The sequence below is a fragment of the Microbacterium sp. SCPM-O-B-15248 (M128) genome, from assembly GCF_058214835.1.
The window spans coordinates 277322-329128 of the sequence record NZ_JBYQLI010000004.1; the positions used below are offsets into that span (position 1 = coordinate 277322).

Sequence of the window (51807 nt, forward strand, 5' to 3'; positions counted from 1 at the left end):
CGATGAGCTCGCGGACCTCCTTCGCCGGATCCTCGGGAAGCGGGACGAAGTCGGCGGTCTTGACGTACTCGACCGCGTTGCGACCGGCGCGCTTGCCGAACACGTTGATGTCCAGCAGCGAGTTCGTGCCGAGGCGGTTCGACCCGTGCACGGACACGCAGGCGCATTCGCCGGCCGCGTACAGCCCCGGGACGACGGTGTCGTTGTCGGCGAGGACCTCGGCCTTGATGTTGGTGGGGATGCCGCCCATCGCGTAGTGCGCGGTCGGCATGACCGGCACCGGCTCGACGACCGGGTCGACGCCGAGGTACGTGCGGGCGAACTCGGTGATGTCGGGAAGCTTGGTCTCCAGCACCTCGGCGCCCAGGTGCGTGCAGTCCAGCAGCACGTAGTCGCGGTGGGGGCCGGCGCCGCGGCCCTCGGCGACCTCTTGCACCATGCAGCGCGCGACGATGTCGCGCGGCGCGAGGTCCTTGATCGTCGGGGCATAGCGCTCCATGAAGCGCTCACCGCTGGCGTTGCGCAGGATCGCGCCCTCGCCGCGGGCACCCTCGGTCAGCAGGATGCCGAGACCGGCCAGGCCGGTGGGGTGGAACTGGAAGAACTCCATGTCCTCGAGGGGGAGGCCCTTGCGCCAGACGATGCCCACGCCGTCACCGGTGAGGGTGTGGGCGTTCGAGGTCGTCTTGAAGATCTTGCCGAAGCCGCCCGTGGCGAAGATGACCGCCTTGGACTGGAAGACGTGGAGGTCGCCCGTGGCCAGCTCGTAGGCGACGACGCCGGCGATCTGTGTGAGCCCCGCGTCGTCCTTCACCGTGACGAGGTCGAGCACGTAGAACTCGTTGAAGAAGTTGATGCCGAGCTTGACGCAGTTCTGGAACAGCGTCTGCAGGATCATGTGTCCCGTGCGGTCGGCGGCGTAGCAGGCGCGACGCACCGGGGTCTTGCCGTGATCGGCCGTGTGCCCGCCGAAGCGGCGCTGGTCGATCTTGCCCTCGGGCGTGCGGTTGAACGGCAGGCCCATGTTCTCGAGGTCGATGACGGCGTCGATGGCCTCTTTGGCGAGGATCTCCGCGGCATCCTGGTCGACGAGGTAGTCGCCGCCCTTGATGGTGTCGAAGGTGTGCCACTCCCAGGAGTCCTCTTCGACGTTGGCGAGGGCCGCAGCCATCCCGCCCTGCGCCGCACCGGTGTGCGAGCGGGTCGGGTACAGCTTCGAGATGACCGCGGTCTTCGCGCCCGGGCCGGCCTCGATCGCCGCGCGCATGCCGGCGCCGCCGGCCCCGACGATGACGACGTCGAACTGGTGATAATGCACGCCGTCCTTGACGATCGTGTCCGCGCTGTTCTGAGTGCTCACGTGTGCAATGCCTCTGCTGTGTCAGTCGGAAGGAGGATGCCGCGGCTCACGCCTGGCAGATCTCCCACAGGGAGCTGCTCTCGGTGACGCCGAGGCAGGGGTCGAAAGTGAAGACCACGAGCGTGCCGAGGAGGATCAGGAATGCGGCCGAGAGGCCGATCGACCACACCAGGATGCTGCGGACCTTCGCGTTCGTGACGTAGTCGTTGACGATGGTGCGCATGCCGTTGGCGCCGTGGATGAGCGCGAGCCAGAGCATCAGCACGTCCCACCACTGCCAGAACGGCGAGGCGAGCTTGCCCGCGACGAACGCGAAGTCGATCTGGTGGATGCCGTCACCCGTCATCAGGTTGACGAAGAGGTGGCCGAAGATGAGGACGATCAGCAGCACGCCGGAGGCGCGCATGTAGATCCATCCCCACTTCTCGAGGTTCGAGCCCTTCTTGCGCACGGCGGGGGTGCGGGGGGCGGGAATAGTGCTGGCTTCCTGGGCGACGGACATCAGTGGCTCCCCGTGACGGCGCTGAAGACGTTGATGAGGTGGCGCGGCGTGAAGCCGAGCATCGTCACGACCCAGAGTCCCAGGACGCCCCACCACAACTGGCGCTGGTGACGCGTGGCCCAGGGCCAGAAGTCCACCAGGATGATGCGGAGGCCGTTGTAGGCGTGGTAGGCGATGGCGCCCACGAGAGCGACCTCGCCGAGACCCATGATCGGGTTCTTGTACGTGCCGATGACGGCGTCGTACGCCTCGGGGGAGACGCGGATGAGCGCCGTGTCGAGGATGTGCACGAGCAGGAAGAAGAAGATCGCCACACCGGTGATGCGGTGCAGGACCCACGACCACATTCCCTCTCGGCCGCGGTAGAGCGTCCCGCGGGGCACCCGCGAAGTCGTCTCCTTCACCGACGGCGTGGCACGTGTTGGTGCTGACACGGTCGTCCTCCCTGATCGAACACGGTGTGGGAGCCGAAACAGGGCTCCAAGCGTCACACGGGCGCCATTGAATACTACGTCCGGGCTATGAAAGCGGGGGATTAGGCCCGCCTAAGACTCTCTCGACGTCGAGATAGTTTCGGGCGGGTTTCCACCCTCGGTCGGGTGTGAGAACCGGTGGGGGCGGTGCGGGTCCGCCCGGTAGGGTCGGTGCCATGGCCGAACCTGCTATCGACGACTTCTACGCCGTGATCCCCGCCGGTGGGATCGGCAGCCGCCTGTGGCCCCTCTCCCGCGCGGACGCCCCCAAGTTCCTGCACGACCTGACCGGCTCCGGTCAGACGCTGCTGCGCGACACGTGGGACCGCCTGGCCCCCCTCTCGGGATCCGATCGGATCGCCGTGGTCACCGGTCGCGCCCACCGCGCGGCCGTGGAGCGGGAGCTGCCCGGGGTGCCCGACCACAACGTGTTCCTCGAGTCCGAGCCGCGGGACTCCTCCGCCGCCATCGGCCTGGCCGCCGCGATCCTCGTCCGCCGCGAGCCCGACGTCATCATCGGCTCGTTCGCCGCCGACCACGTCATCCGCCAGACCCGGCAGTTCGACTTCGCCGTGCGCCAGGCGGTCGCGGTGGCGCGAGCGGGCTACATCTGCACCATCGGCATCCAGCCCAGCGAGCCCTCGGTCGGCTTCGGCTACATCAAGCAGGCCGATGAGCTCATCGTCGACGGCGCCCCCGAGGCCTATATGGTGGAGCGCTTCGTCGAGAAGCCCGACCTCGAGACAGCCAAGGCGTACTTCACCGACCGCGCGTACCTCTGGAACGCGGGCATGTTCATCACCCGCGCCGACGTGCTGCTGGCCGAGCTGGCCGTGAACGAGCCGGAGCTGCACGCGGGTCTGCTCGAGCTGGCCGACGCGTGGGACGATCGCGATCGCCGCGGCCCCGCGGTCGACCGGATCTGGCCCGGCCTGAAGAAGATCGCCATCGACTACTCCGTCGCGGAGCCCGCCGCCGAGAAGGGTCGCCTGGCGGTCATCCCGGGGCACTTCGACTGGGACGACGTGGGCGACTTCGCGAGCCTGTCCAAGCTCAACTCCTCGGGCGGCCGAAACGAGCTGGCGATCCTCGGCGAGGACGCGCGCGTGCTCTCCGACGCCTCCAGCGGCATCGTGGTGTCGCAGACCAAGCGCGTCATCAGCCTGATCGGGGTGCGGGACATCGTCGTGGTCGACACTCCGGACGCGCTCCTGGTCACCACCAGCGAGAACGCGCAGCGGGTCAAGGGCGTCGTCGACGCGCTCAAGCTCACCGGTCGCGGCGACGTGCTCTGATACCGGATGCCGCTGCCCGCGGCATCCAGTCCCGCCGCGATCGACTCGTGTGGCGTGCGCATGACGCGAGATTGCGTCTTTGTAACCATTGGGGCGCACGGGCCTCCGCGGGGCGCAAGCGATTCGTCACAGTGGGTAACGTGACTCCATCGTCCCCCGAACCCGTTGGGGGCCCCCGTCTTGGAGGACCATTCGTGAAGACCACGAAGAAGGCCGTCGTCAGCGGCCTCGCGATGATCGGCGCGGCCGTGCTGCTCGCCGGCTGCGGTGCCGCGCCCGAGAGCAACGGCTCGTCGGCCGCTGCCGGTGCCAGCGACTACCTGCCCTGCATGGTGTCGGACGCCGGCGGCTTCGACGACAAGTCGTTCAACCAGCTCGGCAAGGAGGGCGTCGACGAGGCGGCCTCGCAGCTCGGCTCGAAGACCCCCATCGAGGTCGAGTCGCAGTCCGAGACCGACTACGCCTCCAACCTCCAGAGCCTGGTCGACCAGGGCTGCAACACGATCGTCACGGTCGGCTTCCTCCTCGCCCCCGCGGCGCTCGAGTCGGCCAAGGCGAACACCGATCTGCAGTACGTCTCGATCGACGACACGGTCGACAGCGACTTCGACGGCAAGACCGACGCTCCCAACATCAAGCCGATCATCTTCGACACCGCGCAGGCCGCGTACCTCGCCGGCTACCTCGCCGCGGGCGTCTCGAAGACCGGCGTCGTCGGCACCTTCGGTGGAATGAACATCCCGACCGTCACGATCTTCATGGACGGCTTCGCCCAGGGCGTCGAGAAGTACAACACCGACAACGGCACGTCCGTGCGCGTCGTCGGCTGGGACCGCACCGCCAAGGACGGCTCCTTCACCGGTGGGTTCGAGGCCAACGACACCGCGCGCCAGACCGCGCAGGCCATCATCGACCAGAACGTCGACGTGCTGCTGCCCGTCGGTGGCCCGGTCTACCAGTCGGCCGCCGTCGCCATCCAGGACGCGGGTCGCGAGATCGCGCTCGTCGGCGTCGATGCCGACGTGTTCCAGACCGACCCCTCCGTGGGCGACCTGCTGCTGACCTCGATCCTCAAGGGCATTGACGTGGGCACCAAGGACGCCATCGTGGCCGCCGGTAACGGCGAGTTCGACGCGGCGCCGTTCGTCGGCACGCTCGAGAACGAGGGCGTCGGCCTCGCGCCGTACCACGACTGGTCCGACCGCGTGCCCGCCGAGCTGACCACCAAGGTCGATGCGCTCAAGGCCGACATCATCAGCGGCAAGATCACGGTCGAGTCCTACCTGGCCGGCTGAGAGATCCACTCTCCCTGGGGAGGCCGGCTCCATGCCGGCCTCCCCTCCCTTATGGGGCTGCGCGATCGTCCGGCCCCGGACCGGACCCGCTCACGAGGGGGGTCCTCCCGCCGCACACCCCGCGTGCGGTGCCACAGAACCTAGGATCGGGAACATGAAGCTCGAACTCCGCGGGATCACGAAAACCTTCGGATCCCTGGTGGCGAACGATCACATCGACCTCACCGTCGAGGCCGGAGAGATCCACTGCCTGCTCGGCGAGAACGGTGCCGGCAAGTCCACCCTGATGAACGTCCTCTACGGCCTCTACCAGGCCGACGGGGGAGAGATCCTGCTGGACGACGCCGTCCAGCACTTCGCCGGACCCGGCGACGCGATGCGCGCCGGAATCGGCATGGTGCACCAGCACTTCATGCTCATCCCGGTCTTCACGGTCGCCGAGAACGTCATGCTCGGTCACGAGCCGACGAAGTTCGGCGGCCGTCTCGACCTGGCCGCCGCGCGAGCGAAGGTCACCGAGATCTCGGACCGGTTCGGGTTCGACGTCGACCCCGACGCGCTCGTGGACGACCTGCCCGTCGGCGTGCAGCAGCGCGTCGAGATCATCAAGGCGCTCTCCCGGGATGCCAAGGTGCTCGTGTTCGACGAGCCGACCGCCGTCCTCACTCCCCAGGAGACCGACGAGCTGATGGCCATCATGCGCCAGCTCCGTGATTCCGGGACCTCGATCGTCTTCATCACGCACAAGCTCCGCGAGGTGCGCGAGGTCGCGGACCGGATCACCGTCATCCGTCTCGGCAAAGTGGTCGGTGAGGCGGAGCCCACCGCCTCCAATGCCGAACTCGCGTCGCTCATGGTCGGCCGCGCGGTCGAGCTGACCGTGCACAAAGAGGCTCCGAAGCTCGGCGATGTCGCCCTGTCGGTCTCGAACCTCACCGTCGTCGACCCCGTCGGTCAGCTCGTCGTCAACGACGTCAGTTTCGAAGTGCGCCGGGGCGAGGTCCTCGCGATCGCCGGCGTGCAGGGCAACGGCCAGACCGAGCTCACCGAGGCCCTCGTCGGGCTGCAGGACCGGGCCGAAGGGTCGATCACGCTCGATGGCGTCGAGCTGAACGGCTCGTCGGTGCGCGCCGTGCTCGACGCCGGTGTCGGCTTCGTTCCCGAAGACCGCAAGGAAGACGGGCTGGTGGGGGAGTTCTCCATCGCCGAGAACCTCATGCTCGATCGCGCCGACGGTGCGCCGTTCGTGAAGGGCGGCACGCTCCAGCTGTCCACCCTGGCCGACTTCGCCCGCGAGAAGGTCACCGAGTTCGACGTCCGCACGCCGTCGATCGAGACACCGGTCGGTCGTCTCTCGGGCGGCAACCAGCAGAAGGTCGTGCTCGCGCGCGAGCTGAGCCGGGACCTTCGCCTGTTCGTCGCCGCCCAGCCCACGCGCGGCGTCGACGTGGGGTCGATCGAGTTCATCCACAAGCGCGTCATCGAGACCCGCGACGCGGGGGTGCCCGTGATCGTCGTGTCCACCGAGCTCGACGAGGTCACCGCCCTCGCGGACCGCATCATGGTCATGTACCGCGGTCGTGTGGTGGGCATCGTCCCGGGCGACACCTCGCGCGACGTCCTCGGCCTGATGATGGCTGGCGAAGCGCCCCAGAACGAAGGAGTCGCCGCGTGAGCGATCCGCACAGCCCACACGACCCGACGGCGGATCGCGCCGACCGCGCCGCCGAGGTGGCGGCCGCGACCGACGCCGACGTCGCCCTGGAGGGTTCCTCGGCCGTCGACCCTGCCGCAGGTGCCCGCGTCGTCGCTCCCGCGCCCGCCCCGGAGGAGAGCAGGTGGCGTCGCGCGCTGCGCGAGATCGCCACCGGCAACGCCATCATCTCGGTGCTCGCCGTCGTGCTCGCCCTGCTGGTCGGAGCGATCATGATCGCCGCGACCGATGAGCGCGTCCAGGTCACCGCCGGGTACTTCTTCGCTCGCCCAAGCGACATGCTCGCCGCGATCTGGCAGTCGGTCTCGGGTGCGTATGCGTCGTTCTTCCAGGGAGCGATCTACAACTTCCGTCGGCCCGATTTCGCCACGGGGATCCGTCCGCTCACCGAGACGCTCACTTTCGCGACCCCGCTGATCGCGGCAGGTCTCGGCGTGGCCCTGGCCTTCCGCGTCGGCATGTTCAACATCGGTGGTCGCGGCCAGATGCTGGTCGCCGCGGCCGCCGGCGGGTACGTCGCGTTCGCCTTCGACCTGCCGTGGGGCCTGCACGCCCTCGTCGCTCTCGTCGCCGGTGTCGTGGCGGGTGCGCTGTGGGCCGGCATCGCCGGTGTCCTCAAGGCCCGCACCGGGGCGCACGAGGTGATCGTGACGATCATGCTGAACTACGTCGCGTTCTACCTCGTCTACTACATGCTGCGCACCCCCGGTCTGCTGCAGGCCCCGGGCTCGAGCAACCCCACCACGCCCGCGATGAAGGAGACGGCGGTCTTCCCCGACCTCCTCGGCTCGGGCTACAACCTGCACTTCGGGTTCCTTCTCTCGCTCGCCGCCGTCGTGCTGGTGTGGTGGATCCTGGAGCGCTCCTCGCTCGGCTTCCGGTTCCGCGCCGTCGGGCTCAATCCGAACGCGGCCCGTGTCGCGGGCATCAACGTCAAGTCGATGTACGTCTACGCGATGCTCATCTCCGGCGCCCTCATCGGCCTCGCGGGCGTCGACCAGGTGCTGGGCACGGTCACCACCGGATTCTCCAGCGGCATCGACGCGGGCATCGGGTTCGACGCCATCACGGTGGCGTTGCTGGGCCGCTCCACTCCGGTCGGCGTGCTGGTGGCCGGCATCCTGTTCGGTGCGTTCAAGGCCGGTGGCTTCGCCATGCAGGCCGCAAACGGCGTCCCGATCGACATCGTCCTGGTCGTGCAGTCGCTCATCGTGCTGTTCATCGCGGCACCGCCGCTGGTGCGCGCGATCTTCCGCCTGCCGGCCCCCGGGGCGCGCCAGCCCACGGTGCGCGCGGCCAAGAAGAAGGAGGCGGCCCGATGAGCACCACCACCGCACACCCCGAGGCCGGATCCGCGCCCGCGCTGGACACCGCTGTCGTGGTCAGCTGGAAGGCCCCGATCGTCTACGGCGTCATCACGGTGCTCGCCGCCGTCCTGTTCGTCGTCGCCCGCCAGGACGGCGATGCCGTCTTCCGCATCTCGAGCCCCGGCGAGTTCATCCAGCTGCCCGAGGTCGTCCTCGGCGGCGTCGTCACCGGCATCGTCTGCACCGTGCTGCTGGCCCTCGTCACGCTCACGAGCGTCCTGATGGTCCGCGCTCACCGTCGCCCGCCGATCTGGCTGGCCGTCATCTTCGCCCTGGTCTTCATGGTCGGGTTCCTGACGTGGGCCGCCGCGGGCGCCACCACGTCGGTCATCCCGCTCACGGGCCTGCTCGCGGGCGGATTGAGCCTGTCGGTGCCGCTCATCTTCGGTGCCATGGCCGGTGTGCTGAGCGAACGTGTCGGCGTGGTCAACATCGCGATCGAGGGCCAGCTGCTGGCCGGTGCGTTCACCTCTGCGATCGTGGCCACGGCGACGGGCAACCCGTTCATCGGCCTCCTCGCTGCGGGTGTCTCGGGTGTCCTCGTCTCGTTCGTGCTCGCGGCGTTCGCGATCAAGTACTTCGTCGACCAGGTCATCGTCGGTGTCGTGTTGAACGTGCTGGTCGTGGGGTTGACGAGCTTCCTCTTCTCGCAGCTGTTGGCACCCAACGCCGCCACCCTCAACTCCCCGCCGCGCTTCCCGCGTCTGCCGATCCCCGTCCTCTCGGACATCCCGATCATCGGCCCGATGCTGTTCAACCAGACGATCATCGTGTACATCATGTACGTCACGGTCGCGGTCGTGTACGTCGGCTTGTTCCACACCCGGTGGGGCCTCCGCCTGCGCGCCGTCGGCGAGCACCCTCAGGCGGCGGACACCGTGGGCATCAACATCGCCCGCACCCGGTTCTGGAACGTCTCGCTGGGCGGTGCGATCGCGGGTCTGGGTGGCGCGTTCTTCACCCTCGGCTCGGTCGGTGCCTTCAACAAAGAGATGACGGCCGGCGCGGGGTACATCGCCCTCGCGGCGGTCATCTTCGGCCAGTGGGACCCGATCCGTGCGACGCTCGCCGCGCTGCTGTTCGGGTTCGCGTCCAACCTGCAGAACACCCTCGGCGTCATCGGGTCTCCCGTGCCGAGCGAGTTCATGCTGATGCTGCCGTACGTCGTGACGATCTTCGCCGTCGCGGGACTGGTCGGAAAGGTCCGCGGGCCCGCGGCCGCCGGCAAACCGTACGTCAAGGGCTGACCCGGCCCGCCTTCCCCCTTCACGAGAGGACCCCCTGCACCACGATGACCGACATCGACTGGGACGAACTGCGTTCCGCCGCCACCGAGGCGATGCATCGCGCCTACGCGCCCTACTCCCGCTTCAAGGTGGGGGCCGCGGCCCTCGTCGCCGACGGCCGCATCGTCTCGGGGTGCAACGTCGAGAACGCCTCGTACGGCGTCACCCTGTGCGCTGAGTGCGGCCTGGTGTCCGAACTGCACATGAGCGGAGGCGGCCAGTTGGTCGCGTTCGTCTGCGTGGACGGTGAGGGGCGCACGCTCATGCCGTGCGGGCGGTGCCGGCAGCTGCTGTTCGAGCACGCGATCCCGGGCATGCTGCTCGAGACCGTCAGCGGCATCCGGACGATCGACGAAGTCCTGCCCGACGCCTTCGGGCCGCGTGACCTCGAGGAGGCGGCTCGATGAGCGCCGAACAGTACGACGCCGTCGACATCATCCGTGCCCAGCGTGACGGGCGGGCGATCACCGAGGGCGAGATCCGCTGGCTCGTCGACGCCTACACACGCGGCTACGTCATGGACGCACAGATGTCGGCGTTCACGATGGCGGTGCTCCTGAACGGCCTCGGCCGCGACCAGATCCGGGTGCTGACGGATGCCATGATCGCCTCGGGCGAGCGCATGGACTTCTCGTCGCTCGACAAGCCCACGGTCGACAAGCACTCGACCGGTGGCGTGGGCGACAAGATCACGCTGCCGCTCGCGCCGCTCGTCGCCGCGTTCGGGGTGGCCGTGCCGCAGCTCTCGGGCCGCGGTCTGGGGCACACCGGCGGCACGCTCGACAAGCTCGAGTCCATCCCGGGGTGGCGCGCGGCGCTGTCCAACGACGAGATCCTCGCGCAGCTCGCCGACGTGGGCGCCGTGATCTGCGCGGCCGGCACGGGCCTGGCCCCCGCCGACAAGAAGCTCTACGCGCTGCGCGACGTCACCGGCACGGTCGAGGCGATCCCGCTGATCGCGTCGAGCATCATGTCGAAGAAGATCGCCGAGGGCACCGACTCCCTCGTGCTCGACGTGAAGTTCGGCTCCGGCGCCTTCATGCAGGACATCGACCGGGCCCGCGAGCTCGCCGAGACCATGGTCGCCCTCGGCACCGACTCGGGCGTGAACACCACGGCGCTCCTCACCGACATGAACACCCCGCTCGGCCGAGCGATCGGCAACGCCAACGAGGTGCGCGAGTCGGTCGAGGTCCTGGCCGGCGGTGGTCCCGCCGACGTCGTCGAGCTGACCGTCGCTCTCGCGCGCGAGATGCTGACGCTCGCCGGACGTCCGGACGCCGATGTCGAGGCGGCCTTGGCCGACGGCCGCGCGATGGACGTGTGGAAGCGCATGATCCGCGCCCAGGACGGCGATCCGGATGCCGCCCTCCCGGCGCCGCGCGAGACCCACACGGTCGTCGCCGAGCGGGCGGGGGTCGTCACGCGCGTCGAGGCGCTGCCGTTCGGCATCGGGGCCTGGCGCCTGGGGGCGGGACGCGCGCGCGCCGAGGATGCCGTCGTGCACGCCGCGGGCATCGACTTGCACGTCACGGTCGGGGATTCCGTCGCGGCCGGTCAGCCGCTGTTCACCCTGTCGGCCGATGATGAGACGCGCTTCGAGCGCGCCCTCGCCGCGGTCGACGGCGCGTGGGAGATCGGCGACGCCGCTCCCGCGCGCACCACGCTCGTGCGCGAGCGCATCACTGCGTGATGGCATCCGACCCGAGGAGCACCATGGCCACCGACGACGTCCGTATCCAGGGCAAGAAGCTGCACGACCTGCCGAAGGTGTCGCTGCACGACCACCTCGACGGGGGGATGCGGGCGCAGACGGTGCTCGAGCTGGCCGACGAGCTCGACCTCGACGTCCCGGCCGACGACGCCGAGGGGCTCGAGGACTGGTTCTCGGACCACGTCGACTCCGGTTCGCTCGAGGACTACCTCGAGAAGTTCTCGCTCACGGTCGGCGTCCTGCAGACCCGCGAGGGTCTCGTGCGCGCCGCCAAGGAGTTCGTCGAGGACCTCGCCGAGGACGGCGTCGTCTACGCGGAGATGCGGTGGGCTCCCGAGCAGCACCTGACGCGCGGCCTCAGCCTCGACGACGTCGTGGACGCGGTTCAGGAGGGCATCGAAGAGGGCGAGGATGCCGCTGACGCGCGCGGCAAGGACATCCGCGTGGGGCAGCTGCTCACCGCGATGCGGCAGGGATCGCGGTCGCGGGAGATCGCCGAGCTCGCGGTGTCGTGGCGCAGCCGCGGCGTGGTCGGCTTCGACCTCGCCGGCCCCGAGGACGGATTCCCGGCCTCGGATCACCGCGCGGCCTTCGACTATCTCGCCGAGCATTTCTTCCCCACGACGGTGCACGCCGGTGAAGGGGCGGGGCTGGCATCCATTCGTTCGGCGCTGCTCGACGGGCGGGCTCTGCGCCTCGGACACGGTGTGCGTATCGCCAACGACCTCGACGTCGTCTCGCGCGAGGGCGAAGAGGTTCTGGTCACTTTCGGCGACATGGCGCGCTGGGTGCGCGACCGCGAGATCACGCTCGAGCTTTCGCCGACGTCGAACCTGCAGAGCGGGGCGGTCACGGCCTGGGGCGACACGATGGACGCCCACCCGTTCGACCTGCTCTACCAGCTGGGCTTCTCGGTGACGGTGAACGTCGACAACCGCCTCATGAGCCGCACGACCCTGACGCGCGAGCTGGCGCTGCTGGCGCAGGCGTTCGACTACGACCTCGACGACCTCGAGGCCTTCCAGCTCAACGCCGCGGCCGGTGCGTTCCTGCCGGTCGAGGAGCGCGAGGAGCTCATCGAGATCATCGCCGAGGGCTTCCAGCGCTGACGCGCCGCAGTGCGGCGCGCCGGTGTCGGTGCCACCCCTTCGACGGGACGCGCCCCACGCGTGCGAATCTCCTGAGATCTGTGCTCTAGCCGTCCGCGCGGCCCCGTTCCGGTCCGTCACCGCCCCGTTCCTCAGAAGCTTCGCCCGTTCTCACGCCCGGGCCGCGGCCGACCTGCCGTCCAAACCGGTGGCCGCCCCGGGGCGGGTGGGTCGGTGAGGGCGCGCACGGGCGTGCGAAACTCCTGAGATTTCGGCCCTTTCGGCGGTATGGACCGGAGTGGCGGGTGCGGCTGTACGGAAGGTCAGGAGTTTCGCCCGGGGGCGCCGTGCGCCAGGACGCGCTGGAGTGCGGCGCGGACGCGGTCGGGACGGTACAGGATGTCCTCGGCGAGCAGGCGAAGCGTCACGTAGCCCCGCTCCAGAGCCGCCATGTCGCGTCGCCGGTCGTTCTTGTGCACGTGCCAGGTGCCGTGGAACTGCGCGCTGTCGCACTCGACGATGAGCCAACCGTCGACCAGCAGATCGACGCGCCCGACGCCGTCGATGCGTACCTGCACGTCGACCCGGCAACCGAGGTGTCGCAGGAGGAGCCGGACGAGTGTTTCGGTCCCCGCCTCTGCGCGCGGATCCAACAGCCCTCGCAGTACCTGGAAGCGACGCGGCACGCGCGCGAAGACCTCGCCGATCCCGGCCTCGTCGACGAGGCCGAGGTGCCAGGCGCTGTCGAGCGTCGCGACGGCCGATCGCGGAGGTTGGCACCGGATCGCCTGCGCAAGGGCTTCCACTATATGGACCACGGATCGGTCTCGCCGCGCAGCGCTCGGTCTCCAGTGGTACACCACGCCGTCGGGTGCCGGTGGGCGTCGGCTGGCCAGGGGATCCTGTTGCACGTGACCGTCCGTGTGGTGGTGAACGAACACGCCGTACAGCGCCAGAAGGCTGATGCAGTCGAGCCGACCGCCCAGGCCCGCCGCCGTGACGATGGAGTCGGGGGTGCCTGCCACGACGAACCTGCCCTGACGCACGCGCACGAGGGTGCCGTCGGCAACGGCGCGGGCGAGAGCACGACGCGACCACCCCGCCGCATGGAGGTCGCGGGTCGCCCACACCATCTCGTGGTTTTCGTCGGACCGAGGGTCTGCGGATGCCATGGGCACACCCTGGCCGCCTCGCGAGGCGTTGCGTGGTCACGGGCGCCCGAGCTGTGGATAACGGCGGGAGGGCAGGGGGAGTCGCCCCGGACCGCCTCGGGCGAAACTCCTGAATCCTGGCGCCGCGTGAGCAATCGGGGGCAGTGCCGACGCGGAACGGGCCGGTTTCTCAGGAGTTTCGCCCGCGCGGACACCGGCGCACGCCACCCGGCCGCGTCAGCGCGTCGGCAGGAACGCGCCCAGCTGCTCGGCGATGATGCGGTCGACCTCGGCGGAGTCGGCGGTCGGGGTGCCGTCGCCGGCCTGGGGGCCGTAGGCGCCGAACGACGCGTGCGAGGCCCCGGGGATCTCGACGAAGGTCGTGTCGGCGGGCAGCAGCGTCGCGGCGTCGGCGATCTTCTGCGGGGTCGAGAGGCCGTCCTCCGACCCCGACAGGCTCAGCACCGGGAGTCCGGATGCCGACAGGTCGGTGGCGCAGTACGAAGCGAAGAGCACCAGGGCGTCGGCGTCCCCGGCGAGCTGACACGCCCGCACGCCGCCGAGCGAGTGCCCGCCGACGGCCCACGCCCGGACGTCGGGAGCGAGATCGGTGAAGGTCGACAGCGGCCGCGGATCGAAGAAGGCCAGGTTCAGCCAGGGGCGGGTGATCACGACCGTCACTCCGTCGTCGACCACCGTGTCGGCGAACGTCGCGACGTAGCCGAGCGCGTCGACCTTGGCGCCCGGGATGAACACGAGGCCCCGCCCGGTGTCGCCGGCGGTGGGCGAGAGCACGATACCCGCCCCGTCCTCGGCGATCGTCAGCCCGGGGTTGGCGCGTGCCTCGGCCAGCGGATCGGCTTCGGCACCCATCACGCCCACCTGCGTGTAGATCAGGATGCCGACCACCAGCAGCAGCACGAGGGCGCCGAGGCCCCCGAGGATCCAGCGCAGGAGACGGAAACGCCGACGGGGCGCACGGGGCGCCCCGTCGGCGGACGGAGTGGTGTCGGTCACCTCAGGAGCGTAACGCCGCCTGTCGTGCCGCGACGATCTCGACGATGCGGGCGAACAGCGGGTGCTCGGGCGCGAGTCCGGTCACCTGCGCGGTGAAGGCCGTGGCATCCAGTTCGCCGAGGAGTCGCTGCAGATCCACGGCCTGTGCGTCCTCGGCATCCTCGAACTCCAGGGCGGCGGCCATCGCGGACACGAGCGCGTCCACGGGCAGCCCCCGTTCGATCGCCTCGGCCGCGGGGCCGACGAACCGCTCATGCCGCGAGAGCTTACGCAACGGCTGGCGGCCGACGCGCCACACGGTGTCCGGCAGTGCGGGGTTGCGGAAGCGTCGCAGGATCGTGGCGCGGTACTGGCCCTGCACCTCGGCGTCGAGCTCGTGCTTCTGCACGAGGAGAGCGCTGGTCTCCTCGAGCGCCGCCTCGACGTTCGCGGCGATCTCCGGGTCGGACAGCGCGTCCGAGATGCGCTCGATCCCGGCGCGGGCGCCGAAGTACGCCGTCGCCGCGTGACCGGTGTTGACGGTGAAGAGCTTGCGCTCGATGTACGGCGTGAGATCGTCGACGAAGTGCGCGCCGGGAATGTGCGGCGGTTCGTCACCGAACGGCCCGCGCTCGATCGCCCACTCGTAGAACGGCTCGACGGTCACGTCGACACCGCCGACGGCCTGCGCCGGAACGATGCGGTCGACCGCGGTGTTGGCGAACACCGCGCGGGCGTCCAGTGCGTCCCAGGACTCTGCGGCGATGTCGACCACGTGCTCGCGCAACTGATCGGTGGCGCCGATGGCGTTCTCGCACGCCATGATCTGCAGCGGCGGGAGCGAGGGGTCGCGGAGGGCGAGACCGGCGACGATGTGCGGGGCGACGAACTTCAGGATCGTGGGGCCGACGGCGGTGGTCACCACGTCGGCGGTCGCGATCTCGTCGACGAGGGCCTCGGCATCCGTCGAGCTGTCGATGGCGCGGAAGCCGGTCACCGTCTTGTCGGTACCGCCGTCGCCGACCTCGTGGACGGTGTACTCGGATGCCGCGTTGATCGCCGCGACGAGGGCCGCGGAGACGTCGGAGAAGACCAGCTCGTAGCCGCCCTCGTGCAGCAGCAGACCGACGAAGCCGCGACCGATGTTGCCCGCGCCGAAGTGGACGGCCTTCATGCGTTGACGGAACCCGCGAGGGCCTCGAACAGCTCCTCAGCGGAGGAGACGGCCTTCAGGCGCGCGACATCGTCCTCGTCGGAGAAGAGGATGGCGATCTGCGACAGGATCTCGAGGTGCTCGTCGCCCTTGCCGGCGATGCCGATGACGAAGCTCACCGGCTCCCCGCCCCAGTCGACGCCGCCGTCGTAGCGGACCACGGAGAGACCAGAGGTCAGGATCGCCTGCTTGGTCTCGTTGGTGCCGTGGGGGATCGCGAGCTCGTTGCCCATGTAGGTGGACACGGTCTCCTCGCGCTGCTGCATGGCGGCGAAGTACTCACCGGTGACCGAGCCGGAGGCCTCGAGCAGGTCGGCCGCCTCCTTCATCGCCTCCTCGCGGGTGGCGCTGCCGGGATGGATACGGACGGATTCGATGCGGAGGACGTCTGACATGGTTCTCGCCTTTCTCGTCGTGCTCTCCAGCCTCGCAGGAAGCGGGCCGGACGGGAAGACGGAGGGGCCGGTGCGCCTGCCCCGGCCCCTCCGTGGGAGTGGATTACTTCGCGTCGTGCTGAACGCGGACCATCTCCACGACCTCGTCGTACTTCGGCGAGTTCATGAAGTTGTCCACCGACACGTGGATCGCGTCAGGCGACTGGGCCTTGGCGCGGTCGGTCAGCTGGTTCTGCGTGATGATCAGGTCGGCGGTGCCGTCGAGGTTCGCGATCGCCGCGTTGGTGACGGTGATCCCCTCGATGCCGGCCTTCTTGATCTTGTTGCGCAGGACGCTCGCGCCCATCGCGGAGGAGCCCATGCCGGCGTCGCACGCGAACACGATCGCGTTGACCTGTTTGGTCGCCACGGAGCCGCCGAGGCCACCCAGCGCGCCCTCGACGTCGCGGTCGGCCGACGCGGTCACGTCGCTCGAGCCGCGGTTGCGCAGCGCACCGAGGGTCGAGGACTCCTTGCCCTTGTTGGCTTCGGTCTGGTCGATCGCCGCGGCGAACGCGTCGTCGCCCTCGGCGGCCAGGTCGCGCTTGCGCGAGGCGCGGAGGATGACACCGGCCACCAGGAAGGTCACCACGGCGGCCACGACGACCGACAGGTACACGACCAGGAGGTTGCCCGGTCCCGCGCCGATCGCGGAAGCGGTCACGGCGATGATGCTGCCGGGAGCGGCCGGGAAGACCAGTCCGCCGCCGAAGAGCATGTTGGTCGTGACGCCCGCGGCGCCACCGGCGATGAGCGCGAGGATCGTCATGGGCTTCGCGAGGGCGTACGGGAAGTAGATCTCGTGGATGCCACCGAAGAACTGGATGATGATCGCGCCGGGGGCCGAGGCCTTCGCCGCGCCGACACCGAAGAAGGTGAAGGCGAGGAGCAGACCCAGACCGGGGCCGGGGTTGGCCTCGATGAGGAAGAGGATCGACTTGCCCGACTCGGCGGCCTGCTCGATGCCGAGCGGCGTGAACACGCCGTGGTTGATGGCGTTGTTGAGGAACAGCACCTTGGCCGGCTCGACGATGATCGACAGGAGCGGGAGCAGGTTGTACTGCACGAGCCAGCCGACGATGCCGCCCAGGAACGCGCTGACACCGAGGAACACGGGACCGAAGGCGAAGAAGCCGACGATCGCGAGAACCATGCCGAGGATGCCGGCGGAGAAGTTGTTGACCAGCATCTCGAAGCCGGGGCGGATCTTGCCGTCCCAGATCTTGTCCATCTGCTTGGTGATCCAGGCCGCGAGCGGGCCCATGATCATCGCGCCGAGGAACATCGGGATGTTCGTGCCGACGATGACGCCCATCACGGCGATCGTCGCGACCACGCCACCGCGAGCACCGTAGACCATGCGGCCACCGGTGTTGGCGATGAGCAGGGGCAGCAGGTACGTGATCATGACGCTGACCAGACCCACGTAGCCCTGGTAGGTGCCGTCGGTGCCCTCGGTGAGCGCCGTCATGGCGCCCGGCCAGCCGATCGCGGCGGCATCGCCGCCACCGCCGATGATCTCGGCCACGGGCGACCAGTGCCAACCGGCGCCGAAGGGGCTGTTCGCGCCGAAGAACCCGGCGGGAATGAAGAGCATCGTGATGAAGCCCCACGCGATGAACGCCGCGATGTTGGGCATGATCATGCCGGAGAGGAACGTGCCGAATCGCTGGACCGCGACGCGAGCACCTCCCGGCTTCTTGGTTGTCGACGCCGTCGTCATTGCTGTGTCTCCTTGTATCGAGATGCGGCCGGGGCCGCGAGGTGGAGCGCGGCTCAGGCCGCGGGGGATGCGGAGGCTGCCTGAGCGGCCTCCCGGGCGGAGGCCGCGTCGTCGGCGGCCAGGGCGGCTTCGGCGATGCGAAGGGCATCGTCGAGCGTGTGGGTGAGCAGGGTCGCACGCACGTCGGCGAGGGCCGTGGGGGCCATCGACAGCGTGGTGGCGCCGAGTCCGACGAGCACCACCGCGAGCAGCGGGTCCGCCGCCGCCTCGCCGCAGATGCCGACGGGCTTGCCGTTCGCGCGGCCGGCGGCGCCGACCTCGCGGATCAGGCGCAAGACGGCCGGGTGCCACGGGTCCTGGAACGAGGCGACCGAGCCGAGCAGCCGGTCGGCGGCGAGCGTGTACTGCGTCAGGTCGTTGGTGCCGATCGAGGCGAAGTCGGCGATCTGGAGGATGCGGTCGGCGAGCAGCGCGGAGGAGGGGACCTCCACCATCACACCCGTGGTCTTCAGGCCGTAGTCCTTGGCCAGCGCGGTGAAGTAACGGGTCTCCTCGACCGTGGACACCATCGGCGCCATGACCCACAGGTCGGCGGGACCGGCCGCGGACTTGCGGGTCTCGGCATCCGCCTCGGCGAGGGCCGTGAGCTGCTCGCGCAGGATGTCCTCGCTCGCACGGAGGGCGCGGAGGCCCCGGAGACCCAGGGCCGGGTTCTCTTCGTGCGCATCGTTGAGGAACGGCAGGGGCTTGTCGGCGCCGGCGTCGAGCACGCGCACGACGACCTTCTTGCCGGGGAAGGCGCTGAGCAGCTCGATGTAGGCGGTGCGCTGCTCCTCGACGGTCGGAGCGGAGCTGGAGCTGAGGAACAGGAACTCGGTGCGGAACAGGCCCACGCCCTCCGCGCCCAGCGCGACGGCCTCGGCAGCGCCACCGGGCTTGCCGAGGTTGGCGAGCAGCGGGACCTTCGTGCCGTCGGCGAGGGCGCCGTCGGTGATGGGCGCCGAGGCGGCGGAGGCGCGCGCCGCGGCACGGTTCTTGGCCCGCGCGAGGTCGTCGTCGCTGGGGTCGACCGTGACGACGCCGGCGGCGGCATCCACGATCACCGTCTGACCGTCGACGAGGTCTTTCGCGCCGGAGGCGCCGACGACCGCGACGATCGACTTCTCGCGCGCCAGGATCGCCGTGTGCGAGGTGGGTCCGCCCTCGGTGGTCACGAGCGCGAGGACCTTGTCGAGGTCGAGCAGGGCGGTGTCGGCGGGAGCGAGGTCTTTGGCGACGAGCACGAACGGGTGACCGGGATCGGGGATGCCGGGAGCGGCGACGCCCCGCAGACGCGCGATGACGCGCTGGGCGACGTCGTCGAGGTCGGCGGCGCGCTCACCCAGGTATCCGCCGAGGGCGATGAGCTGCTCGCGGAACGAGGCGAAGGCGTCGTGGACGGCGAACTCACCGTTCTTGCCCGCGGCCAGACGTGAGTCGACCTCGGCTTCGAGGGTCGGGTCCTCGGCGATCATCGCCTGGGCCTCCAGCACGTCACGGGCCGCGCCACCCGCGTCCGCGCCGCGCTGCTCGAGTTCCCTCGCGACGGCGGCGACGGCCTCGCGCACGCGCGCCGTCTCTTCCTCGACCGACAGCTCGCTGGGGGCGTCCTTCGGGGCGGGCAGGGGCTCGGCCATGCGCGCGATGGGGCCCTGGGCCACGCCCAGTCCGATTCCGACTCCACGGAGTTCCGTCATGTTCCTGTGTTCCTTACTCGGCGTCGTGGTCGGTGGTCAGCAGTTCGGCCAGGCGCTCGAGCGTCGCCTCGGCGTTGTCGCCGTCGGCGGTGAGCGTGACGTAGTCGCCCTGTTCCAGGCCGAGGGCGATGATGCCCAGGATGCTGGCGGCGTTCACGGGCGCGCCGGCGTCCTTGATGAGGCTCACCGGGATGCCGGACTCCTTGGCCGCCTGCGCGAAGAGCTTCGCGGGGCGGGCGTGGAGGCCGTGCGACGAGCCGATGCGGACCGTCCGGGTGATCTGGGGCATGAGTGTTCCTTTCCGGCGGCGGGTCAGATGGTGTCCGCGGACTCCCGCGCCCCCATCGCCTCTTCCACGAGAGCGAGCGTGCGGGTTCCGGTCAGGTCGGTGAAGGCGTCCTCGGGCAGCAAGACGACTCGCACCCCCCGTGTCGCGGCATCCTGTCGGATCCGCTCCAGGTCGGGGGCCAAGTGCGGGCCGACGAGAACGATGTCGACCGCGTCGAGGTCGATCGGGAGCGACCTCACGGTCCCCGCCGCAGCGGAGTAGGGGAGGCCGCGATCGTGAGCTGCGTGACGAACACGCTGTGCGACGAACGTGCTGGACGCACCAGCGCCGCACACCACGAGGATCCTCATCGACCCGCCTCCTTCCTCTCGATTGTGAACATCGCGTTCACAGCAGACAACCAGGTTCGTTTCCCACCCCCCGGAACGTGGATGCCGCGCCCCCGCGCTCGAGGGTGATGCGCGTGGTTGGATGGGGGGAGCGCTGCCATCCGGGCCGGCGCGGAGGACGGATCGTGACGACGAAAGCTCGCCAAGACCGCCTGCTGGCCCTGCTGCTGCGGGACGCGGAGTGGTCCACGGCCGCGTCGCTGGCGGATGCGCTGGGCGTGACCCCGCGCAGCGTGCGCTCCTACGTCACCGCGGTCAACGCCCGCGTGGCCGGCGGGACGGCGATCGAGTCGGGTCCGCTGGGGTATCGGGCGGGATCGGACGCGGCGATCGCCCTGCGCGCGGGCTCGACGGCCGACAGCGGCACGCCGCGGGACCGGCTGCACACGCTCGTGCGGCGCCTGCTCGACTCCGCGGACGGCATCGACGTCTTCGAGACCGCCGACACCCTCCACGTCAGCGCCGCCACCCTCGAAGCCGACCTGGCGCGCGTGCGCGGACTGCTCGGCGGTACCGAGCTGACCCTCGAGCGCTCGGCATCCACCGCCCGCCTGCGCGGGACCGAGGTCGCCCAGCGGCGGCTGCTGTCCAAGCTCGCGCACGACGAAATGGATGCCGGGATGTTCGACCTCGACGCGCTGCGCCGCACGCTCGGCGAGCGGTCGGTCGGCGCGCGGGCGTTCGGGCCCTTCAAAGCCGAGCTCGTCGCCGGGCTCGGGTCGATGGGGTACTTCGTCAACGAGATCGGCATCGGCGACGTCGTCATGCACATCGCCATCGCCGCCGACCGGGTCACGCGCGACCGCGGCCTCGGGGCCGCCGCGGGAGAGTCGTCGGATGCCGTGGACGCCGTCGCCGGCCTGCTGGACCGCCTGACGCTCAAGCACATCGGCGTGCAGCTCGGCGCGGGAGACCTGCGCCACCTCGCCACTCTCGTCCTCACGCGGATCGTGGCCCCCGGCTCTCCCGCGGCCGATGACGTGCGCGCGCGCCTGGACCCGGCGGTCGCGGAGGCCGTGCGCGCGGTCGTCGAGGCCGCGGCATCCCAGTATCTGGTCGATATCGCGCACGCCGACTTCGTCATGCGCCTCGCGCTGCACGTGCAGAACCTGCTGCACCGCTCGCGCGAGCAGGCGTGGTCGCGCAACCCCCTCACGCGCTCGCTCAAGTCGACGTACCCGATGATCTTCGAGGTCGCGGTGTACATCGCGAAGGGGCTCCAGGACGCCCTCGGCATCCCGATCATGGACGACGAGATCGCCTATATCGCGATGCACGTCGGCGGGCGGCTCGAACGCAGCCGCCGCTCCGACCAGCTGCTGACGGCGACGATCGTGTGCCCGGGGTACTACGAGCTGCACGAGCTGCTGCGTTCGAGCGTCGACCGGTCGCTGGGGCAGGCGATCGAGGTCGTCGGCGTCGAGACCCGTATCGACCCGGCGTGGGATTCCATCGACACCGACCTCGTGCTCACCACGATCGACCCGCCGCGGCCGGGCGATCGGTTCGTGCGCATCCAGCCGTTCCTCACCGACGCCGACGTCGAGCGCGTGCAGGCCGCGGCGTCGCGCGTCCGGCGGGCCCGCCGCCTCGCGCGGCTGAGCGCCGAACTCGAGCGTTACTTCTCACCCGACGCTTTCGTGCGGGGCCTCGACGGCGCCGATGGCGAGGCCGGGGTCATCCGTCGCCTCGGCGGGCTGTTGGTCGACGAGGGCGTCATCGATGACGACTACGTCGCGCGGGCCGTGGAGCGCGAGGCGATCTCGTCGACCGCGTTCACCGACGCGCTCGCCGTGCCGCACGCGATGGGAATGACGGCGACCCAGACCCGTATCGCGATCGGCATCGCCGATCCCTCGATCGCCTGGGGCGAGGGACGCGTGCAGGTGGTGGCGCTCGTGGCGTTCTCGGAGACCGACCGCGAGGCGTTCCAGACGGTGTTCGAGCAGTTCGTCGAGGTCTTCAGCGAGCGCGACAGCGTGCAGCGCATCGTCCGTCGCGCGACGAGCTTCGCCGCGTTCCTGGACGAGCTCGTCGCGGTGATCGACGGCTGAGGTTCCCCACTGCCGGGCTACGCCGGGTTTGGGGCGCGTTCTTCCATTTGGGGCGTGGAATTTCCGCGCCCCAGATTGAATTCCGCGCCCCAAGACCCGACGCGCCGGCGGTCATCTCGAAGGAAGCGCCACATGGAAGGCGGCGAAGCGTCGTGCGAGGGTTGGGGCGTCGACGATGTGTGGCCATCCCCAGCGGATGATCGCCCGCCCGGTCGTACCGCGGATCCAGTCCTCACGCTGCTTCTCGGCGAGGAGCACCTGCGCGGGAGACCGGCCGGACTGCGCGGCGTGTTCGGTGTACTTCCCTCGCCCGTCGAACTCCCCCCAGACGCCGACGTCGTCGAGGCCGAAGTCGAGGTAGTACGAGGAGCCGGAGGGACTCGGAACGCGCACCTGCAATTGCGGTGGACGCAAGCCCATCTCGGCAATGCGGATGCGGCTGATGCTCTCGCCCGGCAGTTGGGCGCGTCCGTCCGCGAAGGCGAGGGCTCGCGCGGCCCGCGCACCGCCGTGTGCAGACCGTCGCGAGGTGGCGAGCGCGAGCGCGATCGCAGCCGCCGCCTTGTCCGCGTCATAGGTGCGCGCCGTCGTCGTTGCGAGAGCGCGGAGTGCGCCGTCGAGGGTGCACACCGCCGTCTCGAAGTCGCACGTACGCGCGATGTCCGACATCGTCCTGACCATGCTGGTCACACGAAGCCCGGCGAGGTCGACGACGTCGCCGGGCCCGACGGCACCCCGATGCCGCACGGTCTGCGCCATGGCGCCGCGGCGACGTTCGTCGAGGATGACGTGGACCCGCTGCGCGTCAGGCCGGTACAGCGGAAGGCCGTGCAATGCGGCCGCGGTCTGGTGAGAGAACAGCGGCGGCTCGACGCTCACGAGGGCGAGAGCTCGCGCGCGCAGCACGATCCACTCTTCGGGACGCAGGCGGGCGGTGGCCGTGGCCCCGACGTAGACACCGGCCCGGACGCGGATCAGGGAGCCGTCGCGCACGAGGACGTCGAGGCGGTGGCGGTCGACGTCGCGCTCGCCCAGTTCCGAGCGGCGCAACAGAGGTGTCGAGAGAACGGCATCCATCCGTTCACTTTGTCCGAGTCTGCGCCTCGCCCCCGAACCTCGTCCCCGGCGGTGTGGAGAACTTCTGGTTTGGGGCGCGATCTACCGTTTGGGGCGCGGTAATCCACGCCCCAAACGGAATCGCGCGCCCCAAACCCGAGGAGCCCAGTCAGCGCACCGCCGCGAGCAGCGCCTCCGCACCCGCGCGCAGCGCGTCGAGGCGGCGACGGGCCTTCTTGGCCGACGAGCCGCGTACGTCGAGGTACAGCTTGAGCTTCGGCTCGGTGCCACTGGGGCGCACAATGAGTCGCGAGCCGTCCTCGAGCCAGATGCGCAGCACGTCGCCGGGGGGCAGGCCGTCGACGCCCTCGAGCAGGTCATCGATCCTCGACACCGCGACCTCGCCCACCGCGGACGGCGGCTGGGCGCGAAGGGATGCCATGATCCCGGCGATCTCGCCCACGTCGGTCACGCGCACCGAGATCTGGTCGCTGACGAACGCGCCGAACGTGTCCCGGAACTCCTGCAGCAGGTCGGCGACGGTGCGCCCTTCGGCGCGGGCTGCGGTCGCCATGCCCAAGAGGGCCACGGCGGCGGAGATGCCGTCCTTGTCGCGCACGGTCTCGGGGTTGACGAGGTATCCGAGTGCCTCCTCAAAACCGTAGACGATACCCGGCGCCCGCGAGATCCACTTGAACCCGGTGAGGGTCGCGTGGAAGTCGAGACCGTAGTGCTCGGCGACGGCCTGCAGCCCGGGCGACGACACCAGGGAGCACGCGAGCGACCCCCCGCTGCCGGCCGCGGCGCGCGCCGCGCGCCAGCCCAGCAGCAGCCCGATCTCGTTGCCGGTGAGGCGGCGCCAGCCGCCGTCGGCCTCGGCATCCGGAATCGCGACGGCGAGGCGGTCGGCATCCGGATCGTTCGCGATGACGAGCTCGGCGTCGGCCGCCCGTGCCGTCTCGAAGGCGAGGTCCATTGCCCCCGGCTCCTCGGGGTTCGGGAACGCCACCGTGGGGAAGCGCCCGTCGGGGTGGATCTGCGCCTCGACGACCACCGGTTCCGGATACCCGGCCGCGGCGAGGACCCGCGCGACGGTCTCCCACCCCACACCGTGCATCGCGGTGTACACCCACCGCAGCCCCTCCGCCCCGGCGGCTGCGGGGGCCACGGCCGCGGTCGCGGCCACGTAGGCCTCCACGACCGACTCGGGCGCGTTCTCGAAGCCCACCGAGCGGGGGAGGACGGTGACGTCGCCCGCGTCGGCCACCCGCTGGATGTGCGCGGCGATCTCGGCGTCGGCGGGCGAGACGATCTGCGCGCCGTCGTCGGCACCGCCGAGATAGACCTTGTAGCCGTTGTCGTCCGGCGGGTTGTGGCTCGCGGTGACCATGACCCCGGCGTCGGCTCCGAGGTGACGAACCGCGAACGCGAGCACGGGCGTCGGGAGCATCCGCGGCAGCAGGATGGCGCGCAGCCCCGCGCCGGCGAAGATCTCGACCGAGTCGCGGGCGAACACATCGGAATTGCGTCGCCCGTCGTAGCCGACGACGACCGTGGGGGTTGCGTCCCCGCCACGCTCGCGCAGGTACGCCGCGAAGCCCGCCGCGGCCTGCGCGACCAGCACACGGTTCATGCGATTGGGGCCGGCCCCGAGGGTCCCGCGCAGGCCGGCGGTGCCGAAGGCCAAACGGGTCGAGAAACGGTCGGCGAGGTCGGCCTCGGCCTCTACCGACCCCTCGGAGACGCGCTCCAGCAGGGAGGACAGTTCCTCGCGGGTCACGGCATCCGGATCCTGGGCGAGCCAGGCGCGGGCCGCCTCGACGAACCCGCTCACAGCGCGCCGATCACGCGGGCGAGCAGCGCAGAGATCACCGGTTCGGCCTCGCGCCCGGCCTCGAGCACCTCGTCGTGGCTGAGGGGGGTCTTCTGGATGCCGGCGGCCAGGTTCGTGATGAGCGAGAAGCCGAGGATCTCCATGCCCGCCTGCCGGGCGGCGATCGCCTCGAGGGCGGTGGACATGCCGACGATGTGCCCGCCGATGGTCTTCGCCATCTGCACTTCCGCGGGAGTTTCGTAGTGGGGACCGCGGAACTGCGTGTAGACGCCCTCGTCGAGCGTCGGGTCGATCGACCGTGCCAGGTCGCGCAGTCGTTGCGAGTACAGGTCGGTCAGGTCGATGAACGTCGCGCCCTCGAGGGGCGAGTCGGCGGTGAGGTTGATGTGATCGCTGATCAGGACGGGCTGGCCGGGCTTCCACGTCTCGCGGATACCGCCCGCGCCGTTGGTGAGGATCATCGTCGTCGCACCGGTCGCCGCGGCGGTGCGGACGCTGTGGACGACACGTCGCACGCCGTGGCCCTCGTAGTAGTGCGTGCGCGCGCCGATCACGAGGACGTTCTTGCCGCCGGGGGTGCGGACGCTGCGGAGCGTGCCGACGTGCCCCTCGAGGGCGGGCTTCGAGAAGCCGACGACCTCGGTCGCGGGGAACGCCGCGGTCTCCTCGCCGATGAGTTCGGCGGCGCGGCCCCAGCCGCTGCCGAGGGTGACGGCGATGTCGTGACGCTCGACGCCCGAGAGGCGGGCGATGTCGGCGGCCGCGGCTGCGGCGATCTCGAACGGGTCGGCCGCCGGGTCGTCGAGCGGGTGAAGGGTGCTGTGTGCCATGGACCCACTCTAGAAAGCCGCGGCATCCGGGGCCAGGCGCACGGGCCGCGCGTCGCACTAGGGAAGAATGGATGCCATGGTGCAGAGCTTCGAGCGCAAGCAGTCCATCGCGATCGTCGGCGGTGGTCCCGGTGGCTACGAGGCCGCGCTCTCGGCCGCGCAGTTGGGGGCCGATGTCACCCTCGTCGAGCGGGCCGGGGTGGGCGGTTCGGCCGTCATCACCGACGTCGTGCCCTCGAAGACGCTCATCGCGACGGCCGACGCGGCCGTCGCGATCCGCAGTGCCAGCGAGCTGGGCGTGCAGCTGTTCGCCAAGGACGACCGGGGCAAGCCCCTCGCCCCCGAGGTCGCGATCAACCTCGCCGCCGTGAACCAGCGTCTGCTCTCGCTCGCACGGCAGCAGTCCGACGACATGCGCGCGTCGCTGCTGGAGGCGGGGGTCCGCATCATCTCCGGCCACGGGCGCCTCGACGGCCCCGGCGCCGTCGTCGTCTCGACCGAGGCCGGAGGCACGGACTTCGACCGCATCGAGGCGGAGACCCTCGTCGTGTCGGTGGGGGCGTCGCCCCGCGAGCTGCCGTCGGCGCAGCCCGACGGAGAGCGCATCCTCACCTGGACCCAGCTGTACGACATGAAGTCGGTGCCGTCGCACCTCATCGTCGTCGGGTCGGGCGTCACGGGCGCGGAGTTCGCCTCCGCCTACATGAACCTCGGAGCGAAGGTGACCCTCGTCTCCAGCCGCGACCAGGTGCTCCCGGGTGAGGACCAGGATGCCGCGGCCGTGCTCGAACGCGTCTTCCAGCGCGGCGGGATGACGCTGCTGTCCAAGGCGCGGGCGGATTCGGTGGTCAACACCGGCGACGGCGTGCTCGTCACCCTCGCCGACGGCCGGACGATCGAGGGCAGCCACTGCCTCATGGCGGTCGGGTCGATCCCGAACACGGCGGGCATCGGCCTGGAGCAGGCGGGCGTCCAGATGACCCCGTCGGGGCACATCCGCGTCAACCGCGTCGCGCGCACGTCGGTGCCGAACATCTACGCCGCGGGCGACTGCACGAACTTCTTCCCCTTGGCGTCCGTGGCATCCATGCAGGGACGTCAAGCCGTGTTCCACGCGCTCGGCGACGTCGTGATCCCGCTCGAGACGCGCCGCATCACGGCGAACATCTTCACGGCTCCCGAGATCGCCACCGTCGGGTTCAGCGAGCAGGACGTGATCGACGGCAAAATCGCGGGCGTGGTGAAGAAGCTGCCGCTGTCGGCCAACCCCCGCGCGAAGATGCAGGGCATCACCGACGGCTTCGTGAAGATCATCGCGCGGCAGGGGAGCGGCACCGTCATGGGCGGGGTCATCGTGGGCCCGCGGGCGTCGGAGTTGATCTACCCGATCGCGATCGCCGTGGAGCGCCGTCTCACCGTCGATCAGGTCGCCCGCGTGTTCGCGGTGTACCCGTCGCTGACCTCGAGCATCACCGACGCCGCCCGCGCGATGCACATCGTCGACCGCGACGATCCCGGCGAGGACTGACTCTCCCGGATGCCGGTGCTCCCGGCATCCGTCTTCTCCTTGCGATAAACGCTTCCTGCACTGGGAAACGCTCTCTACGTGCGTGTCTCGGTGCAGGAAGCGTTTATCACTCTGCCGGCGCGGCCCAGCCCGGCCCGGCCCGGCCCCGCCCGGCGCGGCCCCGCGACGAACGACGGCGCCGCACCCCCGAAGGGATGCGGCGCCGGACGAGGGCGGATGCCTCAGCTGATGAGCAGCAGCGGGTGGCCCGCCGCGACGGTCGTGCCGGGGCTCGCGTCGATCCCGGTGACGGTGCCGTCCTTGTGGGCTTGAAGGGGCTGCTCCATCTTCATCGCCTCGAGCACGACGACGAGGTCGCCCTTGACGACCTGCTGTCCCTCTTCGACGGCGACCTTGACGACGGTGGCCTGCATCGGCGACTTCACGGCGTCACCGGTGGCGCCCGCGGTCGGGGACGCCGCGTGCGAGCGGCGCGAGGGCGGGGCCGCGGCCGGGCGCCCGGGCTTGCCGGCCGGGGCGGCGATGCGGTCGGGGAGGCTGACCTCGAGGCGCTTGCCGCCGACCTCGACCACGACCGTGTGCCGGCCGGGAGCCTCGGTCGGAGCCTCGGGCTCGCCGTCCCAGGCGGGGATGTCGTTGACGAACTCGGTCTCGATCCACCGCGTGTACACACCGAACCGGCCGTCCTCGGCGGTGAAGGCGGGGTCGCGGACGACCTTGCGGTGGAAGGGCAGCACGGTGGGGAGCCCCGCGACCTCGAACTCGTCGAGGGCGCGGCGCGCGCGCTCGAGCGCCTCGGCGCGGTCGCGGCCCGTCACGATGATCTTGGCCAGGAGCGAGTCGAACGCGCCCGAGACGCTGTCGCCGGCGGTGACGCCGGAGTCCAGGCGCAGGCCGGGACCCCCGAAGGTCTTGAACACGTGGATGGGGCCGGGCTGGGGCAGGAATCCGCGACCGGGGTCCTCGCCGTTGATGCGGAACTCGATCGAGTGGCCCACCGGCGCGGGGTCGTCGTAGCCCAGCTCCTCGCCCTCGGCGATGCGGAACTGCTCGCGGACGAGGTCGATGCCGGTGACCTCTTCCGAGACCGGGTGCTCGACCTGGAGGCGCGTGTTGACCTCGAGGAACGAGATCGTGCCGTCGGCGCCGATGAGGAACTCGCACGTGCCGGCCCCGACGTAGCCGACCTCGCGGAGGATCGCCTTGGATGCCGAGTACAGCACGGCGTTCTGCTCGTCGGTGAGGAACGGCGCGGGCGCCTCTTCCACGAGCTTCTGGTGACGGCGCTGCAGCGAGCAGTCGCGCGTGGAGACGACGACCACGTTTCCGGCGGCATCCGCGAGGCACTGGGTCTCGACGTGACGCGGCTTGTCGAGGTACTTCTCGACGAAGCACTCGCCGCGGCCGAAGGCGGCGACGGCCTCGCGCGTGGCCGACTCGAACATCTCGGCGACCTCGTCGAGCTCACGGGCGACCTTCAGTCCGCGTCCGCCGCCGCCGTAGGCGGCCTTGATGGCGATGGGGAGTCCGACCTGCTCGGCGAAGGCGATGACCTCGTCGGCTCCGGCGACGGGGCCGGGGGTGCCGGGGGCGAGCGGTGCACCGACCTTCTCGGCGACGTGACGCGCGGTGACCTTGTCACCGAGGGCCTCGATGGCCGCGGGTGCGGGGCCGATCCAGATCAGGCCGGCGTCGATGACGGCGCGGGCGAAGTCGGCGTTCTCGGCGAGGAAGCCGTAGCCGGGGTGCACGGCGTCGGCGCCGGAGCGGCGGGCGATCGAGAGGATCTTCTCGATCGACAGGTAGGTGTCGGCGCTGGTGGCGCCATCGAGCGCGTAGGCCTCGTCGGCGAGGCGGGTGTGCAGGGCATCCCGGTCCTGGTCGGCGTAGACGGCGACGGAGGCCTTACCCGAATCGCGTGCGGCGCGGATGACACGGACGGCGATCTCGCCGCGGTTGGCGACGAGAACCTTGGCGATCTTCGGCATCCGCCCAGCCTATCGAGGCCGGCTGCCGCTCTTTTGACCCTCCTCGACAAGAAACGCCGAAAAACGTGTGGGGGAGTCTACGAACGGTTCCACAGTTCGGTCCACGAGCCGCCGAGCTCCCGCACCAATCGGCGCACCGTCGACAGCGACATCCCGACCACCGTCGACGGGTCGCCCTCAACGCGGTCGATGAACGCGCCGCCGAGGCTGTCGACCGTGAACGCGCCGGCCACGTGCAGCGGTTCGCCACTGGCGACGTACGCCGCGATCTCGTCTTCGTCGACGTCGGACGCGAAGCTGACGGTCGCCTCGGCGACGGCGAACGCCTCGCGGGGCTCCGCGCCGGGGACGAGGCGGAACACGCTGTGGCCCGAGTGCAGGATGCCGGTGCGCCCGCGCATCTCCCGCCACCGGGCGGTCGCCGCCTCGGGCGTATAGGGCTTTCCGAGGATCTCGTCGCCGAGCGCGAACATCGAATCGCCCCCGATGACGAACCCGTCGAAGTCGGGGTCGTCCGCGTGCAGCCGGTGCGCGACGTCGGCGGCCTTGCGTCGCGCGAGGAGGAGCACGTGCTCGGGGGCGGGGAGCCGGCGTCCCTCCGCCGCCTCGACCTCGGCGATCACCGCTTCCTCGTCGACCTGCGGCGCGCGGGCCTCTGGCTCGATGCCGGCCTGCCGCAGGAGCATCAGCCGGGCGGGGGAAGTGGATGCCAAGCACACGCGCATGCGTCCACGCTACCGATGCACAGCCCCACCGGACCCGCGTGTGACAGGCTCGGGGGATGCACAACGGCGACCTCATCGATCTCGACATCACCGGCGTCGCCCACGGCGGCATCTTCGTCGGGCGGCACGAGGGTCGCGTCGTCTTCGTGCCCGACACGCTGCCCGGGGAGCGCGTGCGCGTCCGGCTCACCGACACCCGCAAGAAGGCGTTCTGGCGCGCCGAGACGCTGGAGGTGCTCGAGGCGGCCCCCGAGCGTCGCCCGCACGTGTGGGCGTCCGCGTCGATCGACCGCGCGCCTGAGGAGCGTGCGGGAGGCGCCGAGTTCGGCCACATCGCGCTCGCGCACCAGCGCGCGCTCAAGGAACGTGTGATCCGGGAGTCCCTCGAGCGCGTAGGCCGCCTCGAGCTGCCGGTCGAGGTGCGCGCGGCCGGCGCCGACGAGACCCCCGACGGCACGGGCTGGCGCACGCGCGTGAGCCTGCACGTCGACGAGGCCGGTCGCGTCGGCCCCTTCGCGCCGCGCTCGCACCGGGTCGTGGAGACCCCCGACCTGCCGCTGGCCACGGCCGCCGTCGCGCGCGCCGCGGCGGAGCTGCGCGGAGGCGGCGTCGGCCGCATCGACCTCGTCCAGCCCGCCGACGGGCGCGTGCGCGTCCTGCCGCGTCCGGACGGCACGCGCGACGCCGCTCCGGCCGAGGTCGTCGAGGAACGCGTCGGCGATCGCGTCTTCCGGGTGGACGCGGGCGGCTTCTGGCAGGTGCACCGGTTGGCGGCCGCCGCGCTCACGGATGCCGTGACCGAACGGGTGCGCGCGAGCGTCGGCGACCTGGACCCGGATGCCACCCACCTCGACCTCTACGGAGGGGTGGGACTCTTCGCCGCGGCGCTGGCCGACATGGGCGGCGTCGCCACGCGCGTGATCAGCGTCGAGAGCGATGCGCGCGCGACCGAGCACGCGGGAGAGAACCTCGCCGAGTGGGTCGGCGCGCGCGCCGAGACCGCCCGGGTGGACCGCTATGTCGGCGGGCTGGTCGCCGACGCCTCGGAGCGGGAGCGCGAGCGTCTCTCGCGCGGCGTCGTGGTCCTGGACCCGCCGCGGGCGGGCGCCGGGCGGGACGTCGTCGAGGGCCTCGCCGCGCTGGGGCCGAGCGCGGTGGTCTACGTCGCGTGCGATCCGGTGGCTCTCGCCCGTGACCTGGCCATCTTCGCCGAGCACGGCTACCGGGCCGACGGGGGGATCCGGGGTCTGGATCTGTTCCCGAACTCCCACCACGTCGAGGCCGTGGTCGCGCTGCGGCGGTGACCCGCCGATCGGCGCATGTGGAGTCCCGCTATCCGAGGGGCTGCGCCGATACGATGAGGAGATGACGCGCGTCGCCCTCATCGATGACCACGAATCGGTCCGTCTCGGCCTCGAGGCCGCGCTCGCGCGCACCGAGTCGTTCGAAGTGGTCTCCTCGGGCGCGAACGTGGCCACCTATCTCGAGTGGCGTCGCTCCGCAGGCGAGGCCCCGGCGGACGTCGTCGTTCTCGATCTCACCCTGGGCGACGGCACCACGGTGTCCGAGAACGTCGACCGGGTCGTGCGCGACGGGTCCAGCGTCATCATCCACAGCGTCGCCGACCGCCCGGCCGCGGTGCGCGAGGCGCTCGCCGCCGGCGCGGCGGGGATCGTGAGCAAGTCCTCGCCCACGCACGAGGTGCTCGCGGCGATCGGCACGGTGGCGCGGGGCGAGCTGCTCGACAACGTCGAGTGGGCCAGCGCCGTCGAGGGCGATCGCGAGTTCGCGGATGCGCAGTTGTCCGCGCGCGAGCGGGAAGTGCTCCGCCTGTACGCCGCGGGCCTGCCCCTCAAGGCCGTCGCCGAGCGCCTGGGAGTGGCGTACTCCACCGCGAAAGAGAACATCACGCGCGTCCGCGTGAAGTACGTCGAGGTCGGTCGCCCCGCCCCGACGAAGGTCGATCTGCTGCGGCGGGCGATGGAAGACGGCATCCTCCATGACGCTCCCGAGACGCCAGGCGATGCCTGACGTCGATCGCTCCGTCCTCGACGAGGCGTGGGGGAGGATCCCGCACACGCGAGAGACCAGCGACGACCCCGGGTCGTTCACGCAGAAGCGCATCGAGCGGGTCATCACGCTGCTGGTCGGGCCGGCCTGTCTGGTCCTCGGGGTGCAGGCGTTCGTCGCCGCCTTCGGTCCGAGCGACGAAGCCGACGGGTGGCACCTCCCCCTCGTGGTCGGCGTCTTCGTCCCCCTCCTGGCCATGGTGGTCGCGTGCGGCGTCGGGCGATTCGCACGGTTGTTCTCGGGATTGTTCGCCGTGGTGTTCGTGATCGCGCTCGCGCTGTGGCCCATCGCCACGGCCGGGGGTCAGCCGCCCTCGCCGACCCAGAACCCGTGGATCTTCTACCTCATCAACGTGGCCACCGTGGCCACCGTGGTGGCTTTCCCGCTGGCCCTGCAGGTGGCGTGGACGGTCGCGGCCCCCTTGCTCTTCGGCGTGGTCCGGCTGCTCCAGGCCGGCGGGCGCCCCGAATCCTTCTGCCCGTGGCTCTGGACGTCTCGTTCGCCCTGATCCTGGGGAGCGTCCTCGTGACGTTGACGTGGATGTACCGCTCGATCGCGGCGAACGTCGACGAGACCCGGGCGCGCGCCGTGGCGAGCTATGCCTCGGCCGCGGCGACCGCGGCGACCGAACACGAACGCGTCGCGGTGGCGGCGCTCATGCACGACAGCGTCCTCGGTGCCCTCTTGGCGGCGGAGCGTGCGTCGACCCCGCGCGAGCGCACACTGGCGGTCAGCATGGCCCGAGAGGCACTCACCCGCCTCGCCAACGCCGAGAAGGACGCCCTCGAGGGCAGCGACGAGCCGATGGATGCCACGGCCCTCGCCCAGGACATCGAGACGTCGGCGCGCGACTTCGGGGTGGAACTCGTCGTGCAGCGGCGCGTGCAGGAGGGCACCCCACGCGTTCCGGGTCGCGTCGCCCGTGCGCTCGTCCTGGCGGCGATGCAGGCCGTGGCCAACGCCGTCCAGCATGCCGAAGCGCGCGCGCTGTCGGTCGATGTCGTCGGCCACGCCGAGCCCGGGGGCGTGACCATCCGCGTGCGAGACGCCGGTCGCGGCTTCGACGTGAACGCGATCCCGGCCGATCGGCTCGGCATCCGCGGATCGATCATCGCCCGCGTCACCGCGGTCGGCGGCCGGTCCGCGGTGGATTCCACGCCCGCGGGGACGACGGTGACGCTCGAGTGGGAGAGCGGGGATCGCTGGTGACCGTTCGCTCGATCCTCGCGGGCATCGCCCTGGCCTTCACGGCGTACCTCGCTGCCCGCAGCCTGCTCTGGACGCTTCCCGATACGGTCGATCGGGGCTGGCTGCTGGTCGCCGCTCTGGTCATCTACCTGCCGATCACTTGGGTGTGGATCCTGCTGCCGACGCGGCAGCGCGCCGCCGCCGACGGCGGCCTCCCCGGCCCGCGCATCGTCCCGCCGCGGTGGGCCGCCGCCCTCGCGCTGCTCGCCGCGGTCGTCGTGCCCAATGCGGCCTTCGCCGCGGTCAGCGACGCGGGCCGCGCCCAGCCCTTCGTCACGTGGGTGATCGGCGGCATCGGCGCGTTGATGACGGTGGTCATGGTCCGCCGCCGCCCGGCGGTGGCCTGGGTGGGCACGGGCCTCATGGCCCTCTCGGCGGCGGTCTGGCTCGGTCCCCTCGCACCGTTGAGTCTCGGACTCGTCGGGTCGCTCGTGTGGGTCGCCGCGGCGCAGCTGATCTCCTACGCTCTGGACCGGGTCGCCCACGACGCCGAGCAGCTCTCGGAGCTTCAGCAGGCGGCCTCGGCGTGGCAGGCGTCGCAGAGCGGTCGCCAGCGCGAGCGGCGCCTGCACGTCCAACGGGCCTTGCACGTGGCCGGCCCCGTGCTCGGCCGCACGATCGAGACCGGGGGCAACCTGCGTCCGAGCGAGAAGAACTCGGCCCGGCTGGCGGAGCAGAGCCTGCGCGACGAACTGCGCAGCCCCCGCCTCCTCGATGACGGCGTGCGCGCGCAGATCGATGCCGCCCGTCGTCGCGGCACGATCGTCATGCTCTTCGACGAGGGAGGGCTGGAAGGGCTGCCGGCTCCCGCGCTCGCCGAGATCCGCAGCGAACTCGCCGGGATCGTCGGCGAGGCCTCCTCCGAGCGGCTCATCATCCGCACCTCGCCCCATCACGAGGTGGCGGTCACGGTGGTCGGCCGCACGGCATCCGAGGGGGCCGGTGCCGACGAGGACGCCGTCGACCTGTGGCGCGAGATCCGTCGGCCCAGCTGACGGGCACCGCTCACCGCCGGCCCGGAAGACTGCGCTCTTTCGCGGAGAAAAAGTGAGGGGTGAGGGGCGGCGAATCGCCTGCCCCTCACCCATGCGAACGGCTACCCGAAAATCGTCCGCGTGGCCGGAACCGGCTCGATGGAGCGGCCCGACCGAACGCGTGATGCGTTCCAGCTCCTCCAGTATCCGTGAGCGTTTCCGCTCCGTCTGTAGGTATTTCGGGGGACAGTCAGCCCGTGAAGCCGTGCCAGCCCGCGTCGCGGTTCAGCGGGGAGCGCAGGCCCCGCGCCGAGAGCTCCCAGCGCGAGCGGGGGGCGTCCTCGGGGGCCGTGGCATCCGCGGTTTCGCGCGCGAAGGCCTCGCTCACGACGACGACGGCCGCGGCCAGCTCTTCGGGCGTCGGTGCGCCGCGGACGACCCGGGCGACGGTCGCCGGCGAATCGTCGGATGCCGTGGCGCTCACAGCGGGATGTTCCCGTGCTTCTTGGCGGGCAGGCTCGCGCGCTTGTTGCGCAGTGCCCGCAGGGCTTTCGCGATCGAGACGCGCGTCTGCGCCGGCTCGATGATGCCGTCGAGCTCGCCCCGCTCGGCCGCCAGGAACGGCGACGCGACGTTGTAGGTGTACTCGTTGGCCAGGCGTGTGCGGACGGCGGCGACGTCCTCGCCGGCCTCCTCGGCGCGCTTGATCTCGCCGCGATAGAGGATGTTGACCGCGCCCTGACCGCCCATGACGGCGATCTCGGCGGTGGGCCACGCGAGGTTGATGTCGGCACCGAGCTGCTTGGAGCCCATGACGATGTACGCGCCGCCGTAGGCCTTGCGGAGGATCACGGTGACCAGCGGCACGGTGGCCTCGGCGTAGGCGTAGAGCAGCTTCGCACCGCGGCGGATGACGCCGGTCCACTCCTGGTCGGTGCCCGGGAGGTAGCCGGGCACGTCGACGAGGGTCACGATGGGCACCGAGAACGCGTCGCAGAAACGGACGAAACGGCTCGCCTTCTCGCCCGCGTCGATGTTGAGCGTGCCGGCCATCTGCGAGGGCTGGTTGGCGATGATGCCGACGGTGCGGCCCTCGATACGCCCGAACCCGATGACGATGTTCGGGGCGAACAGCGGCTGCACCTCGAGGAAGTCGGCACCGTCGACGATGCCCTCGATGACGGTGTGGATGTCGTACGGCTGATTGGGGGAGTCGGGGATGACGGTGTTCAGTGCGCGATCGGCATCCGTGGTCTCGAACTCGAACGGCGTCTCGTAGACGGGCAGCTCGGAGAGGTTGTTGTCGGGGAGGAACCCGATGAGCGTGCGGGCGTAGTCGATGGCGTCGTCTTCGTCGTCGGCGAGGTAGTGCGCGACGCCGGAGCGGGTGTTGTGCGTGTGGGCGCCGCCGAGCTCCTCCATCCCGACGTCTTCGCCGGTGACGGTCTTGATCACGTCGGGGCCGGTGACGAACATCTGGCTGGTCTTGTCGACCATGATCACGAAGTCGGTCAGGGCGGGGGAGTAGACCGCGCCGCCGGCGGCCGGGCCCATGATGATCGACAGCTGCGGGATTACGCCCGACGCCGCCGTGTTCAGGCGGAAGATCTCGCCGTACTTGCCCAGGGCGACCACGCCCTCCTGGATGCGTGCGCCGCCCGAATCCAGGATGCCGATGATCGGGATGCCGCTGCGCAGGGCCAGTTGCATGACCTTGATGATCTTGTCGCCGGCGACCTCGCCGAGCGACCCGCCGAAAGTGGAGAAGTCTTGCGCGTAGACCGCGACCGTGCGGCCGTGGATCGTGCCCGTGCCGGTGACGACCGAGTCGCCGTAGGGACGGGACTTGTCCATGCCGAAGGCGGCGGTGCGGTGCCGGACGTACTCGTCGAGCTCGACGAACGAGCCGGGGTCGACCAGCATCTCGATGCGCTCGCGGGCGGTGAGCTTGCCCTTGGCGTGCTGCTTGGTGCGCGCGGCGGCTTCGGCGTCGACGACCGCCTCCTGGAACCTCGTGCGCAGGTCGGCGATCTTGCCGGCGGTCGTGTAGAGATCGGGCTGGTCGGTCACGCTTTCCACCCTAGCGACCGCGTCGGTGCCTATGTTGGAGGGTGCGCACAAGCCCCCGTCCGAGACGCTGTGGCATCCATCCATCGCCGGGAGGGTCACTACCCGGGAGAAGGCAAGTGGATGCCGTCGCCCCCGGGTGTTGCCTAGGGTGTGGACATGCCGATCCCCGCTGCCGGATTCCCACTCACCGCCGTGCTGAGCCCGCGCGTCCAGATCGTGGAGACGACCGACTCCACCAACGCCGACGTCGTGGCCGCCGTGGCCGCCGACCCCGCCGGCTGGCCCCACCTGTCGCTCCTGGTCACCGACGACCAGCGGGCCGGGCGCGGCCGGCTCGATCGCACGTGGACCGCGCCGGCGGGTACCGCGCTCGCCGTCTCCGTCGTCGTCGACGCCGGGCGCGTGCCGATGGAGATGCGCGGCTGGATCCCCTTGGCGGCCGGAGCGGCCATGGCCCGCGCGGTCGAGAGCAGGCTCTCCGGCCACGGCTCGAAGGCCGAGCTCAAGTGGCCGAACGACGTGCTCGTGGACGGGAGCAAGATCTGCGGCATCCTCGCGGAGGCGGTTCCCGGATCCCTCGACACGGTCGTCGTGGGCGCCGGGGTGAACACCCGCATGACCCGTGCCGATCTCCCCGTGTCCACGGCGACCTCGTTCGCGGCGATCGGGATCGACGTCGACGACGACGCACTCCTCGCCGACTACGTGAAGGCCCTTGCAGAGTTCCTCGCCACTCTGTCGAGCGGCGACGTCGCGCGCGTGCATCGCGACATCGAGAAGCTCTGCGCGACCGTCGGCCGCGAAGTGTCGGTCTCCCTCCCCGACGGGACGACCCTGCACGGGCGGGCGGAGCGACTCGACGCCGAGGGGCGGCTGGTCGTGGAGTCCGGCACGATCCAGACCGTCGTCGCCGCGGGCGACGTCGTCCACGTGCGCTGACCCGCCCGCCACCCGCGTGTGCGGGCGGCGTCGTGGGTCCTGTCCCCCAGAATGAAACCGTGACCCAGCCGACCAGCTACGGAGGCCGCCCGCGGACGCCGGCCCCGGGTTCGGTGGCGCCCGAACGGCGCATCGCGCGGTTGCGCGGTCACTCGCGCCGGCTTTTCTGGTCGGCGCTCGTGCTCATCGCCGTCGCCGGCGCGACGACGTACTTCTTCGGCAACCTTCCCTCTCCTTTCGAGGACTGGATGCTCCTGACGGCCGCGGGCGCGCTGGTCCTGCTGCTGGTGATCGTGCCGTACTTCGTCTGGTTGTCGCGGTCCTGGACGATCACGACGCGTCGCGTGATCGAACGCTCCGGGTTCTTCGGATCGAGCAGTCGCGAGATCTCGCATGTCCGGGGGTACGCGATCCAGATGCGCCGCGGCATCCTGCAGCGCATGTGGGGAGCCGGGACGCTGACTCTCTCCAACGGCGTCGAGCCCCCCATGCGGCTGAAGAACGTCCCGCACGCCCTCCTCGTCCACGAGACGCTGGTCGACCAGGTCGAGGTGAACCAGATCCTCGCCCACCGGGACTCGCAATCGAACGGTTCGGGCGCGATCGACGCCTGACCCCGAGCACCCGGTGTGCAACCCCGCTGTGCGACGGCCACAATGGACGGGACGGAAGGAGCGGCATGGCGCTGCGAGTCGGAGTGGTCGGTGGCGGACAGCTGGCGCGGATGATGATCGCGCCCGCCGAAGAACTCGGGATCGACATCCGGGTCCTCGCCGAGAGCGAGGGCATGTCCGCGAGCCTGGCCGCCACCGCCGTCGGTGACTACCGCGACGCCGAGACGGTGCTGCGCTTCGCGCGCGACGTCGACGTCCTCACCTTCGACCACGAGCACGTTCCGCAAGACGTCCTGGCCGCCCTCGTCGAGGCCGGCGTCGCCGTGCACCCCGGCCCCGCACCCCTCGCGGTCGCGCAGGACAAGCTCGTGATGCGGAAGCGCATGGCCGAGCTCGGGATGCCGCAGCCCGACTGGGCGGCGGTGTCCGACGCCACGGAGCTGCAGGAGTTCCTCGACGCGCACGGCGGCCGCGCGGTCGTGAAGACCCCCCGCGGCGGCTACGACGGCAAGGGCGTGCGGGTCGTGTCCGCCGCCACCGAGGCCGACGACTGGTTCGCCGCGCTCGCCGAGGACGCCCGCGGTGGTGCGCTCCTGGTGGAGGAGCTCGTCGACTTCACGCGCGAGCTCGCCCAGCAGGTGGCTCGGCGCCCCTCCGGGGAGGTCCGCGTCTACCCCCTCGTCGCCACGACCCAGCGCGACGGCGTGTGCGCCGAGGTCATTGCTCCGGCCCCGCGCGCGGGCGAGCGGCTCGAGCGCGCCGCCGCCGAGATCGGCGTCGCCGTGGCAGAAGGCCTCGGGGTGACCGGGATGCTCGCGGTCGAGTTGTTCGAGACGACCGACGAGCACATCCTCGTCAACGAGCTCGCGATGCGCCCGCACAACAGCGGTCACTGGACCCAGGACGGCGCGGTGACGAGCCAGTTCGAGCAGCACCTGCGGGCGGTGCTCGATCTCCCGCTCGGATCGACCGCGGCGGTGGCGCCCTGGACGGTCATGATCAACATCCTCGGCGGGCCGGCCGAGGGCGGACTCACCGAGCGGTTCGCCCCGGCGATGGCGGCGCATCCGACGGCGAAGATCCACACCTACGGCAAGGATCCGCGCCCCGGCCGCAAGGTGGGGCACATCAACGTCGCCGGCGACGACGTGGATGACGTGGTCGACGAGGGCCGCGCGGCGGCGGCATTCTTCGACTGAGCGCGCCGTTGCGCGATCTTCCAGCGACCCGCCCTAGCCTGGACCGGTGACCCGGCCACTGCATTCCTCCGAGACGCCGGTGGTCGGCGTCGTCATGGGCTCCGACTCCGACTGGCGCGTGATGAGCGACGCCTCTCAGGTGCTCACCGAGTTCGGCATCCCGCACGAGGTCGAGGTCGTCTCGGCGCATCGCACGCCCGACAAGCTGATCCGCTACGGCCGCGAGGCCCGTGCGCGGGGGCTGCGCGCGATCATCGCGGGTGCGGGCGGGGCGGCGCACCTCCCGGGCATGCTGGCTTCGGTCACCGCCCTGCCGGTCATCGGCGTGCCGGTCCAGCTGGCGACGCTGGACGGACTGGACTCGCTGCTCAGCATCGTGCAGATGCCGGCCGGGATCCCCGTGGCCACGGTGTCCATCAACGGCGCCAAGAACGCCGGTCTTCTGGCCGCCCGCGTCCTCGGCGCGGCCGATCCTGCTCTGGGCGACCGGGTCGAGGCCTATGCCGCCGATCTCGAAGCCCAGGTGGAGGAGAAGAACCGCCGTCTGAAGGACTCGTTGTGACGCTGTCGGCGCCGCCGCGGCCGCGGACGCGCGAGCCGCTCGTGGAGTCGCGGCCGATGCGCAACCCGGATGTCTCGTCGCGGGAGGTCATGACGCGACGTGGCTGGTGGCTCGTCGTTCTCAACGTCCTCGTGCCGGGATCGGCGCAGATCCTCGCGGGCAACCGCCGCCTTGGTCGGTTCGGGCTGGCGGCGACCCTCTTCCTCTGGACGGTGCTGGTCCTGACGGCCCTCGGCGCGCTGCTGTGGCCGAGCGGGCTGTTCGCACTCGCCACGGGATCCTTCATCCCCGATTTCCTGTCGTGGTTCCGTTGGGTGCCGCTCACCGTCGTGCAGATCGTGCTCATCGGGTATGTCGTGCTGTGGATCGTCCTGACGATCGACACGCTGCGGCTCGTGCGGCTCGTCCGCACCGGCCCCCTTGCGCGGTTCGCCATCGCCTTCGTCTCGGTGGGGCTGCTGGTGCTCACGGGTTCGGGGGCGGCGTGGGCGGCTCAGGCGGCGGGCACCACCCGCGACGGGTTCGCGCAGATCTTCGCCGAGTCCGCTCCCGTCGTCCCGCCGTCCGACGGCTACTACAACATCCTCCTCCTGGGCGCCGACTCCGGTGAGGGACGCGACTCGATGCGGTTCGACTCCATCTCCGTCGTCTCGATCAACGCCTCCAGCGGTGCGGTGACCATCACCGGCATCCCGCGCGACATGCCGCACTTCCCGTTCGCGCCGGGCCCGATGCAGGACGAGTACCCCGACGGTCACACCGGATTCGCGAACGCCACGTGCGGGTGGGGCAGCGGCATCAACCAGCTGCGCACCGAGGTCGAGGTCTGTAAGGACGGCAATGCCCTGTATCCCGACGCGGTCGCGAACGGCTCGGAGCCCGGTATCGAAGCCACGAAGGACGCCGCCGAGGGCATCCTCGGCATCCAGATCCCCTACTACGTCCTGATCGACATGAAGGGCTTCGCCGACGTCGTCGACGCGCTCGGCGGAGTCGACATCACCGTGGACGAGCGACTCCCCAAGGGCGGCCCCGCGTACGACGGCCAGCCGGTGGACGACTGGGCCTTCGGCTGGATCGAGCCGGGTGCCCAGCACATGGACGGCGACACCGCCCAGTGGTACGCCCGCTCGCGGTACACCACGAGCGACTTCGATCGCATGCGGCGTCAGCGGCAGTTGCAGGAGGCGATTCTCGCGCAGTTCACTCCGCAGAACGTGCTCCAGCACTTCACGGAGGTGTGGAAGGCCGGCACGAACGTCGTCGAAACCGATCTGCCGCAGGGCCTCATCGCCCCGACCCTCGTGGACCTCGCGTTGAAGGCGAAGGGCGAGCCGGTCACGACGATCGAACTCACCCCCGAAGGCGGCGTCGACGAGTTCGACCCCGACTACGCCCAGGTCCAGCAGATTCTGCGCGACAAGCTCCACTCGCCCACCGAGACGGAGGCACCCGCGCCGTGACCGTCACCCTCCGCGTCGTGCTGGACCAGCTCGTCAGCCCCACCTCCCGCGACCTCGCCGAGGCTTCCGCGTCGCTCGCTCAAGCGCTCGTCGACACCGCCCCGCGCGGCTGCGACGTCTCCGCGATCGTGCCGTCTCCGGGCCTGCCCGACGACGTCGGGGTGACGGGCCTGACATCCGAGACGCGGCTGTCGATGCGGCGGCGCGAGCTCGCGGCATCCTGGCAGCTCGGGGTGGCTCCGGGGATCGGCCGCGGCCTGATCCACTCGCCGACGCCGCTCGCCCCGCTCGTGCGTCACGATCGCGTCAACGAGACGCACCAGATCGTCGTGACGCTGTGGGACCTGCGCGCGTGGGAGACCCCCGACGAACTGCCCCGGGCCGAGATCCTGGCCGCCCGTGCCCTGCTCTCGCGCGTCGGCAAGCACGCCGACGCCGTCGTCGTTCCCTCGCACGCGATGGCCGAACGCCTGGCCGAGGTGGCCAAGGCCAAGCTCGTCGCCAAGGTGCGGGTCATCGGCGGCGCGCCCGTCCGCGGTTTCCGCGTGCCCTCGGATGCCGTGGGGCGGCTGCGCGCGCTCGACCTGCCGTCGTCGTTCCTCGCCGTCGCCGGAGGTGCCGTCGCCTCCGACGGCCTCTCCGGCGCGTTCGCGGGCGTCACCGCGGCCGGATGGGAGGGCGACGTCGTCGTCATCGACGTGCCCGAGGGGGAGGAGCCGGCCGTGGCCGACCTCGCTTCCGCCGCCGGGATCGCCGAGACCCGCGTGCACGCCCGCGGATCGCTCGACCCCTGGGATCGCGCCACAGTGCTCTCGCATGCGGTGGCATTCGTCGCCCCGAGCACCCGCACCGATTGGCCGTGGCGCGCGGTCGACGCGCTCGCCGTCGGCGTGCCGATCGTCGCCGCCGACACGGCCGTGCACCGGGAGGTGCTCGCGGACGCGGCGGTGTACGCGGGTGCCGACGACCTCGGCGCGGCGATCACCCGCGCCCTGGGGGAGGACGCGGAGCGTCTGCGCGTGCTCGCCGGCGACCGCGCGAAGGGCTTCGCCTGGGAAGCGTGCGCCGACCGGGTGTGGGCGTTGCACGCGGAGCTGTAGACCCGGCCCTATGCTCGAACCCATGACCGCGCGCGTCGGAATCGTCGTCCGCACCCGCAAGCGCCCCGACTTCCTGCGCCGGGCCCTCGACGACATCGCCGCGCAGACGTTCTCCGATCTCCGTGTCGTCGTCGTCAACGACGGAGGCGAGCCCGCCGAGGTCGACCGGGTCGTCGCCGAGGCTGCGGTGCCCATCGAGGTCGTCCACATCGCTCCCGGCGCGGGCGGTCGTTGCATCGCCGCCAATGTCGGGGTGCGCGCGGCGGGGACCGAGTTCGTCGTGCTGCATGACGACGACGACCGCTGGCATCCGGAATTCCTCGCGCGCACCGTCGCCTGGCTCGATACCCACCCCGGTGATGCGGCGGTCTCGGTCGCGACCGAGATCGTGTACGAGGAGGAGCGGGACGGCGCATGGGTCGAGGTCGGACGCGCTCCGTTCTGGGCCGGGATGCAGCGCATATCGCTGACCGAGATGCTGAGCGTCAACCGCGCCGTCCCCATCTCGGTCCTCTACCGCGCCGCCGTCCACGACGACGCCGGCTGGTACGACGAGTCGCTCGACGCGGTCGAGGACTGGGACTTCTACCTGCGGGTGCTCGCGCGGGCGGGGTTCGGGTTCCTCGCGGGCGAGCCGCTGGCGTACTGGACGCAGAGACCGGATGCCACCGGCGTCGCGGCGAACAGCATGTTCGAACTCGCCGGGGCGCACGCGCACGACGATGCCCTCGTCCGTGACCGGGCGCTCGCGGAGTGGACCCGGCGGGAGGGTGAGGGGCTTCCGCTCTACCTCGCCGCGCTCCAGGCAGAGCTGCTCGCTCGGCTCGACGAGCGCGCCGAGGAGAGCGCGGCACGACTCCGCGCGGAGATCCGCGAGGACGTGCGCCGCGAGATCGACGCCCATCAGCCGCTGTGGTCGCGGCTGCGTCGGCTGCGGCGATATACGACGCGCGGCTGACCTCGCGCGGCGTGGCAGCCGCCGATCCGGGCCGCGACACCGCACAATGATCGCGTGATTCGCCTGACTGCCGCCCCTCGCTCACCCTCGACGAAGAGGATGAGTCGGTGGGTCGTCCCCGTCGTGGCGCTGTCGCTGCTGACCCTCGCCGGGTGCGCGACGCCCGTCGGAGGGGCGAGCCCGACGCCCACCTCGAGCGGCTCGGCATCCGCCACCGCGTCACCCACCCCCTCGGCCGCGCCGACCGGCACCGCTGTTCCGAGCCCCACGGTCACCCCGTTCACCGGCGACGTCCTCGTCGTCACCGCCGAGATCCTCGATGGGCGGCTCGAGGTCACGGCGATGGTGCCGAAGGTCTCGGAGGGCGGCGGCACGTGCACGCTCGAACTCGTCGGAACAGATCGGACCGTGTCCGTGACCGGAGCCGAGGGCAACGACGTGACCTACTGCGGCGTGATGTCGATCCCCGTCGACGCGCCCGCTGACGACCTGCAGTTCCGCGTGCGCTACGAGTCGTCGACGACGCGCGCCGAGTCGGCCGTCTCCACGGTCGAGCCGGCCCCGTGATCGCACGGTCGCGCCGCCGCGGTGCCGTCGCCGTCCTCGCGGCCTGGGTGTGCGCGGTGGCATTTCTGGTAGCCGTCCCCGTCGCGCTCCCCGCGACCGTGGCCCCCGTGGCATCCGCGTCCGCCGCGAACGCGGCCGACTGGAACGCCGGGAACATCATCGACGACGCGGTGTTCTTCGACGGCACGGCGATGGGCTCGCCGGAGATCCAGGCGTTCATGGAGAAGCAGGTGCGCCAGTGCCAACGCGGGTACACCTGCGTCAAGGACTTCCGCCAGAACACCGACGACCGACCCGCCGACAAGTACTGCAACGGCTACAGCGGCGCACCCAACGAGAGCGCCTCCACCATCATCGACAAGGTCGCCCGGTCGTGCGGGGTCAGCCAGAAAGCGCTGCTCGTCCTTCTGCAGAAGGAGCAGGGCCTGATCACCTCCACGGCCCCGTCCGACTGGAACTATTCGGCGGCCACCGGTCAGGGCTGCCCGGACACGGCGCCGTGCGACCCGGCGACCCAGGGGTTCTTCTACCAGGTCTACTACGGCGCCCGGCAGTTCGAGGTCTACCGGATGAACCCCACCTGGTGGGGGTACCAGGCCGGTCGATGGAACAACATCCTCTACAACCCGACCACGAGCTGCGGCACCCAGCGCGTCTTCATCGAGAACGCGGCGACGGCGGCCCTGTACATCTACACGCCGTACGTCCCCAACGCGGCGGCACTGCGCAACCTCTACGGCGAGGGCGACGGCTGCTCGGCCTACGGCAACCGCAACTTCTGGCGGACCTTCACGGACTGGTTCGGGTCGACGCGGGTCCAGCCCACGGTTCCGCGCTACGGCGTTGACCCGTCCATCGTGGCGATCGACGGAACGGGCCAGGTCTTGTCCTACCCGTTCAAGAACGCGACCTGGGGTGACCGTGTTCGCACCGCTGGCGGCATCGCGTCGACGGATCGTGTGCTTGCCGTCGGCGACTTCGACGGCGATCAGCGACGCGACATGATCGTCGTCGACCGTGACATGAAGGTCTGGCTGCGTCCGCTCGAAGAGCGCTCCGGCGATCTCGCGCGCAAGCGCATCGACGTCGACTGGTCGGATGCCACGTTCATCACGGCCGCGAGCGACGCCGACGGCGACGGCATCCCCGACGTCTACACCACGACGAAGGCCGGTCTGCTGCTGTTCTGGAAGGGAACGGGATACGGCACCTTCGCGGCTTCGCGAGTCGTCGGCAGCGGGTGGACGGGGTTCACCGCGGTCGTCGGCGGCGCCGACGTCACCGGGGACGGAAAACAGGATCTCCTCGGTCGTGACGCCAGCGGTGACCTGTGGCTCTACCGAGGCGACGGTACGGGCGGCTGGCAGAATGGCCGCACCCATCTCGGCGGAGGGTGGGGGTCGATGACGTCCATCACGATGCCCGGTGACTTCACGGGCGACGGCGTCGCCGATCTGCTCGCGGTCGATCGCAACGGACTGCTGTGGTCGTTCGCCGGTGATAATTCTGGTCGTTTCAGCAGGTCGTCGTCGCCGGTGGGCAGCGGCTGGAGCGTGATGCAGACCGTCACGGCGGAAGGGGCGTCGCCCGGGTGGAGGAAGGCGTTCCCCGGCGGAGTCGGCGATCTCACCGGTGACGGACGCGCCGATGTCGCCGCGGTGACCAAGAAGGGCGTGCTCACGGTCTACCCCGGCAACGGCGGCGGAGGGTGGCAGGGCCCGATCGAGTCGAACGCGAAGTGGGGGAGTGCGACTCTCGTTCCCCTCGGGGACTTCACCGGCGATGGTCGGCCCGACCTGGGACGTGTCACCTCGGACGGTCAGTTCGAACTGTGGAAGGGGCGCGGCGACGGCACGTTCGCGGGGCCGACCGTCATCGGATCCGGTTGGAACGGATTCGGGCTGATCACCGGTGGGATCGATTTCGACGGTGACCGTCGGGTCGATGTGGTTGCGCGTGACGCCGCGGGCGACCTGTGGCTCTATCGTGGCGACGGCATGGGGGGCTGGCTGACCGGCCAAGGCGTCAAAGTCGGTGTCGGATGGCAGGTGATCGACTCGCTCTCGGCGGCCGGCGACATCGACGGTGACGGCGTGAGCGATCTGCTGGGGCGGCGCACGGACGGCAGCCTCTGGCTGTTCGGGGTGGATGGTCGCGGCAATTGGGGCTCGATCCGGGTGATCGGGGAGGGGTGGAACGTCTTCGGGACCGTCTTCGGTGCCGGTGACTTCGACGGCGCCGCCGGACCCGACGTGTTCGGAACCGACACGAAGGGTGATCTCTATCTCTACCGGGGCGATGGTCGCGGCGGATGGCTCGGTCGGTCACTCGCTGGGATCGGATGGAACGTGATGGGCCAGATCCGCTGAGCCGGTCCCCGGGCACCCGGCTTTCCTCGACTGGCGCCAGTAGCGGGTGCTGGATGAGACTAGAGGGTCTGCAGCCTCGGAAGTGAGTTCGACCACGTGAGTACCTCGAAGCCCGTTCGCCCCTGGCGGCCCGTGTTCGCCGCCTACGGCCGTTTCGTCGAGCCGCGCACGGACGGGCTCCCCAATGCCAAAGTCGTCGGCATCCCCCTGGGATTCCTCGCGGCCGTTCTCGTCCTCTTCGTCGCCCTGGGCCTGACGGGTTCGTCGACCGGCGTCGTCCACGGACTCATCAGCGAGACGGAGGATCCGGCACTGATAGCCGGAGAGCCCGCGCCCATCCGCAGCGACGAGTGGTTCGTGCAAACGTCCTGGGTCATCTCGCAGGTGGAGCAGGGGCTGCCGCCCCGGAACGAGACGTTCCCGGGCGGGATGGATGCCACCGTCCAGAACGATCTCCCCACGACCGACTGGTCCACCGCGCTTCGCCCGCACCTCCTGGGCTTCTTCGTCCTCCCGCTCGACCAGGCGATGGCGATGAAATGGTGGCTGCCCGGATTCGCCGTCATCGCTGCGGGCTACCTGTTGGCTGCGGTGTTGATGCCGCGGCGGCCGCTCGCTGCTGCGGCGCTCGCCGTGGGGTTCTTCTTCTCGCCGTTCTTCCAATGGTGGTATCTGTCGACGACGCTCTATCCTGCCGCGTGGGCGTTCCTCGTGATGGCCACCGCCGTGTGGTGCCTGAAGTCGAGAAGACGACGAGGAGCGTGGATACTGGCGGGCCTCACGGCCTGGACCACGGCGGCGATGGCCGTCGGGGTGTACGCACCGTTCATCGTGCCGGTCGTGCTCGTCGCTGCGGCGTTCGTGATCGGACTCGTGCTCACCCGCCGCGACGGGTCTCGGCTGCGTGAGCGGGTGACGCGCATCGTTCCGCTTCTCGCGGCGGGACTCGTCGCTGCGGTGGTGATGGTCGTCTGGCTTCTCACGCGGTGGTCCACCATCGAGGGCTTCACATCGACGGTCTACCCCGGTGAACGATTGCAAGAGGTGGGCCACGCCGGGACGTCCGAGCTGGCCCAGCTTTTCGCAGGCTTTCTCTCGTTCGATCTCGGGCGCACCACGGGCGCGCCGTTCGCAATGAACGCGCCCGAGGCGTCGACGTTCTTCCTCCCCGGACTGTTCCTCGTCGTCGCGATCGTCTGGGTGCTCGTCGCCCTCTGGCGGACCGATCGCCGCGTCGACGGCACCGCGGTCGCGTTGTTGGTATCCGGCGTGGTGATGGTGGCATTCCTGGTAATCCCGGGCTGGGATCCGATCGCTCACCTCTTCTTCCTGGACCGAACGACCTACGGGCGGATACGGATCGGTTTCGGGGTGCTCAGCTTCGTGCTCGTTCCGCTGACCGCGCGGCTGCTCGACGACATGCGCTCCGCGAGCGGGCGCCGGGCGCCCTGGTGGGTGCCGCTCTCCGCGATGGCGCTCGTGGCGCTGTCGTTCGTGTTCGTCCTCTGGCGAATCGGCCGTGAGATGGGGCTGCAGGCCTACGTCGCGGACATGTCGCGATCGGCGTTGCTGCTGGGGGCAGTGCTGGCCCTCCTCTGCGTTCTCTCGGTGGGGGCTTTCGCCCGAGGATGGGCCGGAATCGGAGCGGCGATGTTCCTCATCGTCTCGGTCGTCTCCTCGCTGGGCGTCAATCCGCTGTATCGCGGTGTGCTGGACCTGAGGGAGACGGCAACTGTCCGCACCGTGCAGGAGAGGGACGCTCAAGATCCGGGTACCTGGGTCGGAATCACCTCGACGTCGCTTCCGACGATGATGCTCCTGGAATCGGGTGTCACCGCGCTGAACGGCTTCCAGGGGGCGCCGTCGCGGGAGATGTGGTCCGAGATCGACCCCACCGGTGCTGCGGAGGAGGAATGGAACCGGCTCGGCATGGTGTCCTGGGTGCTGGGAGAGGGCGACCCTGCTCCTCGCAATCCTTACCCCGACCAGGTGCAGATGACCTTCGATGCGTGCGCGCCGTTCGCGCGCGAGCACGTGACGTGGGTGCTGAGCGAAGTCGCGATCGACTCGCCCTGCGTGGTGTTGAGCGACACCGTGCAAGAAGGCCCGTCGAGCTTCCGGATCTACGAAGTCGTGAAGTGAGTCTGGCCCGCGTCAGCGGCCGAGGTACTCTGCCAACCGCTCCCGGCCATCGAGGGTGCGGATCCGCCCCCCGACGTCATCCAGGTCCAGCACGCTGTTGCGGGGACGTGGGGCGACCGGGCCGGTCGTCCCGGTGAAGTACTCCGCGGTGCTGACTCCGGTGACGCGGTCGGGGTCGTGCCCGGTGAGGCGGAAGACCTCGCGGGCGATGTCGTACCAGGACTGCGGTTCTCCGTCCGAGGTGACGTTGTAGACGCCGGAGGGTGCCTCCGACTCCAGCAGCGCGCGAACGGTGGCGGCGATGTCGTCGGTGAAAGTGAGACGCCCGGTTTGGTCGTTCACGACGCGCGGGTCGATGCCGCGCTCGGCGAGGGAGGCCATGGTGCGGACGAAATTGTTGCCATCGCCGATGACCCAGCTCGTACGCAGGATGTAGTGGCGCGGAACGATGGAGACGATCGCATCGCCGGCGGCTTTGGTCTGCCCGTAGACGCCGAGGGGGGCGAGTGGGTCGCTCGTCGTGTACGCGCCGTCCTTCGTGCCGTCGAAGACGTAGTCGCTGGAGATGTGGACGAGGGTGATCCCGTTGGTGGTGGCGATGCGGGCGAGGGCGGCGACGGCGGTGACGTTCGCGGCCCAGGCCTCGGCGCGGCCCTCGGAGGTTTCTGCGGCATCGACTTTGGTGTAGGCGGCGGCGTTGATGATGGTGCCGTAGTCGCGCCAGCGGCGGGCGGTGGGAAGGTCGGGGGAGGTCAGGTCGAGGGTGTCGCGCGTGGCGTACTCGATCCACGGGTGTTCCCCGTATTCGTTGCGGAGGGCGCGGCCGAGCTGTCCGTTGGCGCCGGTGACGAGGATCTTCTTCGGCGGCATCGGGATGACGTCGGTGAGGCGGGGGTGGTTCTTGTCCTTCTCGCTGATCTCGACGGTGTCCAGGGGGATGGGCCAGTCGATCGCGGCGGTCTCGTCGGCGAGGTTGAGGAAGGTGTAGGTGGCGTCGGGGGACCAGTGGTCGTTGACGAGGTAGGTGTAGGCGGTGTCGGGTTCGAGGGTCTGGTAGGAGTTGCCGACGCCGCGGGGGACGAAGATCGCTTTCGAGGGGTCGAGCTCGGTGGTGTACACGGCGCCGAAGGTGTCGCCTTGGCGGAGGTCGACCCAGGCGCCGAAGATGCGGCCGGTGGCGACGGAGACGTACTTGTCCCATGGTTCGGCGTGGATGCCGCGGGTGGTGCCGACGGCGTCGTTGAAGGAGATGTTGTTCTGCACGGGACCGAAGTCGGGCAGGTCGATCCCGGCGGCGGTCATCTTCGCGCGTTGCCAGTTCTCTTTGAACCAGCCGCGGGTGTCGCCGTGCACGGGGAGGTCGAGGACGATCAGCCCGGGGATCGGGGTGGTCGTGACGGTGAGGTTCTTACCGAAGTCGGTGGCCATGCCGGTCACTGTCCCTTGCTGGCGTAGAACGCTTCGACGCCGTCCTTCGCCGGAGCCCACCAGGCCTCGTTGTCGCGGTACCAGTCGATGGTCGCGGCCAGACCGGACTCGAAGTCGCCGTACGTGGGGGTCCACCCGAGTTCGGTGCGCAGCTTGGTGGAGTCGATGGCGTAGCGCAGGTCGTGCCCGGGCCGGTCGGTGACGAGGTCATATGCATCGGCGGGCTGACCCATGCTCTGCAGGATCGACTCCACGACAGTCTTGTTGTCCTTCTCGCCGTCGGCGCCGATGAGGTAGGTCTGCCCGATCTGCCCCTTGTCGAGGATGGTCAGGACCGCGGAGGAGTGGTCGTCGGCATGGATCCAGTCGCGCACGTTCTCACCGGTGCCGTACAGCTTCGGGCGAATACCGCGAATGACGTTGGTGATCTGCCGGGGGATGAACTTCTCCACGTGCTGGTACGGGCCGTAGTTGTTGGAGCAGTTGCTGATCGTGGCGCGCACGCCGAACGAGCGCACCCACGCCCGCACGAGAAGGTCGGATCCGGCCTTGGTGGAGGAGTAGGGCGAGGAGGGGTTGTACGGGGTGGACTCGGTGAAACGGGACGGGTCGTCCAGTTCGAGGTCGCCGTAGACCTCGTCGGTGGAGATGTGGTGGAACCGCACATCGTGCCGGCGGGCGGCCTCCAACAGCGTGTACGTACCGATGATGTTCGTGTCCAGGAACGGCCGCGGGTCGTGCAGAGAGTTGTCGTTGTGCGACTCCGCTGCGTAATGCACGACCGCGTCCGCCTCGGCCACGAGCGGATCCACCACGGCGGCGTCGGCGATGTCGCCCACGACCAGTCGCACGCGGTCCTCCGGCAACCCCGCCAGCGACGCCCGGTTGCCGGCGTAGGTCAGCTTGTCCAACACCGTCACCGTGTGATCCGTGTGGCTCACGACATGGTGGACGAAATTGGAACCGATGAACCCGGCACCGCCGGTCACAAGCAGACGCATGGGGCCAGACTAGCCCGGCGTACTCGACGGCCCTGAGCGAGTCGACGGATTGGCGGGGATCGCGCGCGTCGGCGACAATCGAGGAATGCGTGGGATCATTCTCGCGGGCGGAACCGGGTCACGACTGCACCCCATCACGCTCGGCGTCTCGAAGCAGCTCGTCCCGGTCTACGACAAGCCGATGATCTACTACCCCCTGTCGACCCTGATCCTCGCCGGCATCCGCGACATCCTCATCATCACCACGCCACAGGATTCCGAGCAGTTCCAGCGGCTGCTCGGCGACGGATCGCGTTTCGGTATCTCGCTGACGTACAAGGTCCAGCCCTCACCGGACGGACTCGCGCAGGCGTTCCTCCTCGGCGAGGAGCACATCGGGTCTGACTCGGTCGCGCTCGTGCTGGGCGACAACATCTTCTATGGGCAGGGCATGGGGACGCGCCTGCGCCAGTACACCGACCTGACCGGAGGCGTGGTCTTCGGCTATTGGGTGGCCGACCCGACGGCCTACGGCGTCGTGGAGTTCGACAACGCCGGGCACGTGGTCTCGCTGGAAGAGAAGCCGGCCCACCCGAAGAGCAACTACGCCGTTCCAGGGCTGTACTTCTACGACAACGACGTCATCGAGATCGCCCGCTCGCTCACCCCCTCGCCGCGCGGAGAGCTCGAGATCACCGACATCAACAGCCGCTACCTCGAACGTGGTGCCTTGAAGGTCGAGCTTCTGCCGCGCGGAACGGCGTGGCTCGACACCGGGACTTTCGACTCGCTCAGCGAGGCGACGGAGTTCATCCGCACGGTCGAGAAGCGCCAGGGCCTGTCGATCGGGTGCCCCGAGGAGGTCGCCTGGCGTATGGGGTTCCTCTCGGACGACGAGTTGCGCGAGCGCGCGGAGCCGCTTGTCAAGAGCGGGTACGGCGAGTATTTGCTCAAGGCTCTCGCTCAGACAAGCCACGGCGGGCCGATCTAAGCTCGGTCTGTTCTGTGAGCGGTGGGCGCCCCCTGCCGTATCCGAGAAGTTGCAGGATGCCATGACGGGGGCTGAGGTGGAGCGTGCTGTGGT

46 protein-coding genes (1 of these 46 running past the window's edge) are annotated in these 51807 nt (G+C 70.3%); 26 read left to right on the plus strand and 20 right to left on the minus strand.

Annotation, left to right across the window (positions count from 1 at the left end; translation table 11 throughout):
* The 3 genes in view from sdhA to sdhC are tightly spaced (at most 46 nt apart) and all read right to left on the minus strand, a layout consistent with a single transcriptional unit that may run on beyond the window.
* Positions 1 to 1360, minus strand: partial view of a succinate dehydrogenase flavoprotein subunit gene (sdhA, locus tag AC3E6M_RS09620; RefSeq protein WP_490529735.1) — the 5' portion only. It extends 470 nt beyond the left edge of the window; 1360 of the gene's 1830 nt are visible here — the first part of the coding sequence; its start codon is at positions 1358 to 1360; its stop codon lies off the left edge, out of view.
* 46 nt (positions 1361 to 1406) lie between these two features.
* The gene (locus AC3E6M_RS09625) at positions 1407 to 1862 is read right to left on the minus strand and encodes a succinate dehydrogenase hydrophobic membrane anchor subunit (RefSeq protein WP_138175180.1); all 456 of its coding nucleotides are present in this window, start codon (positions 1860 to 1862) and stop codon (positions 1407 to 1409) included.
* Positions 1862 to 2296 carry a succinate dehydrogenase, cytochrome b556 subunit gene (gene sdhC, locus AC3E6M_RS09630; protein WP_138175178.1) on the minus strand — a complete coding sequence of 145 codons (435 nt, stop codon included), beginning with the start codon at positions 2294 to 2296 and terminating at the stop codon, positions 1862 to 1864. Before sdhC ends, AC3E6M_RS09625 begins: the two co-directional genes overlap by 1 nt.
* Before the next feature lie 215 nt (positions 2297 to 2511).
* Between sdhC and AC3E6M_RS09635 the strand changes: the two genes are divergently transcribed.
* The 8 genes from AC3E6M_RS09635 to AC3E6M_RS09670 all read left to right on the plus strand — a co-directional run bounded on the left by AC3E6M_RS09635 (position 2512) and on the right by AC3E6M_RS09670 (position 12115).
* A complete protein-coding gene (locus tag AC3E6M_RS09635) occupies positions 2512 to 3630 on the plus strand; it encodes a mannose-1-phosphate guanylyltransferase (RefSeq protein ID WP_138175176.1) in 1119 nt (372 codons plus the stop codon).
* A gap of 194 nt (positions 3631 to 3824) precedes the next feature.
* Positions 3825 to 4925 carry a BMP family lipoprotein gene (locus tag AC3E6M_RS09640; protein WP_252370971.1) on the plus strand — a complete coding sequence of 367 codons (1101 nt, stop codon included), beginning with the start codon at positions 3825 to 3827 and terminating at the stop codon, positions 4923 to 4925.
* 154 nt (positions 4926 to 5079) lie between these two features.
* On the plus strand, positions 5080 to 6600 hold the full coding sequence (locus AC3E6M_RS09645) for an ABC transporter ATP-binding protein (RefSeq protein ID WP_138175174.1): 1521 nt from the start codon (positions 5080 to 5082) through the stop codon (positions 6598 to 6600).
* Positions 6597 to 7961 (plus strand): ABC transporter permease, encoded by a 1365-nt coding sequence (locus tag AC3E6M_RS09650; protein WP_490529736.1) that lies wholly within the window; start codon positions 6597 to 6599, stop codon positions 7959 to 7961. Before AC3E6M_RS09645 ends, AC3E6M_RS09650 begins: the two co-directional genes overlap by 4 nt.
* Positions 7958 to 9253: an ABC transporter permease gene (locus AC3E6M_RS09655; RefSeq protein ID WP_490529737.1), complete on the plus strand. Its 1296-nt coding sequence runs from the start codon at positions 7958 to 7960 to the stop codon at positions 9251 to 9253. The genes AC3E6M_RS09650 and AC3E6M_RS09655 overlap by 4 nt, the downstream gene beginning before the upstream one ends.
* Positions 9254 to 9297: 44 nt before the next feature.
* Positions 9298 to 9699 (plus strand): cytidine deaminase, encoded by a 402-nt coding sequence (locus AC3E6M_RS09660; RefSeq protein ID WP_058595516.1) that lies wholly within the window; start codon positions 9298 to 9300, stop codon positions 9697 to 9699.
* Positions 9696 to 10985 (plus strand): thymidine phosphorylase, encoded by a 1290-nt coding sequence (locus AC3E6M_RS09665; protein WP_138175170.1) that lies wholly within the window; start codon positions 9696 to 9698, stop codon positions 10983 to 10985. The genes AC3E6M_RS09660 and AC3E6M_RS09665 overlap by 4 nt, the downstream gene beginning before the upstream one ends.
* A 23-nt stretch (positions 10986 to 11008) precedes the next feature.
* Positions 11009 to 12115 carry an adenosine deaminase gene (locus AC3E6M_RS09670; protein WP_138175168.1) on the plus strand — a complete coding sequence of 369 codons (1107 nt, stop codon included), beginning with the start codon at positions 11009 to 11011 and terminating at the stop codon, positions 12113 to 12115.
* Positions 12116 to 12417: 302 nt separating this feature from the next.
* Here AC3E6M_RS09670 and AC3E6M_RS09675 read toward each other — a convergent pair whose 3' ends face one another.
* From AC3E6M_RS09675 to AC3E6M_RS09710, 8 genes are all read right to left on the minus strand, one after another.
* Entirely contained in the window at positions 12418 to 13266 is an 849-nt protein-coding gene (locus tag AC3E6M_RS09675) for a type IV toxin-antitoxin system AbiEi family antitoxin domain-containing protein (protein ID WP_490529738.1), read from the minus strand.
* A 216-nt stretch (positions 13267 to 13482) separates the two neighbouring features.
* Positions 13483 to 14262, minus strand: a complete 780-nt coding sequence (locus AC3E6M_RS09680; protein ID WP_490529739.1) for an alpha/beta hydrolase — start codon at positions 14260 to 14262, stop codon at positions 13483 to 13485.
* Position 14263: 1 nt separating this feature from the next.
* Complete coding sequence (locus tag AC3E6M_RS09685; RefSeq protein ID WP_490529740.1) at positions 14264 to 15415, minus strand: mannitol-1-phosphate 5-dehydrogenase; 1152 nt, start codon at positions 15413 to 15415, stop codon at positions 14264 to 14266.
* A complete protein-coding gene (locus AC3E6M_RS09690) occupies positions 15412 to 15849 on the minus strand; it encodes a PTS mannitol transporter subunit IIA (protein ID WP_292903383.1) in 438 nt (145 codons plus the stop codon). Before AC3E6M_RS09690 ends, AC3E6M_RS09685 begins: the two co-directional genes overlap by 4 nt.
* 103 nt (positions 15850 to 15952) lie before the next feature.
* On the minus strand, positions 15953 to 17611 hold the full coding sequence (locus AC3E6M_RS09695) for a PTS mannitol transporter subunit IIBC (RefSeq protein WP_138175158.1): 1659 nt from the start codon (positions 17609 to 17611) through the stop codon (positions 15953 to 15955).
* A gap of 53 nt (positions 17612 to 17664) precedes the next feature.
* Positions 17665 to 19347 carry a phosphoenolpyruvate--protein phosphotransferase gene (gene ptsP / locus AC3E6M_RS09700; protein WP_138175156.1) on the minus strand — a complete coding sequence of 561 codons (1683 nt, stop codon included), beginning with the start codon at positions 19345 to 19347 and terminating at the stop codon, positions 17665 to 17667.
* 13 nt (positions 19348 to 19360) lie between these two features.
* Positions 19361 to 19636, minus strand: a complete 276-nt coding sequence (locus AC3E6M_RS09705; protein ID WP_138175154.1) for an HPr family phosphocarrier protein — start codon at positions 19634 to 19636, stop codon at positions 19361 to 19363.
* 23 nt (positions 19637 to 19659) lie between these two features.
* A complete protein-coding gene (locus tag AC3E6M_RS09710; RefSeq protein ID WP_138175153.1) occupies positions 19660 to 19986 on the minus strand; it encodes a PTS sugar transporter subunit IIB in 327 nt (108 codons plus the stop codon).
* A 164-nt stretch (positions 19987 to 20150) separates the two neighbouring features.
* Here AC3E6M_RS09710 and AC3E6M_RS09715 point away from each other — a divergent pair, with 164 nt between their 5' ends.
* The gene (locus AC3E6M_RS09715; protein WP_171024284.1) at positions 20151 to 22079 is read left to right on the plus strand and encodes a BglG family transcription antiterminator; all 1929 of its coding nucleotides are present in this window, start codon (positions 20151 to 20153) and stop codon (positions 22077 to 22079) included.
* A 111-nt stretch (positions 22080 to 22190) separates the two neighbouring features.
* On the opposite strand, the gene AC3E6M_RS09720 is transcribed toward AC3E6M_RS09715, so the two are convergent.
* From AC3E6M_RS09720 to AC3E6M_RS09730, 3 genes are all read right to left on the minus strand, one after another.
* Positions 22191 to 23156: a hypothetical protein gene (locus tag AC3E6M_RS09720; protein WP_490529741.1), complete on the minus strand. Its 966-nt coding sequence runs from the start codon at positions 23154 to 23156 to the stop codon at positions 22191 to 22193.
* Positions 23157 to 23304: 148 nt separating this feature from the next.
* Positions 23305 to 24969, minus strand: a complete 1665-nt coding sequence (locus tag AC3E6M_RS09725; RefSeq protein WP_490529742.1) for a phospho-sugar mutase — start codon at positions 24967 to 24969, stop codon at positions 23305 to 23307.
* A complete protein-coding gene (locus AC3E6M_RS09730; RefSeq protein WP_138175147.1) occupies positions 24966 to 25799 on the minus strand; it encodes a purine-nucleoside phosphorylase in 834 nt (277 codons plus the stop codon). The genes AC3E6M_RS09725 and AC3E6M_RS09730 overlap by 4 nt, the downstream gene beginning before the upstream one ends.
* Before the next feature lie 67 nt (positions 25800 to 25866).
* Here AC3E6M_RS09730 and AC3E6M_RS09735 point away from each other — a divergent pair, with 67 nt between their 5' ends.
* Positions 25867 to 27327: an NAD(P)H-quinone dehydrogenase gene (locus AC3E6M_RS09735; protein WP_171024283.1), complete on the plus strand. Its 1461-nt coding sequence runs from the start codon at positions 25867 to 25869 to the stop codon at positions 27325 to 27327.
* A 221-nt stretch (positions 27328 to 27548) separates the two neighbouring features.
* Here the strand turns inward: AC3E6M_RS09735 and AC3E6M_RS09740 are convergent, their stop codons facing one another.
* Complete coding sequence (locus tag AC3E6M_RS09740; protein ID WP_490529743.1) at positions 27549 to 29315, minus strand: acetyl/propionyl/methylcrotonyl-CoA carboxylase subunit alpha; 1767 nt, start codon at positions 29313 to 29315, stop codon at positions 27549 to 27551.
* A gap of 77 nt (positions 29316 to 29392) precedes the next feature.
* Entirely contained in the window at positions 29393 to 30040 is a 648-nt protein-coding gene (locus tag AC3E6M_RS09745; protein ID WP_490529744.1) for a Maf family protein, read from the minus strand.
* A 56-nt stretch (positions 30041 to 30096) separates the two neighbouring features.
* Here AC3E6M_RS09745 and AC3E6M_RS09750 point away from each other — a divergent pair, with 56 nt between their 5' ends.
* The 5 genes from AC3E6M_RS09750 to AC3E6M_RS09770 all read left to right on the plus strand — a co-directional run bounded on the left by AC3E6M_RS09750 (position 30097) and on the right by AC3E6M_RS09770 (position 34353).
* Positions 30097 to 31344 carry a class I SAM-dependent RNA methyltransferase gene (locus tag AC3E6M_RS09750; protein ID WP_490529745.1) on the plus strand — a complete coding sequence of 416 codons (1248 nt, stop codon included), beginning with the start codon at positions 30097 to 30099 and terminating at the stop codon, positions 31342 to 31344.
* A 61-nt stretch (positions 31345 to 31405) separates the two neighbouring features.
* Positions 31406 to 32071, plus strand: coding sequence for a response regulator transcription factor (locus AC3E6M_RS09755; protein ID WP_138175629.1), 666 nt, complete (start codon positions 31406 to 31408; stop codon positions 32069 to 32071).
* Complete coding sequence (locus AC3E6M_RS09760) at positions 32064 to 32618, plus strand: hypothetical protein (protein WP_490529746.1); 555 nt, start codon at positions 32064 to 32066, stop codon at positions 32616 to 32618. Before AC3E6M_RS09755 ends, AC3E6M_RS09760 begins: the two co-directional genes overlap by 8 nt.
* Positions 32591 to 33319 (plus strand): sensor histidine kinase, encoded by a 729-nt coding sequence (locus AC3E6M_RS09765; RefSeq protein WP_490529747.1) that lies wholly within the window; start codon positions 32591 to 32593, stop codon positions 33317 to 33319. The genes AC3E6M_RS09760 and AC3E6M_RS09765 overlap by 28 nt, the downstream gene beginning before the upstream one ends.
* Entirely contained in the window at positions 33316 to 34353 is a 1038-nt protein-coding gene (locus tag AC3E6M_RS09770; protein ID WP_490529748.1) for a hypothetical protein, read from the plus strand. Before AC3E6M_RS09765 ends, AC3E6M_RS09770 begins: the two co-directional genes overlap by 4 nt.
* A 229-nt stretch (positions 34354 to 34582) precedes the next feature.
* Here AC3E6M_RS09770 and AC3E6M_RS09775 read toward each other — a convergent pair whose 3' ends face one another.
* A complete protein-coding gene (locus tag AC3E6M_RS09775) occupies positions 34583 to 34816 on the minus strand; it encodes an acyl-CoA carboxylase epsilon subunit (RefSeq protein WP_490529749.1) in 234 nt (77 codons plus the stop codon).
* Entirely contained in the window at positions 34813 to 36402 is a 1590-nt protein-coding gene (locus tag AC3E6M_RS09780) for an acyl-CoA carboxylase subunit beta (protein WP_490529750.1), read from the minus strand. Before AC3E6M_RS09780 ends, AC3E6M_RS09775 begins: the two co-directional genes overlap by 4 nt.
* Positions 36403 to 36558: 156 nt before the next feature.
* Here AC3E6M_RS09780 and AC3E6M_RS09785 point away from each other — a divergent pair, with 156 nt between their 5' ends.
* The 10 genes from AC3E6M_RS09785 to AC3E6M_RS09830 all read left to right on the plus strand — a co-directional run bounded on the left by AC3E6M_RS09785 (position 36559) and on the right by AC3E6M_RS09830 (position 48315).
* A complete protein-coding gene (locus AC3E6M_RS09785) occupies positions 36559 to 37341 on the plus strand; it encodes a biotin--[acetyl-CoA-carboxylase] ligase (RefSeq protein ID WP_490529752.1) in 783 nt (260 codons plus the stop codon).
* Positions 37342 to 37400: 59 nt separating this feature from the next.
* Positions 37401 to 37955 carry a PH domain-containing protein gene (locus AC3E6M_RS09790; RefSeq protein WP_138175617.1) on the plus strand — a complete coding sequence of 185 codons (555 nt, stop codon included), beginning with the start codon at positions 37401 to 37403 and terminating at the stop codon, positions 37953 to 37955.
* Between the two features lie 65 nt (positions 37956 to 38020).
* Complete coding sequence (locus AC3E6M_RS09795) at positions 38021 to 39154, plus strand: 5-(carboxyamino)imidazole ribonucleotide synthase (RefSeq protein WP_490529753.1); 1134 nt, start codon at positions 38021 to 38023, stop codon at positions 39152 to 39154.
* A 94-nt stretch (positions 39155 to 39248) separates the two neighbouring features.
* Positions 39249 to 39716, plus strand: a complete 468-nt coding sequence (gene purE / locus AC3E6M_RS09800) for a 5-(carboxyamino)imidazole ribonucleotide mutase (protein WP_230005257.1) — start codon at positions 39249 to 39251, stop codon at positions 39714 to 39716.
* Complete coding sequence (locus AC3E6M_RS09805; protein WP_490529754.1) at positions 39713 to 41179, plus strand: LCP family glycopolymer transferase; 1467 nt, start codon at positions 39713 to 39715, stop codon at positions 41177 to 41179. Before purE ends, AC3E6M_RS09805 begins: the two co-directional genes overlap by 4 nt.
* A complete protein-coding gene (locus AC3E6M_RS09810) occupies positions 41176 to 42279 on the plus strand; it encodes a glycosyltransferase (RefSeq protein WP_490529755.1) in 1104 nt (367 codons plus the stop codon). Before AC3E6M_RS09805 ends, AC3E6M_RS09810 begins: the two co-directional genes overlap by 4 nt.
* A gap of 22 nt (positions 42280 to 42301) precedes the next feature.
* Entirely contained in the window at positions 42302 to 43237 is a 936-nt protein-coding gene (locus AC3E6M_RS09815; RefSeq protein WP_490529756.1) for a glycosyltransferase family 2 protein, read from the plus strand.
* A gap of 99 nt (positions 43238 to 43336) precedes the next feature.
* Positions 43337 to 43804 carry a hypothetical protein gene (locus AC3E6M_RS09820; protein ID WP_490529757.1) on the plus strand — a complete coding sequence of 156 codons (468 nt, stop codon included), beginning with the start codon at positions 43337 to 43339 and terminating at the stop codon, positions 43802 to 43804.
* A gap of 56 nt (positions 43805 to 43860) precedes the next feature.
* The gene (locus AC3E6M_RS09825) at positions 43861 to 46173 is read left to right on the plus strand and encodes an FG-GAP-like repeat-containing protein (RefSeq protein ID WP_490529758.1); all 2313 of its coding nucleotides are present in this window, start codon (positions 43861 to 43863) and stop codon (positions 46171 to 46173) included.
* A 96-nt stretch (positions 46174 to 46269) separates the two neighbouring features.
* Complete coding sequence (locus AC3E6M_RS09830; protein WP_138175605.1) at positions 46270 to 48315, plus strand: DUF7657 domain-containing protein; 2046 nt, start codon at positions 46270 to 46272, stop codon at positions 48313 to 48315.
* A gap of 12 nt (positions 48316 to 48327) precedes the next feature.
* Here the strand turns inward: AC3E6M_RS09830 and AC3E6M_RS09835 are convergent, their stop codons facing one another.
* Together AC3E6M_RS09835 and rfbB are read right to left on the minus strand one after the other, a co-directional pair.
* Entirely contained in the window at positions 48328 to 49743 is a 1416-nt protein-coding gene (locus AC3E6M_RS09835; RefSeq protein WP_490529759.1) for a sugar nucleotide-binding protein, read from the minus strand.
* 5 nt (positions 49744 to 49748) lie between these two features.
* Positions 49749 to 50744: a dTDP-glucose 4,6-dehydratase gene (gene rfbB, locus AC3E6M_RS09840; RefSeq protein ID WP_490529760.1), complete on the minus strand. Its 996-nt coding sequence runs from the start codon at positions 50742 to 50744 to the stop codon at positions 49749 to 49751.
* 85 nt (positions 50745 to 50829) lie between these two features.
* On the opposite strand from rfbB, the gene rfbA reads away from it, so the two are divergent.
* Entirely contained in the window at positions 50830 to 51714 is an 885-nt protein-coding gene (gene rfbA, locus AC3E6M_RS09845; protein ID WP_138175599.1) for a glucose-1-phosphate thymidylyltransferase RfbA, read from the plus strand.
* The last annotated feature ends 93 nt before the right edge of the window (positions 51715 to 51807 follow it).

Excerpts from the sequence above, each read along its gene's own strand:
- AC3E6M_RS09710 (WP_138175153.1), bottom strand. The coding sequence starts at position 19,986 with ATGAGGATCCTCGTGGTGTGCGGCGCTGGTGCGTCCAGCACGTTCGTC.
- AC3E6M_RS09750 (WP_490529745.1), top strand. The coding sequence starts at position 30,097 with ATGCACAACGGCGACCTCATCGATCTCGACATCACCGGCGTCGCCCAC.
- AC3E6M_RS09705 (WP_138175154.1), bottom strand. The coding sequence starts at position 19,636 with ATGCCCCAGATCACCCGGACGGTCCGCATCGGCTCGTCGCACGGCCTC.
- AC3E6M_RS09675 (WP_490529738.1), bottom strand. The coding sequence starts at position 13,266 with ATGGCATCCGCAGACCCTCGGTCCGACGAAAACCACGAGATGGTGTGG.
- AC3E6M_RS09720 (WP_490529741.1), bottom strand. The coding sequence starts at position 23,156 with ATGGATGCCGTTCTCTCGACACCTCTGTTGCGCCGCTCGGAACTGGGC.
- AC3E6M_RS09815 (WP_490529756.1), top strand. The coding sequence starts at position 42,302 with ATGACCGCGCGCGTCGGAATCGTCGTCCGCACCCGCAAGCGCCCCGAC.
- AC3E6M_RS09685 (WP_490529740.1), bottom strand. The coding sequence starts at position 15,415 with ATGAAGGCCGTCCACTTCGGCGCGGGCAACATCGGTCGCGGCTTCGTC.
- AC3E6M_RS09740 (WP_490529743.1), bottom strand. The coding sequence starts at position 29,315 with ATGCCGAAGATCGCCAAGGTTCTCGTCGCCAACCGCGGCGAGATCGCC.
- AC3E6M_RS09820 (WP_490529757.1), top strand. The coding sequence starts at position 43,337 with ATGAGTCGGTGGGTCGTCCCCGTCGTGGCGCTGTCGCTGCTGACCCTC.
- AC3E6M_RS09835 (WP_490529759.1), bottom strand. The coding sequence starts at position 49,743 with ATGGCCACCGACTTCGGTAAGAACCTCACCGTCACGACCACCCCGATC.
- AC3E6M_RS09730 (WP_138175147.1), bottom strand. The coding sequence starts at position 25,799 with ATGGCACACAGCACCCTTCACCCGCTCGACGACCCGGCGGCCGACCCG.
- AC3E6M_RS09735 (WP_171024283.1), top strand. The coding sequence starts at position 25,867 with ATGGATGCCATGGTGCAGAGCTTCGAGCGCAAGCAGTCCATCGCGATC.
- AC3E6M_RS09665 (WP_138175170.1), top strand. The coding sequence starts at position 9,696 with ATGAGCGCCGAACAGTACGACGCCGTCGACATCATCCGTGCCCAGCGT.
- AC3E6M_RS09755 (WP_138175629.1), top strand. The coding sequence starts at position 31,406 with ATGACGCGCGTCGCCCTCATCGATGACCACGAATCGGTCCGTCTCGGC.
- AC3E6M_RS09670 (WP_138175168.1), top strand. The coding sequence starts at position 11,009 with ATGGCCACCGACGACGTCCGTATCCAGGGCAAGAAGCTGCACGACCTG.
- AC3E6M_RS09655 (WP_490529737.1), top strand. The coding sequence starts at position 7,958 with ATGAGCACCACCACCGCACACCCCGAGGCCGGATCCGCGCCCGCGCTG.
- AC3E6M_RS09695 (WP_138175158.1), bottom strand. The coding sequence starts at position 17,611 with ATGACGACGGCGTCGACAACCAAGAAGCCGGGAGGTGCTCGCGTCGCG.
- ptsP (WP_138175156.1), bottom strand. The coding sequence starts at position 19,347 with ATGACGGAACTCCGTGGAGTCGGAATCGGACTGGGCGTGGCCCAGGGC.
- rfbB (WP_490529760.1), bottom strand. The coding sequence starts at position 50,744 with ATGCGTCTGCTTGTGACCGGCGGTGCCGGGTTCATCGGTTCCAATTTC.
- AC3E6M_RS09625 (WP_138175180.1), bottom strand. The coding sequence starts at position 1,862 with ATGTCCGTCGCCCAGGAAGCCAGCACTATTCCCGCCCCCCGCACCCCC.
- AC3E6M_RS09785 (WP_490529752.1), top strand. The coding sequence starts at position 36,559 with ATGCCGATCCCCGCTGCCGGATTCCCACTCACCGCCGTGCTGAGCCCG.
- AC3E6M_RS09690 (WP_292903383.1), bottom strand. The coding sequence starts at position 15,849 with ATGTCAGACGTCCTCCGCATCGAATCCGTCCGTATCCATCCCGGCAGC.
- purE (WP_230005257.1), top strand. The coding sequence starts at position 39,249 with ATGGGCTCCGACTCCGACTGGCGCGTGATGAGCGACGCCTCTCAGGTG.
- rfbA (WP_138175599.1), top strand. The coding sequence starts at position 50,830 with ATGCGTGGGATCATTCTCGCGGGCGGAACCGGGTCACGACTGCACCCC.
- AC3E6M_RS09745 (WP_490529744.1), bottom strand. The coding sequence starts at position 30,040 with ATGCGCGTGTGCTTGGCATCCACTTCCCCCGCCCGGCTGATGCTCCTG.
- AC3E6M_RS09660 (WP_058595516.1), top strand. The coding sequence starts at position 9,298 with ATGACCGACATCGACTGGGACGAACTGCGTTCCGCCGCCACCGAGGCG.
- AC3E6M_RS09760 (WP_490529746.1), top strand. The coding sequence starts at position 32,064 with ATGCCTGACGTCGATCGCTCCGTCCTCGACGAGGCGTGGGGGAGGATC.
- AC3E6M_RS09635 (WP_138175176.1), top strand. The coding sequence starts at position 2,512 with ATGGCCGAACCTGCTATCGACGACTTCTACGCCGTGATCCCCGCCGGT.
- AC3E6M_RS09645 (WP_138175174.1), top strand. The coding sequence starts at position 5,080 with ATGAAGCTCGAACTCCGCGGGATCACGAAAACCTTCGGATCCCTGGTG.
- AC3E6M_RS09795 (WP_490529753.1), top strand. The coding sequence starts at position 38,021 with ATGGCGCTGCGAGTCGGAGTGGTCGGTGGCGGACAGCTGGCGCGGATG.